Source organism: Leucobacter rhizosphaerae (genome assembly GCF_022919175.1).
Lineage (GTDB): Bacteria > Actinomycetota > Actinomycetes > Actinomycetales > Microbacteriaceae > Leucobacter > Leucobacter rhizosphaerae.
In genome coordinates this window covers 1,087,439-1,142,070 of sequence record NZ_CP095043.1, presented here as the reverse complement: position 1 = coordinate 1,142,070, position 54,632 = coordinate 1,087,439, and the positions used below count along the sequence as shown (strand labels likewise).

General features: G+C 69.7%; 62 protein-coding genes, 1 pseudogene and 1 riboswitch (2 of these 64 running past the window's edge). Of the genes and pseudogenes, 53 read left to right on the top strand and 10 right to left on the bottom strand.

The window, feature by feature from the left end:
- From rpsQ to rplQ, 20 genes are all read left to right on the top strand, one after another.
- A protein-coding gene (gene rpsQ / locus MUN76_RS05235) for a 30S ribosomal protein S17 (protein WP_244687791.1) crosses the window boundary here: on the top strand, positions 1–114 show its 3' portion. 159 nt of this gene lie to the left of the window's left edge; the window shows 114 of its 273 coding nt (coding positions 160–273); its start codon lies off the left edge, out of view; it ends in the stop codon at positions 112–114.
- Between the two features lie 31 nt (positions 115–145).
- Positions 146–514, top strand: a complete 369-nt coding sequence (gene rplN, locus MUN76_RS05230) for a 50S ribosomal protein L14 (protein ID WP_244687789.1) — start codon at positions 146–148, stop codon at positions 512–514.
- Between the two features lie 3 nt (positions 515–517).
- A complete protein-coding gene (rplX, locus tag MUN76_RS05225; protein ID WP_244687787.1) occupies positions 518–880 on the top strand; it encodes a 50S ribosomal protein L24 in 363 nt (120 codons plus the stop codon).
- On the top strand, positions 880–1,440 hold the full coding sequence (gene rplE / locus MUN76_RS05220; protein ID WP_244687785.1) for a 50S ribosomal protein L5: 561 nt from the start codon (positions 880–882) through the stop codon (positions 1,438–1,440). Before rplX ends, rplE begins: the two co-directional genes overlap by 1 nt.
- A gap of 117 nt (positions 1,441–1,557) precedes the next feature.
- Positions 1,558–1,956: a 30S ribosomal protein S8 gene (rpsH, locus tag MUN76_RS05215; protein WP_244687784.1), complete on the top strand. Its 399-nt coding sequence runs from the start codon at positions 1,558–1,560 to the stop codon at positions 1,954–1,956.
- A 6-nt stretch (positions 1,957–1,962) separates the two neighbouring features.
- Positions 1,963–2,499 (top strand): 50S ribosomal protein L6, encoded by a 537-nt coding sequence (rplF, locus tag MUN76_RS05210; RefSeq protein WP_244687782.1) that lies wholly within the window; start codon positions 1,963–1,965, stop codon positions 2,497–2,499.
- A gap of 2 nt (positions 2,500–2,501) precedes the next feature.
- Complete coding sequence (gene rplR, locus MUN76_RS05205) at positions 2,502–2,876, top strand: 50S ribosomal protein L18 (protein ID WP_244687780.1); 375 nt, start codon at positions 2,502–2,504, stop codon at positions 2,874–2,876.
- Complete coding sequence (gene rpsE, locus MUN76_RS05200) at positions 2,873–3,592, top strand: 30S ribosomal protein S5 (RefSeq protein ID WP_244687778.1); 720 nt, start codon at positions 2,873–2,875, stop codon at positions 3,590–3,592. The genes rplR and rpsE overlap by 4 nt, the downstream gene beginning before the upstream one ends.
- Positions 3,592–3,780 (top strand): 50S ribosomal protein L30, encoded by a 189-nt coding sequence (gene rpmD / locus MUN76_RS05195; protein ID WP_244687776.1) that lies wholly within the window; start codon positions 3,592–3,594, stop codon positions 3,778–3,780. The genes rpsE and rpmD overlap by 1 nt, the downstream gene beginning before the upstream one ends.
- Positions 3,777–4,238, top strand: a complete 462-nt coding sequence (gene rplO / locus MUN76_RS05190) for a 50S ribosomal protein L15 (protein ID WP_244687774.1) — start codon at positions 3,777–3,779, stop codon at positions 4,236–4,238. The genes rpmD and rplO overlap by 4 nt, the downstream gene beginning before the upstream one ends.
- Before the next feature lie 200 nt (positions 4,239–4,438).
- Entirely contained in the window at positions 4,439–5,758 is a 1,320-nt protein-coding gene (gene secY / locus MUN76_RS05185; protein ID WP_244687772.1) for a preprotein translocase subunit SecY, read from the top strand.
- 2 nt (positions 5,759–5,760) lie between these two features.
- Entirely contained in the window at positions 5,761–6,384 is a 624-nt protein-coding gene (locus MUN76_RS05180; RefSeq protein ID WP_244687771.1) for an adenylate kinase, read from the top strand.
- Positions 6,385–6,388: 4 nt separating this feature from the next.
- Positions 6,389–7,231 (top strand): type I methionyl aminopeptidase, encoded by an 843-nt coding sequence (map, locus tag MUN76_RS05175; protein ID WP_244687769.1) that lies wholly within the window; start codon positions 6,389–6,391, stop codon positions 7,229–7,231.
- Between the two features lie 37 nt (positions 7,232–7,268).
- Positions 7,269–8,141 carry a polysaccharide deacetylase family protein gene (locus tag MUN76_RS05170; protein WP_244687767.1) on the top strand — a complete coding sequence of 291 codons (873 nt, stop codon included), beginning with the start codon at positions 7,269–7,271 and terminating at the stop codon, positions 8,139–8,141.
- 151 nt (positions 8,142–8,292) lie between these two features.
- Positions 8,293–8,514 (top strand): translation initiation factor IF-1, encoded by a 222-nt coding sequence (infA, locus tag MUN76_RS05165; RefSeq protein WP_025133723.1) that lies wholly within the window; start codon positions 8,293–8,295, stop codon positions 8,512–8,514.
- Positions 8,515–8,583: 69 nt separating this feature from the next.
- Entirely contained in the window at positions 8,584–8,700 is a 117-nt protein-coding gene (rpmJ, locus tag MUN76_RS05160) for a 50S ribosomal protein L36 (RefSeq protein WP_005050492.1), read from the top strand.
- A gap of 153 nt (positions 8,701–8,853) precedes the next feature.
- Positions 8,854–9,222 (top strand): 30S ribosomal protein S13, encoded by a 369-nt coding sequence (gene rpsM, locus MUN76_RS05155; RefSeq protein WP_244687765.1) that lies wholly within the window; start codon positions 8,854–8,856, stop codon positions 9,220–9,222.
- Between the two features lie 49 nt (positions 9,223–9,271).
- A complete protein-coding gene (gene rpsK / locus MUN76_RS05150) occupies positions 9,272–9,670 on the top strand; it encodes a 30S ribosomal protein S11 (RefSeq protein WP_244687763.1) in 399 nt (132 codons plus the stop codon).
- Between the two features lie 136 nt (positions 9,671–9,806).
- The gene (locus MUN76_RS05145) at positions 9,807–10,796 is read left to right on the top strand and encodes a DNA-directed RNA polymerase subunit alpha (protein WP_244687761.1); all 990 of its coding nucleotides are present in this window, start codon (positions 9,807–9,809) and stop codon (positions 10,794–10,796) included.
- Positions 10,797–10,841: 45 nt separating this feature from the next.
- On the top strand, positions 10,842–11,363 hold the full coding sequence (rplQ, locus tag MUN76_RS05140; RefSeq protein WP_244687759.1) for a 50S ribosomal protein L17: 522 nt from the start codon (positions 10,842–10,844) through the stop codon (positions 11,361–11,363).
- Between the two features lie 97 nt (positions 11,364–11,460).
- Here rplQ and MUN76_RS05135 read toward each other — a convergent pair whose 3' ends face one another.
- A complete protein-coding gene (locus tag MUN76_RS05135; protein WP_244687757.1) occupies positions 11,461–13,410 on the bottom strand; it encodes an acyltransferase family protein in 1,950 nt (649 codons plus the stop codon).
- Positions 13,411–13,577: 167 nt separating this feature from the next.
- Between MUN76_RS05135 and truA the strand changes: the two genes are divergently transcribed.
- The 5 genes from truA to MUN76_RS05110 all read left to right on the top strand — a co-directional run bounded on the left by truA (position 13,578) and on the right by MUN76_RS05110 (position 17,445).
- Positions 13,578–14,477: a tRNA pseudouridine(38-40) synthase TruA gene (gene truA, locus MUN76_RS05130; RefSeq protein WP_244687755.1), complete on the top strand. Its 900-nt coding sequence runs from the start codon at positions 13,578–13,580 to the stop codon at positions 14,475–14,477.
- A 134-nt stretch (positions 14,478–14,611) separates the two neighbouring features.
- On the top strand, positions 14,612–15,058 hold the full coding sequence (gene rplM, locus MUN76_RS05125) for a 50S ribosomal protein L13 (protein ID WP_244687753.1): 447 nt from the start codon (positions 14,612–14,614) through the stop codon (positions 15,056–15,058).
- A gap of 35 nt (positions 15,059–15,093) precedes the next feature.
- The gene (gene rpsI, locus MUN76_RS05120; RefSeq protein ID WP_244687751.1) at positions 15,094–15,573 is read left to right on the top strand and encodes a 30S ribosomal protein S9; all 480 of its coding nucleotides are present in this window, start codon (positions 15,094–15,096) and stop codon (positions 15,571–15,573) included.
- Between the two features lie 20 nt (positions 15,574–15,593).
- Complete coding sequence (glmM, locus tag MUN76_RS05115) at positions 15,594–16,943, top strand: phosphoglucosamine mutase (protein ID WP_244687750.1); 1,350 nt, start codon at positions 15,594–15,596, stop codon at positions 16,941–16,943.
- A gap of 43 nt (positions 16,944–16,986) precedes the next feature.
- Complete coding sequence (locus tag MUN76_RS05110) at positions 16,987–17,445, top strand: DUF3995 domain-containing protein (RefSeq protein ID WP_244687748.1); 459 nt, start codon at positions 16,987–16,989, stop codon at positions 17,443–17,445.
- On the opposite strand, the gene coaA is transcribed toward MUN76_RS05110, so the two are convergent.
- Positions 17,442–18,425 carry a type I pantothenate kinase gene (gene coaA / locus MUN76_RS05105; RefSeq protein WP_244687746.1) on the bottom strand — a complete coding sequence of 328 codons (984 nt, stop codon included), beginning with the start codon at positions 18,423–18,425 and terminating at the stop codon, positions 17,442–17,444. The two genes, MUN76_RS05110 and coaA, sit on opposite strands and share 4 nt — an antisense overlap.
- 32 nt (positions 18,426–18,457) lie before the next feature.
- On the opposite strand from coaA, the gene glmS reads away from it, so the two are divergent.
- From glmS to MUN76_RS05065, 8 genes are all read left to right on the top strand, one after another.
- Positions 18,458–20,308, top strand: a complete 1,851-nt coding sequence (glmS, locus tag MUN76_RS05100; RefSeq protein ID WP_244687745.1) for a glutamine--fructose-6-phosphate transaminase (isomerizing) — start codon at positions 18,458–18,460, stop codon at positions 20,306–20,308.
- 40 nt (positions 20,309–20,348) lie between these two features.
- Positions 20,349–20,774: a holo-ACP synthase gene (locus MUN76_RS05095; protein WP_244687743.1), complete on the top strand. Its 426-nt coding sequence runs from the start codon at positions 20,349–20,351 to the stop codon at positions 20,772–20,774.
- An 11-nt stretch (positions 20,775–20,785) separates the two neighbouring features.
- The gene (alr, locus tag MUN76_RS05090; RefSeq protein WP_244688667.1) at positions 20,786–21,907 is read left to right on the top strand and encodes an alanine racemase; all 1,122 of its coding nucleotides are present in this window, start codon (positions 20,786–20,788) and stop codon (positions 21,905–21,907) included.
- 56 nt (positions 21,908–21,963) lie between these two features.
- Positions 21,964–22,464 (top strand): tRNA (adenosine(37)-N6)-threonylcarbamoyltransferase complex ATPase subunit type 1 TsaE, encoded by a 501-nt coding sequence (gene tsaE / locus MUN76_RS05085; protein WP_244687741.1) that lies wholly within the window; start codon positions 21,964–21,966, stop codon positions 22,462–22,464.
- Positions 22,461–23,144: a tRNA (adenosine(37)-N6)-threonylcarbamoyltransferase complex dimerization subunit type 1 TsaB gene (gene tsaB, locus MUN76_RS05080; protein WP_244687739.1), complete on the top strand. Its 684-nt coding sequence runs from the start codon at positions 22,461–22,463 to the stop codon at positions 23,142–23,144. Before tsaE ends, tsaB begins: the two co-directional genes overlap by 4 nt.
- Positions 23,141–23,617 carry a ribosomal protein S18-alanine N-acetyltransferase gene (gene rimI / locus MUN76_RS05075; protein ID WP_244687737.1) on the top strand — a complete coding sequence of 159 codons (477 nt, stop codon included), beginning with the start codon at positions 23,141–23,143 and terminating at the stop codon, positions 23,615–23,617. Before tsaB ends, rimI begins: the two co-directional genes overlap by 4 nt.
- On the top strand, positions 23,614–24,696 hold the full coding sequence (gene tsaD / locus MUN76_RS05070; RefSeq protein WP_244687735.1) for a tRNA (adenosine(37)-N6)-threonylcarbamoyltransferase complex transferase subunit TsaD: 1,083 nt from the start codon (positions 23,614–23,616) through the stop codon (positions 24,694–24,696). The genes rimI and tsaD overlap by 4 nt, the downstream gene beginning before the upstream one ends.
- A 149-nt stretch (positions 24,697–24,845) precedes the next feature.
- A complete protein-coding gene (locus MUN76_RS05065; RefSeq protein ID WP_244687733.1) occupies positions 24,846–25,220 on the top strand; it encodes a DUF4190 domain-containing protein in 375 nt (124 codons plus the stop codon).
- Between the two features lie 36 nt (positions 25,221–25,256).
- Here MUN76_RS05065 and MUN76_RS05060 read toward each other — a convergent pair whose 3' ends face one another.
- Complete coding sequence (locus tag MUN76_RS05060) at positions 25,257–26,564, bottom strand: class I SAM-dependent methyltransferase (protein ID WP_429953192.1); 1,308 nt, start codon at positions 26,562–26,564, stop codon at positions 25,257–25,259.
- A gap of 1 nt (position 26,565) precedes the next feature.
- Positions 26,566–27,015 carry a DUF4190 domain-containing protein gene (locus tag MUN76_RS05055; RefSeq protein WP_244687732.1) on the bottom strand — a complete coding sequence of 150 codons (450 nt, stop codon included), beginning with the start codon at positions 27,013–27,015 and terminating at the stop codon, positions 26,566–26,568.
- A 218-nt stretch (positions 27,016–27,233) separates the two neighbouring features.
- Here MUN76_RS05055 and groES point away from each other — a divergent pair, with 218 nt between their 5' ends.
- From groES to guaA, 7 genes are all read left to right on the top strand, one after another.
- Positions 27,234–27,530 (top strand): co-chaperone GroES, encoded by a 297-nt coding sequence (groES, locus tag MUN76_RS05050; protein ID WP_244687730.1) that lies wholly within the window; start codon positions 27,234–27,236, stop codon positions 27,528–27,530.
- Positions 27,531–27,638: 108 nt separating this feature from the next.
- Complete coding sequence (rarD, locus tag MUN76_RS05045; protein WP_244687728.1) at positions 27,639–28,562, top strand: EamA family transporter RarD; 924 nt, start codon at positions 27,639–27,641, stop codon at positions 28,560–28,562.
- Between the two features lie 66 nt (positions 28,563–28,628).
- Complete coding sequence (guaB, locus tag MUN76_RS05040) at positions 28,629–30,131, top strand: IMP dehydrogenase (protein WP_244687726.1); 1,503 nt, start codon at positions 28,629–28,631, stop codon at positions 30,129–30,131.
- Positions 30,132–30,233: 102 nt separating this feature from the next.
- The gene (locus tag MUN76_RS05035; RefSeq protein WP_244687724.1) at positions 30,234–31,355 is read left to right on the top strand and encodes a GuaB3 family IMP dehydrogenase-related protein; all 1,122 of its coding nucleotides are present in this window, start codon (positions 30,234–30,236) and stop codon (positions 31,353–31,355) included.
- A gap of 11 nt (positions 31,356–31,366) precedes the next feature.
- Positions 31,367–32,218, top strand: a complete 852-nt coding sequence (locus tag MUN76_RS05030; RefSeq protein WP_244687722.1) for an SURF1 family protein — start codon at positions 31,367–31,369, stop codon at positions 32,216–32,218.
- Positions 32,219–32,277: 59 nt separating this feature from the next.
- Positions 32,278–32,787 carry a DUF3817 domain-containing protein gene (locus MUN76_RS05025; protein WP_244687721.1) on the top strand — a complete coding sequence of 170 codons (510 nt, stop codon included), beginning with the start codon at positions 32,278–32,280 and terminating at the stop codon, positions 32,785–32,787.
- Positions 32,784–34,367: a glutamine-hydrolyzing GMP synthase gene (gene guaA / locus MUN76_RS05020; protein WP_244687719.1), complete on the top strand. Its 1,584-nt coding sequence runs from the start codon at positions 32,784–32,786 to the stop codon at positions 34,365–34,367. The genes MUN76_RS05025 and guaA overlap by 4 nt, the downstream gene beginning before the upstream one ends.
- A gap of 97 nt (positions 34,368–34,464) precedes the next feature.
- On the opposite strand, the gene MUN76_RS05015 is transcribed toward guaA, so the two are convergent.
- Both MUN76_RS05015 and MUN76_RS05010 read right to left on the bottom strand, forming a co-directional pair.
- Positions 34,465–34,839 carry an iron chaperone gene (locus MUN76_RS05015; RefSeq protein WP_244687717.1) on the bottom strand — a complete coding sequence of 125 codons (375 nt, stop codon included), beginning with the start codon at positions 34,837–34,839 and terminating at the stop codon, positions 34,465–34,467.
- A gap of 156 nt (positions 34,840–34,995) precedes the next feature.
- The gene (locus MUN76_RS05010) at positions 34,996–35,862 is read right to left on the bottom strand and encodes a Bax inhibitor-1/YccA family protein (protein WP_244687715.1); all 867 of its coding nucleotides are present in this window, start codon (positions 35,860–35,862) and stop codon (positions 34,996–34,998) included.
- 139 nt (positions 35,863–36,001) lie between these two features.
- Here MUN76_RS05010 and MUN76_RS05005 point away from each other — a divergent pair, with 139 nt between their 5' ends.
- Entirely contained in the window at positions 36,002–37,054 is a 1,053-nt protein-coding gene (locus MUN76_RS05005; protein ID WP_244687713.1) for a glycerophosphodiester phosphodiesterase family protein, read from the top strand.
- 9 nt (positions 37,055–37,063) lie between these two features.
- Here the strand turns inward: MUN76_RS05005 and MUN76_RS05000 are convergent, their stop codons facing one another.
- Positions 37,064–38,065, bottom strand: a complete 1,002-nt coding sequence (locus MUN76_RS05000) for an asparaginase (RefSeq protein ID WP_244687711.1) — start codon at positions 38,063–38,065, stop codon at positions 37,064–37,066.
- A 93-nt stretch (positions 38,066–38,158) separates the two neighbouring features.
- On the opposite strand from MUN76_RS05000, the gene MUN76_RS04995 reads away from it, so the two are divergent.
- Positions 38,159–40,720, top strand: a complete 2,562-nt coding sequence (locus MUN76_RS04995; RefSeq protein ID WP_244687710.1) for an ATP-dependent helicase — start codon at positions 38,159–38,161, stop codon at positions 40,718–40,720.
- A gap of 65 nt (positions 40,721–40,785) precedes the next feature.
- Here MUN76_RS04995 and MUN76_RS04990 read toward each other — a convergent pair whose 3' ends face one another.
- Complete coding sequence (locus MUN76_RS04990; protein ID WP_429953187.1) at positions 40,786–41,424, bottom strand: TetR/AcrR family transcriptional regulator; 639 nt, start codon at positions 41,422–41,424, stop codon at positions 40,786–40,788.
- 133 nt (positions 41,425–41,557) lie between these two features.
- Here MUN76_RS04990 and MUN76_RS04985 point away from each other — a divergent pair, with 133 nt between their 5' ends.
- The 4 genes from MUN76_RS04985 to sucD all read left to right on the top strand — a co-directional run bounded on the left by MUN76_RS04985 (position 41,558) and on the right by sucD (position 45,773).
- A complete protein-coding gene (locus tag MUN76_RS04985) occupies positions 41,558–42,547 on the top strand; it encodes a GGDEF domain-containing protein (protein WP_244687708.1) in 990 nt (329 codons plus the stop codon).
- The gene (locus MUN76_RS04980; RefSeq protein WP_244687707.1) at positions 42,540–43,592 is read left to right on the top strand and encodes a GGDEF domain-containing protein; all 1,053 of its coding nucleotides are present in this window, start codon (positions 42,540–42,542) and stop codon (positions 43,590–43,592) included. The genes MUN76_RS04985 and MUN76_RS04980 overlap by 8 nt, the downstream gene beginning before the upstream one ends.
- Before the next feature lie 82 nt (positions 43,593–43,674).
- Complete coding sequence (gene sucC, locus MUN76_RS04975; RefSeq protein ID WP_244687706.1) at positions 43,675–44,841, top strand: ADP-forming succinate--CoA ligase subunit beta; 1,167 nt, start codon at positions 43,675–43,677, stop codon at positions 44,839–44,841.
- A gap of 29 nt (positions 44,842–44,870) precedes the next feature.
- A complete protein-coding gene (gene sucD, locus MUN76_RS04970) occupies positions 44,871–45,773 on the top strand; it encodes a succinate--CoA ligase subunit alpha (RefSeq protein ID WP_244687705.1) in 903 nt (300 codons plus the stop codon).
- A gap of 72 nt (positions 45,774–45,845) precedes the next feature.
- Here the strand turns inward: sucD and MUN76_RS04965 are convergent.
- Positions 45,846–46,365 (bottom strand): annotated as a pseudogene (locus MUN76_RS04965) (DUF1731 domain-containing protein); the annotation flags it as partial.
- A gap of 117 nt (positions 46,366–46,482) precedes the next feature.
- On the opposite strand from MUN76_RS04965, the gene MUN76_RS04960 reads away from it, so the two are divergent.
- From MUN76_RS04960 to MUN76_RS04930, 7 genes are all read left to right on the top strand, one after another.
- Positions 46,483–48,066 carry a cell division protein PerM gene (locus tag MUN76_RS04960; RefSeq protein WP_429953347.1) on the top strand — a complete coding sequence of 528 codons (1,584 nt, stop codon included), beginning with the start codon at positions 46,483–46,485 and terminating at the stop codon, positions 48,064–48,066.
- Between the two features lie 6 nt (positions 48,067–48,072).
- Positions 48,073–48,181, top strand: a riboswitch (TPP riboswitch).
- Positions 48,176–49,291: a thiamine ABC transporter substrate-binding protein gene (locus MUN76_RS04955; RefSeq protein WP_346730406.1), complete on the top strand. Its 1,116-nt coding sequence runs from the start codon at positions 48,176–48,178 to the stop codon at positions 49,289–49,291. Its footprint overlaps the riboswitch before it by 6 nt.
- Positions 49,292–49,442: 151 nt before the next feature.
- Complete coding sequence (locus MUN76_RS04950; RefSeq protein ID WP_244688661.1) at positions 49,443–51,023, top strand: ABC transporter permease; 1,581 nt, start codon at positions 49,443–49,445, stop codon at positions 51,021–51,023.
- The gene (locus tag MUN76_RS04945) at positions 51,023–51,580 is read left to right on the top strand and encodes a nucleoside/nucleotide kinase family protein (protein WP_244687703.1); all 558 of its coding nucleotides are present in this window, start codon (positions 51,023–51,025) and stop codon (positions 51,578–51,580) included. Before MUN76_RS04950 ends, MUN76_RS04945 begins: the two co-directional genes overlap by 1 nt.
- Before the next feature lie 4 nt (positions 51,581–51,584).
- A complete protein-coding gene (gene purN / locus MUN76_RS04940; RefSeq protein WP_244687702.1) occupies positions 51,585–52,199 on the top strand; it encodes a phosphoribosylglycinamide formyltransferase in 615 nt (204 codons plus the stop codon).
- A 49-nt stretch (positions 52,200–52,248) separates the two neighbouring features.
- Positions 52,249–53,907: a bifunctional phosphoribosylaminoimidazolecarboxamide formyltransferase/IMP cyclohydrolase gene (purH, locus tag MUN76_RS04935; protein ID WP_244687700.1), complete on the top strand. Its 1,659-nt coding sequence runs from the start codon at positions 52,249–52,251 to the stop codon at positions 53,905–53,907.
- A 44-nt stretch (positions 53,908–53,951) separates the two neighbouring features.
- Entirely contained in the window at positions 53,952–54,305 is a 354-nt protein-coding gene (locus MUN76_RS04930) for a hypothetical protein (protein WP_244687698.1), read from the top strand.
- 1 nt (position 54,306) lies between these two features.
- On the opposite strand, the gene MUN76_RS04925 is transcribed toward MUN76_RS04930, so the two are convergent.
- Positions 54,307–54,632, bottom strand: partial view of an META domain-containing protein gene (locus tag MUN76_RS04925; RefSeq protein WP_244687696.1) — the 3' portion only. The gene runs 55 nt beyond the window's last position; the window shows 326 of its 381 coding nt (coding positions 56–381); its start codon lies off the right edge, out of view; its stop codon occupies positions 54,307–54,309.

Here is a 54,632-nt window from a genome sequence, read left to right as displayed (position 1 = left end):
CACGACGAGCAGAACAACGCCGGCATCGGCGATCTCGTGCTTATCCACGAGACCCGTCCGCTGAGCGCCTCCAAGCGCTGGCGGCTGGTCGAGATCCTCGAGAAGGCGAAGTAAGCCTCCGGCTTACTGAGTGAAGGAGTAGCAAGTGATTCAGCAGGAATCCCGACTGAAGGTGGCCGACAACAGCGGCGCCAAGCAGTTGCTCACGATTCGTGTTCTCGGAGGCTCGAAGCGTCGTTACGCCGGTCTCGGCGACACGATCGTCGCGACCGTCAAGGACGCAATCCCCGGCGGCAACGTGAAGAAGGGCGAGGTCGTCAAGGCCGTCGTCGTTCGGACCCGCAAGTCCACTCGTCGTGCAGATGGCTCGTACATCAGCTTCGACGAGAACGCCGCCGTCATTCTGAAGGCCGACGGGGAGCCCCGCGGCACCCGTATCTTCGGGCCGGTCGGTCGTGAGCTGCGCGACAAGCGCTTCATGAAGATCGTCTCGCTCGCACCGGAGGTGATCTAGTCCATGGCTAGCAAGATCAAGAAGGGTGACCTCGTCGAGGTCATCTCGGGTCCGACCCAGGAGCGCGGTGGCTACCGCGGCAAGCAGGGTCGGGTCATCGATGTGCTGACCGAGACCGACCGTGTGGTCGTGGAGGGCGTGAACTACGTCACCAAGCACGTGCGCGTCGGCCAGTCCGACCGCGGCACCCGCGAGGGTGGGATCGAGACCGTCGAGGCCCCGATCCACGTCTCCAACGTCGCCGTCGTCGATCCCGAGTCGAAGAAGCCGACTCGCGTCGGGTTCCGCGTCGAAGAGGTGGAGAAGGACGGCAAGAAGAAGACCGTCCGCGTCCGCTACGCCAAGAAGTCCGGGAAGGATCTCTGATGACCGAGACCAAGATTCAGCCCCGTCTGAAGCAGAAGTACCGTTCCGAGATCGTGCCGCAGCTCCGCGAGGAGTTCAGCTACGCGAACATCATGCAGGTGCCCGGCGTCGTCAAGGTCGTCGTGAACACCGGTGTGGGCGAAGCCGCACGCGACAGCAAGGTGATCGAGGGCGCCATCGCCGACCTCGTGAAGATCACCGGCCAGAAGCCCATGGTCACGAAGGCTCGCAAGTCCATCGCTCAGTTCAAGCTGCGCGAGGGCCAGGCCATCGGCGCGCACGTCACCCTCCGCGGTGACCGCGCCTGGGAGTTCCTGGACCGTCTCGTGAACCTCGCGCTGCCGCGTATCCGCGATTTCCGCGGTCTGTCGCCGAAGCAGTTCGACGGCAACGGCAACTACACGTTCGGACTCACGGAGCAGAGTGTGTTCCACGAGATCGATCAGGATAAGATTGATCGCGTGCGTGGCTTCGACATCACTGTCGTGACCACCGCGAAGAACGACGACGAGGGTCGCGCGCTGCTCAAGGCGCTCGGCTTCCCGTTCAAGACCGATTAACTGAATAGTCCAAGCGGAGAGGGTGTCCGGGATTTCCCGGGCACCCCATCCGCGTGTCACCCAGGTCGCACGTCGTGTAACGGCGTGTGATACCAGGCGAGAAAGAAAGAGTCACTCATGACGATGACTGATCCGGTCGCAGATATGCTGACCCGGTTGCGCAATGCAAATAGCGCACATCATGACGACGTTTCGCTTCCCGGCTCAAAGCTGAAGGAGCGGATCGCCGAGATCCTCAAGCGCGAAGGCTACATCGCGGACTGGAAGGTGGAGGACGCCCGCGTCGGCACCACCATCACCATGTCGCTGAAGTACGGCCCCAACCGCGAGCGCTCCATCGAGGGCCTCAAGCGCGTGTCCAAGCCCGGTCTCCGGGTCTACGCGCGCTCGACCGAGATCCCGAGCGTGCTCGGCGGCCTCGGCATCGCGATCCTGTCCACCTCCTCGGGTCTTCTGACGGACCGCGAGGCTGAGCAGAAGGGCGTAGGCGGGGAAGTCCTCGCTTACGTGTGGTAAGCCGTCATGTCCCGTATTGGAAAGCTTCCCATCACCGTTCCCGGTGGTGTCGACGTCAAGATCGCCGGCCAGCAGGTCACGGTCAAGGGCGCGAAGGGCGAGCTCGCGCTCGTCGTCGCTGAGCCCATTCGCGTCTCCCTCGAGGACGGACAGGTGGTTGTCACCCGTCCGAACGACGAGCGCGATTCCCGAGCGCTGCACGGTCTGACCCGTACGCTCATCAACAACAACATCATCGGCGTGACCGAGGGCTACACCAAGCAGCTCGAGGTCGTCGGCACCGGATACCGCGTGCAGCAGAAGGGCGCCGGCCTCGAGCTCGCGCTCGGCTTCTCCCACCCGGTGAGCGTGACGGCCCCCGAGGGCATCACACTCGCCGTCGAGGGCAGCACGAAGATCACCGTGAGCGGTATCTCGAAGCAGGCGGTCGGAGAGGCCGCGGCGAACATCCGCAAGCTGAAGAAGCCGGAGCCCTACAAGGGCAAGGGCATCCGCTACGCGGGCGAGGTCGTCCGTCGCAAGGCTGGAAAGGCTGGTAAGTAACCATGGCCGCTTCTATTTCTCGGGCAAAGGGCCGTACGGCTGCGCGCATCCGTCGCCACACCCGTCTGCGCAAGAAGATCGTCGGCACGGAGGTTCGCCCCCGTCTCGTCGTGAACCGCTCCGCGCGCCACGTCTTCGTTCAGGTCATCGACGATTCCAAGGGACTCACTGTCGCCTCGGCCTCGACGATGGAAGCCGATCTGCGCTCCTTCGAGGGTGACAAGACGGCCAAGGCGCGCAAGGTCGGCGAGATCATCGCCGAGCGCGCGAAGAGCGCTGGTATCGAAGCCGTCGTCTTCGACCGCGGCGGCAGCAAGTACGCCGGCCGTGTCGCGGCGATCGCCGATGGCGCTCGCGAAGGGGGGCTGACCCTGTGAGCAACGAAACGAAGGAGCAGGAAGTGAACGCAGAGGCCAAGGCCGAGGCTCCGGCCACTGAAACTGCGGAAGCTTCGGCCCCCGCACAGGATCACCGCAACGAGCCTCGCGAGCAGCGTCGCGGAAGCCGCGACCGCGGCACCCGCAACGAGCGTGGTGGACGCGACCGCAACGAGAGCCAGTTCCTCGAGCGCGTCGTGACCATCAACCGCGTCTCGAAGGTCGTCAAGGGCGGTCGCCGCTTCAGCTTCACCGCGCTCGTCGTGGTGGGCGATGGCAACGGCACCGTCGGCGTCGGCTACGGCAAGGCCAAGGAGGTGCCCCTCGCGATCGCGAAGGGTGTCGAGGAGGCAAAGAAGAACTTCTTCCGCGTCCCCCGCATCGGCAACACGATCCCGCACCCCGTCCAGGGTGAGGCGGCTGCAGGCGTCGTCCTGCTCCGTCCCGCTGCTGCCGGTACCGGAGTTATCGCCGGTGGTCCCGTCCGCGCCGTCCTCGAGTGCGCCGGTATCCACGATGTGCTGAGCAAGTCGCTCGGTTCGTCGAACACCCTCAACATCGTGCACGCGACCGTCGCGGCCCTGCAGCAGCTGGAGGAGCCCCGCTCCGTCGCCGCTCGTCGTGGCCTCGACTTCGACCGCGTCGCTCCGGCTCGCATCGTGCGCGCCGAGGCGAAGGCCGCGGCCGACGCTGCGAAAGCAAAGGCAGGTGCGTAATGGCTACAGCGCTGAAGATTACGCAGACGAAGTCCGTTATTAGTGAGAAGCAGAACCAGCGCGATACGCTGCGGAGCCTCGGTCTGAAGAAGATCGGCCAGACGGTCGTTCGCGAGGACACGAAGGCCAACCGTGGCTACGTGCGCGCTGTCGCTCACCTGGTACAGGTTGAGGAGATCGACGCATGAGCGAGAAGAATGAGGAGCGCGAGCAGGTGCTGAAGGCTCACCACCTTCGCCCCGCCGCAGGATCCAAGAAGGCCAAGACCCGCGTGGGTCGCGGCGAGGCGTCCAAGGGCAAGACCGCAGGTCGAGGCACCAAGGGCCAGAAGGCGCGCTACCAGGTCAAGGCCGGGTTCGAGGGTGGGCAGATGCCGCTGCACATGCGCACCCCGAAGCTGCGCGGGTTCAAGAACCCGTTCCGCACCGAGTACCAGGTGGTGAACGTCGCGAAGCTCGCAGAGCTCTACCCGCAGGGTGGCGACGTGACCGTCGAGGATCTCGTGGCCAAGGGTGCCGTCCGCAAGAACCAGCCCGTCAAGGTGCTGGGCAACGGCGACATCCAGGTGAAGCTCACCGTTCAGGTGGACAAGGTCTCCGGCTCGGCCGAGCAGAAGATCGTGGCCGCCGGCGGAGCGATCAAGTAGGACCCTCGAGCGTTGCTCGAGATGCGGGGGCGGGTCGGGGCCGGCATGCGTGCTGCCCCTCCCACCCCCGCTTTTTTCAATTGTGGGCCGTTCGACGTGAACGGCCATCATTCGCGCACCCCCGCCTGACGTGTAGGCTGGGGTATTGGCTCTCGTCGCGAGACAGATGAGTCTATTGCGACGCTCCCAGGAGGCAGATTTTGTTCAGTGCCATCGGACGGATCTTTCGGACGCCTGATCTGCGACGGAAGATCGTCTTCTCGCTCGCGATCGTGTCCCTGTTCCGACTCGGGTCCTTCATCCCGGCCCCGTTTGTTGACTTCAACAACGTGCAGGCGTGTCTCGCCGCGAACCAGGGCACCTCCGGCCTCTACGACATGATCAACCTCTTCAGCGGCGGAGCGCTCCTGCAGCTCTCGATCTTCGCGCTCGGGATCATGCCGTACATCACCGCGTCGATCATCACGCAGCTGCTGCGCGTCGTCATCCCGCACTTCGAGATGCTGCACAAGGAAGGCCAGGCCGGTCAGGCCAAGCTGACCCAGTACACGCGGTACCTCACGATCGCCCTCGCCGTGCTCCAGTCCACGACGCTGATCACGGTCGCGCGCTCCGGGCAGCTCTTCGGCGCCGCGGCGAACCAGGCCTGCCAGAACCTCGTGTCGCAGGAGTGGTGGGCCATCCTCATCATGATCCTCACGATGACCGCCGGTACCGGCCTCATCATGTGGTTCGGCGAGCTCATCACCGAGCGCGGCATCGGCAACGGCATGTCGCTCCTCATCTTCACCTCCATCGCCGCGACCTTCCCGAACGGCCTCTGGGTCATCAAGGAGGCGCAGGGCTGGGAGACCTTCTTCTTAGTGATCGCCGTCGGCCTGGTGGTCGTCGCCGCGGTCGTGTTCGTCGAGCAATCGCAGCGACGCATTCCCGTGCAGTACGCGAAGCGCGTCGTCGGTCGCCGCACCTACGGCGGCAGCAGCACGTACATCCCGATCAAGGTCAACATGGCCGGTGTGATCCCCGTCATCTTCGCGTCCGCGATCCTGTACCTGCCGATGCTCATCACGCAGTTCAACCAGCCGCAGATCGGCGAGGAGCCCAAGGCCTGGGTCGTCTGGGTGCAGACGAACCTCGTGTCGGGCGATCAGCCGCTGTACATGCTCGTGTTCTTCCTCCTCATCATCGGGTTCACGTTCTTCTACGTGCAGATCACGTTCAACCCGGAGGAGGTCGCGGACAACATGAAGCAGTACGGCGGCTTCATCCCCGGCATCCGTGCGGGACGCCCGACGGCCGAGTACCTGAACTACGTGCTGACGCGCGTGACCAGCGCCGGCTCCCTCTACCTGGGCCTCATCGCGATGATCCCGCTCGTCGCGCTCTCGTTCTTCGGGGCGAACCAGAACTTCCCGTTCGGCGGGGCCTCGATCCTGATCATCGTCGGTGTCGGGCTCGAGACCGTGAAGCAGATCGACGCGCAGCTGCAGCAGCGCCACTACGAAGGGCTGCTCAAGTGACCATGGCTACTCCGGAGACCGCACCCCCCGAGGCGACCGCGACGCGCGGCGCGCGCCTGCTCATCATCGGCCCTCCCGGGGCCGGCAAGGGCACCCAGGCCGCGAAGATCGCGGAGCGCTACGGCGTGCCGGCGATCTCGACGGGGGACATCTTCCGCGCCAACATCAAGGGCGGCACCGAGCTGGGCACCCAGGTGCAGCAGATCATCGAGCGGGGCGAGCTCGTGCCCGATTCGCTGACGAATGAGATCGTCGCCGATCGCCTGCAGCAGCCCGACGCGGCCGAGGGGTTCCTCCTCGACGGCTACCCGCGCACCGTGGATCAGGTGGCCGCCCTGGACGCGATGCTCGCGCCCGTCGGGGCCGAGCTCGACGCCGTGATCCTGATCGAGGCCGACGTCGACGAGGTGGTCGCCCGGCTGCTCAAGCGCGCCGAGCTCGAGGGCCGCGCCGATGACACGGAAGCCGTGATCCGCCACCGCCAAGAGGTGTACGCCGAGCAGACCGCACCGCTCGTGGCGCTCTTCTCGGAGCGGGGCAAGCTCGTGACCGTGGACGGTCTCGGCACGGTCGACGGGGTCGCGGAGCGCATCGCCAGCGGGCTCGACGCCCAGCTGGGTCGGTAGTTCTGTGGCGCGTCGGGGTCTCTTCCGCCGGTCGATCTACAAGTCGCCGGCGCAACTGCGGCTCATGGTCGCGCCGGGCCTCGCCACCGCGGCGGCGCTCGATGCGATGCGCGCGGCGGTCCGGCCCGGCATCACGACGCTGGAGCTCGACACGATCGCCGAGGCCGCGGTGCGCGCGCACGGCGGTTCCCCGAACTTCGCGCTCGAGCCGGGGTACCGGCACACGATCTGCGCGAACGTGAACGAGCACGTCGTGCACGCGATCCCGACCGACCGACCGCTCGAGCCCGGTGACATCGTCGCGCTCGACGCCGGCGCGGTGGTGGCCGGCTGGCACGGCGACGCCGCATTCACCGCGGTGCTGCCGGATCACTCCCGACCGGACCTCACCGCCGCGAACGAGAAGCTCAGCGCCGTGACCGAGCAGGCCATGTGGCGGGGCATCGCGCGTCTCGCGACCGCGCGTCACCTTAACGAGGTGGGGGAGGCCGTGTCAAAGTACGTGCGCGCGCAGAGCGACTTCGGGGTGCTCGAGGATTACATCGGTCACGGCATCGGTCGCAGCATGCACGAGGACCCGCCGGTGTTCAACGTGCCCGTGCAGCGTCGCGGGCCCGAGGTGAAGCCCGGACTCGTGGTCGCCATCGAGCCGATCATCTCTGCGGGCGGTATCGACACGGTCATCGAGGACGACGACTGGACCGTCACGATCGCTGACGGGTCGATGAGCGCGCAGTGGGAGCACTCGGTCGCGGTGCACGAGCACGGCATCTGGGTGCTGACCGCGGCGGACGGCGGGGCGTCGGGCCTCGAGCCGCTCGGCATCACCCCCGTCCCGATCCCGTAGCTCGCGCCGACCGCGACCGACTCCCTAGGATGTGTGCATGGGGAGTCAGCTGAGTCGCCGTGCGGCGCTCGCTGCGCTCGCCGGGTTCGGAGGCGGTGCGCTCGTCGGTTGCGCCCCGGAACGGGCGGTGCGCCCCCGGCTGCTCGACCCGATCTCGGTGCCGCCGTTCGAGGCCCCGGTTGCAGTGACGCCTCCGCCGCCGCCCGCGATCGATGTCGAGGCGGTGATCCTTGCGAACGAACACCGGTCGCTCGTGGCGTGGGGCACGGACTTCGCGGGGGTCGTGCGCACGGGTGCCGAGGCTGGGCACGCCACCCCGGGCGCGGTCTTCCTGACGCTCGACGCCTGCGGCGGCCCGGTGGGGTCCGGATTCGACGAGGCGTTGATCTCCGGCCTCCGCGCCGCGGGGATCCCGGCAACGCTGTTCCTCAATCTGCGCTGGATCCGCGCCAACCCCGACCTGGCAGCGGGGTTGGCCGCCGATCCGCTGTTCTCGATCCAGAACCACGGCAGTGCGCACCTGCCGCTCAGCGTGACCGGGGCGTCGGCGTACGGGATCCCGGGGACGACGAACGCGCGGTCGGCGGCGATGGAGGTCTGGGAGAACCACGTCGCGATCGAGCAGCTGACCGGGATCGCACCGCGCTGGTTCCGGCCCGGGACGGCGCACCTGGACGACGTGGGCCTCAGTATCGCCGAGGGTCTGGGCGAGCGGATCGCGGGATTCGCGATCAACGGCGACGGGGGAGCGACCCTGCCGGCGGAGGCGGTCGCCGGGGCGGTGTCGGGGGCGGTCGGGGGTGAGCTCATCATCGCGCACATGAATCAGCCGATGTCGGGTTCCGCGGCGGGGATCCTTGCGGGTGCCCGGACGCTGCGGGATCGCGGGATCGCGTTCGGCGTGCTGTGAGCCGAGGCGGCGCGCGACGCGCCCGGCTTTACAAACCGCCACGGCGGGGGTACGCTTGATCTTTGGTGCTTTGCGCCTGTTTTCGCGTTCGCGAAATCGGGTACGGAGCATTCGCATGACCAGTACCACCTACGCGAGCGATAGTGAGGCTATGGCGAAAAAAGACGGCGTCATCGAGATCGAGGGTCAAGTTGTCGAGGCTCTTCCGAACGCAATGTTCCGAGTCGAGCTGACCAACGGACACAAGGTCCTTGCCCACATCTCGGGCAAAATGCGTCAGCACTACATCCGCATTCTCCCCGGAGACCGTGTGATCGTGGAGCTGACGCCCTACGATCTGACCCGCGGCCGCATCGTCTACCGCTACAAGTAGGTCGCTGGAAAGTAACGACTCGCGGCACCCCGCGAGACCGAGGACAGCGAACCGTCAAAGGAAAGCAACATGAAGGTTAACCCCAGCGTCAAGCCGATCTGCGATCACTGCAAGGTGATCCGCCGCCACGGCCGCGTCATGGTGATCTGCAAGAGCAACCCGCGCCACAAGCAGCGCCAGGGCTAGTCTCTGCGGCCTCGGCCGTCAGATCGTCACCACTGCAGTACCCACCCAGCGCATCGAAGAACCCGCCCGCACGTCGGGGCGGGGGACACCTCGGGCCGGAGGCCCGAACCCCCGGTGCGCACCACACCTCCACAATCCGCAAGGAGAGCCAGAATGGCACGTCTCGCAGGAGTCGACATCCCACGCGACAAGCGCGTTGAGATCGCACTCACCTACATCTATGGCGTCGGCCGCACCAGCGCGCTGAAGACCCTCGCCGACACCGGCATCGACGGCAACATCCGCGTCAAGGACCTCAGCGATGAGCAGCTGGTCGCGCTCCGCGACTACATCGAAACCAACTTCAAGGTTGAGGGCGACCTCCGCCGCGAGGTTGCCGCCGACATCCGCCGCAAGGTCGAGATCGGCAGCTACCAGGGTATCCGCCACCGCAAGGGCCTGCCCGTGCATGGTCAGCGCACCAAGACGAACGCTCGTACCCGCAAGGGGCCGAAGCGCACCGTCGCCGGCAAGAAGAAGTAAACACCGGTTCACAGCGACCATCACACAGAGCTTTTCAGGAGAATACTAAATGGCTGCACCAAAGACGGCGGCACGCAAGCCGCGTCGCAAGGACAAGAAGAACGTGGCCGTGGGCCAGGCTCACATCAAGTCGACGTTCAACAACACCATCGTTTCGATCACGGACACCACTGGTGCTGTGATCGCTTGGGCCTCCTCGGGTGGCGTCGGCTTCAAGGGATCGCGCAAGTCGACCCCGTTCGCCGCGCAGCTCGCTGCAGAGTCCGCTGCCCGCAAGGCGCAGGAGCACGGCATGAAGAAGGTCGACGTCTTCGTGAAGGGACCGGGTTCGGGCCGCGAGACCGCGATCCGTTCGCTGCAGGCCGCGGGCCTCGAGGTCGGGTCGATCAACGACGTCACGCCGCAGACGCACAACGGCTGCCGTCCGCCGAAGCGTCGCCGCGTCTGAAGTGATGGTCGCGCCGACTCCGGTCGGCGCGACTGCCGCCTCGGCGGCCCGCAGGCGTACAGACCATCATTCAGACCACCTTCTTCCCGATACCGCATGAGTCATATAGCGGACTCCAGCGAAAGGACCACACACAGTGCTCATTGCACAGCGACCCACTCTGACTGAAGAATCCCTCTCCGAGTTCCGTTCGCGCTTCGCCATCGAGCCCCTCGAGCCCGGCTTCGGCTACACGCTCGGCAACTCGCTGCGTCGCACGCTGCTGTCCTCGATCCCGGGTGCCGCAGTCACGAGCGTCCGTTTCGAGGGTGTCGCCCACGAGTTCACGACCATTCCGGGCGTGACCGAGGACGTCACCGAGATCATCCTCAACATCAAGGCCCTCGTCGTCTCCAGCGAGCACGATGAGCCGATCACCGCGTACCTCCGCAAGACCGGTGCGGGTGAGGTCACCGCCGCAGACATCTCGGCTCCCGCCGGTGTCGAGGTGCACAACCCGGAGCTCGTGATCGCGACGCTGAGCGATTCCGCCCAGTTCGAGCTCGAGCTCACGATCGAGCGCGGCCGCGGCTACGTGTCGGCCGCTCAGAACCGCAACGAGGACGCAGAGGTCGGCCGGATCCCGGTCGATTCGATCTACTCGCCGGTGCTGAAGGTCACCTACCGCGTCGAGGCCACCCGTGCCGGTGAGCGTACCGACTTCGACCGCCTCGTGGTCGACGTCGAGACCAAGCCGGCCATCAGCCCGCGCGACGCCATCGCGTCGGCCGGTTCGACGCTGGTCGAGCTCTTCGGGCTGGCTCGCGAGCTGAACAGCGCGGCCGAGGGTGTCGAGATCGGCCCCGCGCCGGTCGAGGTGGTCGCCGAGGGTGAGCTCTCGATCCCGATCGAGGATCTCGACCTGTCGGTGCGCAGCTACAACTGCCTGAAGCGCGAAGGTATCAACACGGTGAGCGAGCTCGTTGCGCTCTCCGAGGCGCAGCTCATGAACATCCGCAACTTCGGTCAGAAGTCCGTCTTCGAGGTGCGCGACAAGCTCACCGAGATGGGGCTGTCGCTGAAGGATGCAGTGCCCGGCTTCGACGGTGCGCAGTTCTACAGCTACGAAGACGACAACAACAACTAACGATCCGCCGACCCCGGCCTGATCGATTATTCAACGGAGTACACAATGCCGAAGCCCACAAAGGGCGCCCGCCTCGGAGGCGGCCCCGCACACGAGCGCCTGATGCTCAACCAGATGGCTGCGCAGCTCTTCGAGCACAAGCGCATCCAGACCACCGAGACCAAGGCGAAGCGCCTGCAGCCCATCGCTGAGCGTCTGGTGACCTTCGCCAAGCGCGGTGACCTGCACGCACGTCGTCGCGTCATGCGCCAGGTCCTCGACAACTCGGTCGTGCACGAGCTCTTCACCGAGATCGCGCCGCTCGTCGAGAACCGCGAGGGTGGCTACACCCGCATCGTCAAGACCGGTTTCCGCAAGGGCGACCGTGCGCCGATGGCCGTCATCGAGCTCGTGCTCGAGCCGGTGAACCCGAAGCCGAAGTCGGCCAAGAAGGCTGCGGCCGCTGAGGCGCCCGCCGCCGAGGAGGCACCCGCTGCTGACGAGGTCGTCGAGGAGACCGTCGAGACCGAGGCGGCTCCTGCCGCCGAGGAGTCGACCGAGGCTCCGGCCGAGGAGAAGGCCGAGTAGGTCCCCTCACCCACGCAGAACGCCCCGCTGGTCTCCGACCGGCGGGGCGTTCTGCTGTGTGCGGGGTGCTTTGCCGGCCCGCAACGCGTGCTGCGCGTCAGCGACGGGGCAGCGCGAACCCGAGACGCTCGGCGGGGGACTGGAGCTCCTCCAGGGCGAGCTGCACGCAGCCCGCGTAGAGCTCGCCACCGCTCGGGTTCGGGTGGATCCCGTCGTCCGCGAGCGCATCGGGCACGCCGGTCACCGCGCTCTCCCAGTCCGCGACGACCACACCCCGGTACGAATCGGCGAAGTCGGTGAGGAGCTGGTTGACGCCGGGGATCCAGTCCCGCTCGCCGTGCGCGTTCACGAGCACCAACGGGCGCACCCCGGCCAGCTGCCGGATCGCCTCGAGGTCATCGACGTCGATCGGACCGTTTGTGCCGAGCCCGACCACCAGCACGTCGCGCAGTGCCCCCTGGTCGTTGAGCTCGGTCATGATCCCGACACCCGCGCCGAGTCCGCGTGACACGGCCGCGTCGACCGAGATCTCGGGCAGCGCGGCGCTGAGCTCGGGCAGGCTCGCGAGCATCACCGAGTCTCCGACGGCGCTGATGTCCCGGCCCTCCGGGGCGATCGGGGCGGGATCGGCGTCGGTTGACTTGTCGCCGGCGGACGTGTCATCACCGGCTTCGGCGTCGCCCGCTTCGGCGTCGCCCGCTTCGGCGTCGGCCGCCTCTGCGTCGGCTGCCTCTGCGTCGGCGACCTCGGCCGCTGCCTGGGCGTCGAGGGCCGCTTGGCCTCGCGCGATCGCCTCGGCCGCGGAGGACATCTGCGGCGCGGTCGCGATCGCGATGCCCGTCGCGGGCACGGTGACGCCCAGGATCGCCACGATCGCGATCCCGATCGTGCGCGTACGCGGGGACCGGGATGAGCCCGCGCGCACCAGCGTCCGCGCCGCACCGCGCAGCCCGAGGCGGCGGACCGGCTGTTCGACGAACCGATAGGACGCGGCGGCGATGAGCAGCGTGGCGACGAGCGTCAGCCCGCCGACGATCCAGGGCCCCGCGGGCGACATGCTCCACGGGCCGCCCGCGGCCGCGATGAGGAGGAGCAGCGGCCAGTGCCAGAGGTAGATGCCGTAGGAGCGCTCGCCGATCCAGCGCAGCGGCGCCGCGTCGAGTGCACGCCCGACCCACACGCCCTCACGCGTCACCGCGATCACCACGGCGATCGCCGCGACGGTCGCGAGCTGGAAGCCGCCCTGGAAGCTCGCGGGGCTGCCCTCGACGAGCGTCATCGCCAGCACACCGAGGGTGGCGAGTCCCACCGCGGCGACCGCCGCGCTCGCGACCTGCGTCCACGCACCGGAGCGCCGCGCCGGCGACGGATCGGGGCGGTGGAGCAGTGCGGCCGCGGCGGCGCCCAGCAGGAGCCCGAACGTGTGCGTGTCGGAGCCGAAGTAGATGCGGGTCGGATCCGCGCCCGTGACGGAGAGCTCGAGCATGAGGAGCGCCGAGCCGATCCCGAGCGCGATGAGCGGGATGGCGCGCGTCACCCGACGGCGGAGGCGCCAGAGCGCGAGGAGGAGCAGGGGGAGGAGGATGTAGAACTGCTCCTCGATGGAGAGCGACCACGTGTTGCGGAAGAGCTCGGGGGTGTCGCGGGCGAAGTAGTCGGCGCCGTTCGCGATGAACACCCAGTTGCTCACGAAGAGCGCGGCACCGGCGACCTGGCTGCCGATCTTGACGAGCAGATCGCCCGGGGTGAGCAGCGCGAGCGACGTGCACACGAGCAGCACGAGCGCCAGCGCCGGAAGCAGGCGCCGTGCGCGTCGACGCCAGAAGCCGAGCAGCCGGATCCTGCCGTGCGCCTCGAGCTCGCGGAGCAGGAGTGTGGTGATCAGGAACCCGCTGATCGCGAAGAAGACGTCGACGCCGAGGAAGCCGCCGGGGAGGATCCCGGGGAAGAGATGGTAGAGCAGCACCAGTGCGACGGCGATCGCACGAAGGCCGTCGAGTCCACCGAGTCGGGGCGTGCGGGCGGAGGCGGGAGCGGTGACTGTCATGGGAATCTCTGAGCGGCGGCGCGCGGTCTCGGGTGCGACGCCAGCCTCCCATGATACTCCAGTCGCCCTGACCGGGCTCGGAGCGGACGTCGTGCAGACTCGGCGCGGGCTCGGCGCGGGGCCGCTCGTGGCGGGAGCCGGCCTGTGCGATCTGGCAAGATCGAAGGGTGACTCCGACCACCCCGCCCGTACGACTCCGACTCGACCTCGCCTACGACGGCACGGACTTCTCGGGGTGGGCGAGCCAGCCCGGGCTGCGTACGGTGCAGGGGGAGCTGGAAGCCTCGCTGGGCACCCTGCTGCGCACCGATGAGGCCCGACTCACGGTGGGGGGCCGCACCGATGCCGGCGTGCACGCGCGGGGGCAGGTGGCGCACCTCGAGGTGACCCCGGCCGAACTCGCGAAGTGGAGCGGTGCGCGGGGGGCGGGCGCTGATGCCGCTGCAGAGCCCGATGAGAATGCGGCGCGGACCCGGGCCCGTCGGCTCAATGGGATCCTGCAGCGCCGGGCGAGCGACATCGCGATCCACAGCGTCCGCGAGGTACCGGCGGCGTTCGACGCCCGGTTCTCCGCGGTGCGGCGGCGCTACGAATACCGGCTGCGCGACGCGGCGGCCCGACGGGACCCGCTCACCGCACGATTCACGGCCGACGTGCCGCGGGCGCTCGATCTGGATCGCATGCAGCGTGCCGCGGACGAACTGCTCGGGCTCAACGACTTCACCACGTTCTGCAAGGCGCGGGACGGGGCCACCGCGATCCGGGATCTGCTGCGGTTCGAGTGGCGGCGGACGGAGGACGGCGCGTTCGCGGCGCGGATCGAGGCCGACGCGTTCTGCCACTCGATGGTGCGGGCAATCGTCGGGGCGGTCGTAAGCGTGGGGTCCGGGCGGATCGACATGCAGGAACTGCGCGATCTCCGCGACGCACGTGCGCGCACGAGTCGCTTCCCGGTGATGCCGGCGCGCGGGCTGAGCCTCGAGGAGATCAGCTATCCGGCGGACGATGCGCTGGCCGCACGCGCGGAGCTCACCCGTGCCCGGAGGCGATCCGAGGATCTCGGCTGATCCTGTGCTAGAGTTGACCCTTGGTGCGTAAGCATCCGATTTGTTGAGCCCTCCACCGTCCGAGCACCCGATCGGGACCGGACACCGGAGCGGGATCCACGAACACCTCCATTTCGACAGAAAGCAGCACGACAGTGACTCGCACATATTCGCCGAAGGCCTCTGAGCAGAAGCACGATTGGATCGTCATCGACGCCACCGACGTGGTGCTCGGACGCCTCGCCTCGCACGCCGCAGCCCTGCTGCGCGGCAAGCACAAGACCACGTTCGCTCCCCACATGGACATGGGCGACTACGTCATCATCATCAACGCCGACAAGGTCGTCCTCACGGCGAACAAGGCGTCGCAGAAGCGCGCCTACCGCCACTCGGGCTACCCGGGCGGTCTGCGGTCGGTCAGCTACACCGAGCTGCTCGAGAAGAACTCCGACCGTGCCGTCGAGAAGGCGATCCGGGGCATGCTCCCCAAGAACTCGCTCGGAGCAGACCTGTTCCGCAAGCTGAAGGTGTACAAGGGTGCCGAGCACCCGCACGCTGCTCAGCAGCCCACCCCCTACACCTTCGGCCAGGTCGCGCAGTAGTCGCGCCTCCAAGAGATTCAGAGAGAGACTTCACAGTGACTGAAGAGCAGACCGTGGCCACCGAGAGCTACACCACCGAGACTCCCGCGTCGCAGGCGACTGCCGCGGCTCCCCGCCCCGCGCTCACCGTTCCCGGTGCGGCCGTGGGCCGTCGCAAGCAGGCCATCGCCCGCGTGCGCCTCGTTCCCGGCAGCGGCACGATGACCGTCAACGGTCGTGAGTTCGCCGAGTACTTCCCGAACAAGCTGCACCAGCAGCTCATCACCGATCCCTTCACGGTGCTCGAGCTCGGCGGCTCGTACGACGTGATCGCCCGCATCGTCGGCGGCGGCCCCTCGGGCCAGGCCGGCGCGCTGCGCCTCGCGATCGCCCGTGCGCTCAACGAGATCGACGCCGAGCACAACCGCCCGACGCTGAAGAAGGCCGGCTTCCTGAGCCGCGACGCACGCATCAAGGAGCGCAAGAAGGCTGGTCTCAAGAAGGCCCGCAAGGCTCCGCAGTACTCGAAGCGCTAGTCCGCAGGAGTACCCCCACCATGGGACGCCTGTTTGGCACCGATGGGGTTCGGGGCCTGGCCGGGGTCGATGTGACCGCCGAGCTGGCCCTGAACCTCGCCCACGCTGCGGCTCTCGTTCTCGGGCGTTCTGCCCGGAGCGAGAGCCGTCGCGCTGTCGCCGTCGTGGCGCGTGATCCGCGCGTCTCGGGAGAGTTCATCTCCGCCGCGGTCGCCGCCGGTCTCGCCTCGGCGGGAGTCGACGTGCTCGACGCCGGAGTGATCCCGACGCCCGCCGCGGCCTATCTGGTCGCCGACACGGGCGCGGACTTCGGTGTCATGGTCTCGGCGTCCCACAATCCGGCGCCCGACAACGGCATCAAGTTCTTCGCCGAGGGCGGCCGGAAGCTCGCCGACGACATCGAGGACGAGATCCAGGCCGCCATGAGCGGGCCCGTGATCGCGGTCACCGGTCGCGAGGTGGGGCGTATCCGTCGGTTCGCCGACGCCGAGGACCGGTACCTCGTGCACCTGCTCGGCACGCTGAGCGGGATCAAGCTCGACGGGCTGCATGTGGTGCTCGACTGCGCCCACGGTGCGGCGGCGGGGATCTCGCCCGACGTCTTCTCCGACGCCGGCGCGACGCTCACGGTGATCGGCAACGATCCCGACGGCTTCAACATCAATGACGGGGTGGGCTCGACCCATCTCGAACCGCTCATCGCCGCGGTGCGCGAGCACGGCGCCGACCTCGGCATCGCCCACGACGGCGACGCGGATCGCTGCCTCGCCGTCGACGGCGAGGGCAACGTGATCGACGGCGACAAGATCATGGCGATCCTGGCGCTCTCGCTCGCTCGGCGCGGCAAGCTCGAGAAGAACACACTGGTCGCGACCGTGATGTCGAACCTCGGCCTGAAGCTCGCGATGGCCGACAACGGGATCGACGTCGTCGAGACCGGTGTGGGCGACCGCTACGTGCTCGAGGCGATCAACGAGCACGGCTACTCCCTGGGCGGTGAGCAGTCGGGCCACGTCATCATGAGCGAGCACGCGACGACCGGCGACGGGATCCTCACGGGTCTGCACCTCGCCGCGGAGATCGTGCGCACCGGGAAGTCGCTGGCGGAACTCGCCACGTGCATGACCGTGTATCCGCAGGTGCTCGTGAACGTGCGGGGCGTCGACCGGACCGGCGTCGCTGGTGACGACGTGCTGCAGCAGGCCGTGCACCAGGCCGAGCTCGTGCTCGGCGGCAAGGGGCGGGTGTTGCTGCGCCCCTCCGGCACGGAGCCGGTGGTGCGGGTCATGGTGGAGGCCGAGCACGAGGATCAGGCTCAGCAGCTCGCTGACGATCTGGCGGCGATCGTGCAGGAGCGCCTCGCGGTCTAGGTCGCCCTCCCGCACCGCGCCCCGTCGGGGTTAGGCTGGAGGCATGCGCTGCCTCACGCCTCTCGCCCGCACCGTCGCCGCAACCGGACTGCTCGCCGTCGCCGGCGTGCACGCCGTCTGGGCCTCCGGGAGCACCTGGCCGGAGCGGAACCGGCGGCGGCTCTCCGAAGCCGTCATCGGGCACGCCTCCGTCGAACCCGGGCGCGGCGCCACGGCCGCCGTTGCTGCGGGTGCGGCGGCCGGCGGGATCATCGCGGGTGGCGCGCTCGGCGACGGTCGTGGGATCGTCGCCACGCGGCGGGCGATCGGGCTCGCGCTGCTCGCCCGCGGGATCCTCGGCGGCAACACGGCACTGATCTCGATGGGACTGCCCGAGGGCGGGAAGCGCTTCCAGGAGCTGGATGAGCGCCTGTACCGGCCGCTGTGCCTCGTCCTCGGCGTCGCGACGCTGATCGGTGCCCGCGGCCCACGCGCATCCCGCCGACCGCTCCGCACCCACTAGAGCTTGCGCAGCAGCACCTTCTGCACCCGGTGGTCCGCCTCCTTGCGGAGCACGAGCGTCGCCCGGGCGCGCGTCGGCCGGATGTTCTCGATGAGGTTCGGGTGGTTGATGTTCGTCCAGTACTCGTCGGCGAGTGCCACGGCGGCATCGTCGTCGAGCGTCGCGAAGCGTCGGAAGTAGGAGTCGGGGTTCGCGAACGCGCTCTCGCGGAGGTGCAGGAAACGATCGCGGTACCAGCGGCGGATGTCGCCCGTGCGCGCGTCCACGTACACCGAGAAGTCGAAGAGGTCGCTCACGGCGAGCGGGTGCTGCATCGATGCGGGCTGCAGCACGTTCAGCCCCTCGACGATGAGAATGTCCGGCCGCCGCACGACCGTGAATTCGTCGGGCACGATGTCGTAGATCAAGTGGCTGTAGTGGGGAGCCTTCACCTCGGCGACGCCAGCCTTCACCTGCGACACGAAGCGGAGCAGCGCGCGGCGATCGTAGGACTCGGGGAACCCCTTGCGCGCCGCTATCCCGCGCCGCTGCAGCTCCGCGTTCGGGTACAGGAACCCGTCGGTCGTCACGAGCTCCACGCGCGGGGTCTCCGGCCAGCGGGCGAGCAGATCGCGCAGGATACGGGCGACCGTCGACTTGCCCACGGCCACGGAGCCGGCGATGCCGATGACAAACGGGCTCTGCCGCTCGTCGTTGCGGCCGAGAAACCCCCGGGTGCGCTGGTGCATCTCGCGCGCAGCGATCGCGTACTGGTTGATGAGACGGCTGAGCGGTCGGTAGACCTCCGACACCTCCGCCATGTCGAGCGGCTCGCCCAGTCCGCGGAACTCCGAGACCTCGCGCTCGGAGAGCGGCATCGGCGTCTCGCCGGCGAGGCGGGCCCACTCCGCCCGGCCGATCTCGGTGAAGGGGGAGGTGAACTCCGGTCGCACGAGTGCGTGGGTGTCCGTGGTGACGGGTGCGGTGCTTGTCTCGGCCATTGTTCATCCATGGTGCCACTAAACTGGAACGCATGTGTGGAATCGTTGGATATGTCGGACCGAATGACACGGTCGAGGCACTGCTGAGCGGACTGCGGCGACTGGAGTACCGGGGGTACGACTCGGCCGGCGTGGCGGTCATCGACGAGGCCGGGAACATCGGCGTGCGCAAGCGCGCCGGCAAGCTCGTGCGACTCGAGGAACTGCTCGAGGTGAGCCCGCTCACGGCTCAGGGCACCGGCATCGGGCACACCCGCTGGGCGACCCACGGCGGCCCGACGGACGAGAACGCGCACCCGCACCTCGGGGACGACGGCAAGCTCGCGCTGATCCACAATGGGATCGTCGAGAACTTCGCGGAGCTGCGCGCCGAGGTCGAAGCGGCCGGGATCACGCTCATCGGCGAGACCGACACCGAGGTCGTCGCGGCGCTCCTCGGTCTCGAGGTCGCGCGCGTCGGGGATCTCGAGACCGCGTTCCGCACGGTCGTCGCCCGCCTGCACGGCACCTTCACCCTGCTCGCGATGCACCGCGACGAGCCCGGCAAGGTCGTGGCGGCGCGCCATCACTCGCCCCTCGTGGTCGGGCTCGGCGAGGGGGAGAACTTCCTCGGCTCCGACGTCGCGGCCTTCGTCTCCTCCACCCGTCGCGCCGTGGCGGTCGACGAGGACAACATCGCGATCATCACGCCGGACGAGGTGCGCATCACCGACTTCGCCGGCACCCCCGTCGAGTTCGCCGAGTACGAGGTCGAGTGGGACGCCGACGCCGCGGACAAGGGCGGCTGGTCCTCGTTCATGGCGAAGGAGATCAACGAGCAGCCCGATTCCGTGGCGAACACGGTGCGCGGCCGGATCTCGGGCGACGCGGTCGAGATCCCCGAGCTCACCGCCCTCGGCGCCGAGCGGCTCACGAACGTCGACCGGATCATCATCATCGCCTGCGGCACCGCCTCCTACGCCGGCATGATCGGCGCCTATGCGATCGAGCAGTGGGCCCGGATCCCGGTCGAGGTGCAGCTCAGCCACGAGTTCCGCTACCGCGATCCCGTGCTCACCGACCGCACCATGGTGATCTCGGTGAGCCAGTCGGGTGAGACCATGGACACCCTCATGGCCGTGAAGTACGCCGTCGAGCAGGGCGTCACTACCGTGTCCGTGTGCAACACGCAGAGCGCCACGATCCCGCGCGAGTCCGACGCCGCCGTGTACACGCACGCCGGGCCGGAGGTCGCCGTCGCCTCGACGAAGGCCTTCACCGCGCAGATCACGGCGCTCTACCTCATCGGGCTCCACCTCGGGCGCGTCCGCGGCACGCTGTCCGCCGAGACGCAGGCCGACGCCGTGCGGCAGTTCGAGACGCTCCCCGAGAAGCTCCGCGAGGCCGTCGACACGCACACCCAGATCGCGCAGCTCGCGCACTGGATGGCCGACACCCGCTCGGTGCTCTTCCTCGGTCGCCACGTCGGTTACCCGGCGGCACTCGAGGGCGCGCTCAAGCTCAAGGAGATCGCCTACATCCACGCCGAGGGCTTCGCCGCCGGCGAGCTCAAGCACGGTCCGATCGCGCTCATCGATCACGGCCAGCCGGTCTTCGTGCTGGTACCGAGTCCGCGCACGTCGCCGCTCATGCACTCGAAGGTCGTCTCGAACATCCAGGAGATCCGCGCGCGCGGGGCACGCGTCATCGCGATCGTGGAGAAGGGCGACACCGCGGTGCTGCCCTACGCCGACGACGTGATCCGGCTCCCGCTCGCCGATGCGCTCTTCGAGCCGCTGCTGCAGGTCATCCCGCTGCAGTGGTTCGCGCTGGAGCTGTCGACGGTGAAGGGCCTCGACGTCGATCAGCCGCGCAACCTCGCGAAGTCCGTCACCGTGGAGTAAGGCGCCGCGGCCGAGGGGTCGCGGTGCGAGGAGGCACGACATGATTCGTGGGATCGGCGTCGACACGGTCGACATCCCGCGCTTCGAGCGCCAGCTCGCGCGCACACCCGCCCTTCGCACCCGGCTGTTCGCCCCGGACGAGCAGCCGCTCGGCGCGGCGTCGCTCGCCGCCCGGTTCGCCGCGCGCGAAGCGCTCATCAAGGCGCTCGGCGGATCCGGCGAGCTCACCTGGCACGACATGGCGGTGGGACGGGACGACGACCGTGCGCCGGTGTTCGTCGGCGGTCCCGGGCTCCGCGCGGCGCTCGTCGCCCGCGGCGCGGATCGGGTGCACCTCTCGCTCACCCACGACGCGGGGGTGGCGACGGCGTTTGTGATCGTCGAGTCGAGCAGCGGCGGGAGTACGCTCGAGCCAGGGTGGGCAGAGCACCGAGGAACGACCGAGAACGGAGGCGAGAGCGCATGAGGACAGGATCCATACGCGTGGCGGAGATCTCCGTCGGCGCGATCCGGCACAACGTCGCCCGCGTCCGCGAGCTCACGGGCGGCGCGGTCATCGTCGTGGTGAAGGCCGACGGCTACGGCCACGGCGCCGCCATTGCGGCCGAGGCAGCGCTCGCCGGCGGCGCGGCGATGGTCGCCACCGCCGACCTGGAGGAGGCCCTCACCCTTCGGGAGCACGGGATCGACGCACCGATCCTCTGCTGGCTGCACGGGGCCCGTGTCGACTTCGCCGACGCCGTGGCCGCGCGGATCGAGATCGGCGTCAGCCACCTGCAGCAGCTCGAGGCCGTCGCCGAGGCCGCGCGGGCGCTCGGCAGTGTCGCCACCGTCCAGTTCAAGGTCGACACCGGGCTCAGCCGCAACGGCGCCGCCCCCGAGGAGTGGGAGGCGCTCTTCGCACGCGCCGCCGAACTCGTCGCGGCGGGCCTCGTGCGCGTCACCGGCATCTTCAGCCACCTGGCCAACGCGGGAGACGCGAACGACCGCCTGCAAGCCGAGCGATTCGACGCGGCCGTCGCCGGGCTCCGCGCCGTCGGTATCGAGCCCGACATGATCCACCTCGCGGCCAGTGCGGCGACCCTGCGCTCGCCGCACCTGCACTACAACACCGTGCGCGTGGGGGTCGCGGCCTTCGGCCTCAGCCCGTTCGCCGATCAGACCTCCGCGCAGCTCGGGCTCATCCCGGCGATGACGCTCCGCGCGGAGATCGTGGCGCTCCGGGGGGTGCCAGCCGGGACCGGCGTCTCCTACGGCTTCAACCACGTCTGCGAGACAGCGACCACCCTCGCGCTCGTGCCGATCGGGTACGCCGACGGCATGCCGCGCGCCCTGAACGGCGCCGGCGCGTGGGTGACGGTGGCGGGGGAGCACCGGCCGATCGTCGGGCGCATCGGCATGGATCAGTTCATCGTCGACGTCGGACCGCTCGCCGGCCGCCTCGAACTCGGCGACGAGGTGGTGCTGTTCGGGGATCCCGAGCAGGGCCACCCGCCCGTGGAGATCTGGGCGGGACTCATGCGGACCATCAACTACGAGATCGTCGTGGGCATCGGTCCACGCGTGCGCCGGATCCCCGTCGACGGGCCGGCCTCGTGACGGACTCGGGGCCAGCCGCATCGACGCGAACGGTCGAGATATCAGACCCCGACGCCATGCACGGGCTCGGGGTCGCACTCGGGCGTCGCCTGGGCGCCGGAGACCTCGTGATCCTGACCGGCCCGCTGGGTGCGGGCAAAACGACGCTGACGCGCGGAATCGGCGAGGGGCTCGGGATCCGGGGCCCGGTGCAGAGCCCGACGTTTGTGATCGCTCGCACCCACCCCTCGCTCGTCGGCGGAGCGCCGCTCGTGCACGTCGATGCGTACCGGCTCGCCGACGCCACGGAGCTGGACGATCTGGATCTGGACTTCGCGGGCTCGGTCGTCGTGGCCGAGTGGGGCGCCGGACTGCTCGAGGGGCGCGAGTCCTGGGCGGAGCTCGTGATCGAGCGGCCCACGGGTGACGGTGTGGCATCCGACGGCGCAGCCGGTACGGCATCGACTCATGCGCTCGAAGACCCCGCTGACGATGCTTGGGGCGAAGAACTGGTCGAGCCGAGGATCGTGACCCTGCGCGGGTTCGGCCCGCGCTGGAGTGAAGGAGTGCTGCCGTGAGCGACGCCGTCGACCGGGTCGCGTTCGAAGTGATCGATCTGCAGTCCGCCGCGAGCGCACCGGACCAGGTGCTCCTCGCGATCGACACCGCGCTCGGCACCAGTGTCGCGCTCGGCGCCGCGGGGCGGGTCGTCCAGGCGACGAGCGCGGATCCGCTGCGCCACGCCGAGGCCATCGGCGGCATGCTCGCCGGGCTGTTCGAGGCCGCCGGGGTATCACCCAGCGAGGTCACGGGGGTGGTCGTCGGGATCGGCCCCGGCCCGTTCACGGGGCTCCGCGTCGGGATCGCCGCCGCCCACGCCTTCGCCCTCGGGCGGGGCGTGCCGCTCCTGCCCCTGCAGGGCCACGAGGCGGTCGCGCTCGAGGTGCTGGAGCGCGGCGCGTCCGCCGGAGTGCGGGTGATCCAGGACGCCAAGCGGCGCGAGCTCTTCGTGACGGAGTACCGCGGCCTCGACTGGGCGGGCGTGCCCGAGCGCGCGGTCGACCCCCACCTCGTGCCGCGGGATCGGCTCGAGCCGACCGCGGCCGACGTCTGGCCCGAGCGGATCCCCGCGGGCCGGCTCGTCGAGCTCGCCTCCCGCCGACTCGCGGCCGGGCACGGCTTCGAATCCGACCGCGCCGTGTACCTGCGCGCGCCCGACGTGGCGCAGCCCGGCGCGCCGAAGCGGGTCAGCACGTGACCCCGGCAGCGCTCCCGGGCCTCCACCTCCGACCCGCCACGCTCGACGATCTCGACGCGGTCTGGGAGATCGAACACGCCGTGTTCACCGGGGAGGCCTGGAGCCGCGACCTCGTGCGCGAGGAGCTCTCGGCTGATCACCGCTGCTATCTCGTGCTGGTGGACGACGCCGGAGCCGTGCGCGGCTACGGCGGGCTGCTGGCCGTGGGCACGGAGGGCGACATCCAGACCATCGCCCTCACCCCGGAGACGCGGGGGGTGGGCGCCGGACGCCGGCTCATGGTCGCGCTCATCGCGGAGGCGCGATCCCGCGGCGTGCGCGAGATCTTCCTCGAGGTCCGCGCCGACAACCCCGTGGCGCAGGGGCTCTACACCTCTCTCGGGTTCGTCGAGATCGGGATCCGCCCCCGCTACTACCAGCCCGACGGCGTCGATGCCGTGGTGATGAAACTCGACGTGAAGGATCCCGCATGAGCGCCCACGAACCGCTGGTCCTCGGCATCGAGACCAGCTGCGATGAGACCGGGGTCGGGATCGTGCGCGGACGCACGCTGCTCGCGAACGCGATCGCCTCCTCCATGGACGAGCACGCGCGCTTCGGCGGGGTGATTCCGGAGGTCGCGGCGCGGGCGCACCTCGAGGCCATGACCCCCACGATCGAGCGAGCGCTCGCCGACGCCGAGGTCTCGCTCGCGGATCTCGACGCGATCGCCGTGACCTGCGGGCCCGGACTGGCGGGGGCGCTCATGGTCGGGGTCGCGGCGGCGAAGGCCCTCGCGGTGTCGCTCGACGTGCCGCTCTACGCCGTGAACCACCTGGTGGGGCACGTGGGGGCGGATCTGCTGCAGGGCGACGGCCTGCGCGGCGCCGTGGGCGAGGTAGGCGAACTCGAACTTCCGACGATCGCCCTGCTGGTGTCGGGTGGACACACCTCCCTGCTGCTCGTGCGGGATCTCGTGTCGGATGTGGAGCTGCTCGGCGAGACGATCGACGACGCCGCGGGCGAGGCGTTCGACAAGGTCGCCCGATTGCTCGGGCTGCCCTACCCCGGCGGCCCGCACATCGATCGTGTCGCCGCCGACGGGAACCCCGCGGCGATCCGCTTCCCGCGCGGGCTCTCGCTGCCGAAGGACCTCGCGAAGCACCGTTACGACTTCTCCTTCTCGGGGCTGAAGACCTCGGTCGCCCGCTGGGTGGAGAAGCGGGTCGCCGCGGGCGAGGAGGTGCCCGTCGCCGACGTCGCCGCGAGTTTCCGGGAGGCGGTGGCCGACGTGCTGCTCACGAAGGCGATCGCGGCCTGTCGGGATCACGGCGTGCCGCGCCTGCTGCTCGGCGGCGGTGTCGTGGCGAACGCACGGGTGCGCGAGCTCGCGCAGCAGCGCGCCGACGCGGCCGGGGTCGCACTCCGGGTCCCGCCGCTCTCGCTCTGCACCGACAACGGCGCGATGATCGCCTCGCTCGGCGCGCAGCTGGTCGCGGCGGGGCACGCGCCGTCCACGCTCGACTTCGGCGCCGACTCGAGCCTGCCCGTGCAGGAGATCCAGGTCCGCTGACCCGCCGAAGCGGCGGTGTTCGTGAGGTTCCTACAGATCTGATTTGCAAATCTCGTGCAAATCACGCGACATCAGATGAACCTGAACGTTATCTTAGAAGAGCGAAACGGGGAGACACCCACTTCGACGATGAATACCTAGGAGAATGTATGTCTGAGAACCTGCCCGAGAACACCCCGCCCGCGTACACCGCGCCGCCCGCTGCTCCCGGATACGGCGCAGCACCCGCTCCCGAGTCCAAGGGCCTCGCGCTCTCCTCGATGATCGTCGGCATCGTCAGCCTCGTGCTGGCGTGGCCGATCAGCATCGTTGGCATCATCGGCGGCATCGTCGCCCTGATCCTCGGCATCATCGGCCGCAAGAAGGGCCAGTCGAAGGGCATGACCCTCACCGGTATCATCACGGGTGCGCTGGCGATCGTGCTCGCGGTCATCGCGATGATCGTCGTCGCCATGATCATCGGCGCCGCGCTCAGCGATCCCGAGCTGCAGCAGCAGCTGCAGGAGCTCGAGAACGCTCAGTAGCACTCGCCGCACGGCACACGGACCGGACCTCAGCGCTCAGCTGGGGTCCGGTTCGGCGTTTCCGGGCGGCGCAGGCGGCGCAGACGGAGCAGGTGATCCCGCGTCGACGCAGCGCTCGGCGAGCAGCGCGACGTGCCGGCCGGCCACGCGCGTCAGGAACAGGGTCGCGTGCTGCGACCCCTGGAGGCGGAGCCGTTTCCGCAGCGCCGCGGGATCCACGTCGGCGCCCCGCTTCTTGATCTCCAGGGTGCCGATGTCGCGCGCCGCGAGGGCGCGGCGCAGATCCTTCTCCCGCGACGGGAGCGTCTCGATGATCCGGAAGGCCTGCGCGAACGGCGTGGCGGTCAGCCGGTCCGAGGTGAGGTAGGCGATGGCCGGGCTCACCATGCCGGCGTCGAGGCGCGCTGCCAGGTCGCCGATCAGCCGGGCCCGGATCACCGCGCCGTCGGGCTCGTAGAGGTACTCCCCGAGGTCGCGGACCTCGGCGTCCGGGGCGTCTGCGGGCGCGGACAGCTCCGCGATCCCGGACTCCGAGCGGAGGACCAGGGCGGAACGGGTGACCCCGCGGCGCGCGGCCGCCCCGCACCAGAGCGCCATCTCGACGACCTGGCCGTCGACCGAGACCCACTGGGCCTCGGCGTGGGGCGGGATCAACTCCCGGTCGAAGCCGGGGCCGAGCTTGATGCCGGTGGCGTGGGCGGTGGCGAGATCGAACGCGAAGGTGAGCGAGGGGGAGTAGTCGTCGGGGGACGCGAGCCTGCGGGTGTCGCGGTGCCCGGCGGTCCGCCGCGCGGGATCGAGGAAGACCCCGTCGGCGTCTCCGGGGCCGAGGCGTTCGGCGTCGCCGACGCGCACCTCGGGTGCCGGCAGCCCGTGCCGGGCGGCGACGGCCGCGAGGTTGTGTTCGGCGAAGGCCGCGGTGAGCGGATCGAGTTCGACGGGGTGCGGCGTGAGTCCGGCCGCGAGGAACGCCATGGATTCGGCACCGATCCCGCAGCCGAGGTCGGCGACACGGGTGCAGCCCGCTGCGCGGAATCGCTCGGCGTGATGCGCGGCGACCCGGTGTCGGGTCGCCTGCTCGAGGCCCGCGGGGGTGACGAGCAGCTCACTCGCGATCGGGCCGAACTTCGACGCGGCGCGCACGCGGAGCTCGGCCTGGGTGAGGAGCGCCGCGACCCGATCGGCGGGGTGACCGCGACGGCGGAGTTCGGTGTTCAGCCCGTTCGCTCCGCGGTGGGATTCGGCGGCAATCCATCGGAGCTCGTCGAGGCCGGCATCGGTGCCGAGGAACTCCCACCCCGGCGCGGGGCCCGCGGCCCCGGCCGGTGTGCGTGCGGGGGTCACATCAGTAGTAGGGATCGTAACCCGAGGAGAGCGCGCCCAGCGATCCGATCATGACCGCGATCATGCCGATGTAGAGCACGATGAAGATGATCAGGAACACGAAGTAGGCGTAGCTGATGATGAGCCCGGTGAGCGCGATCCCGCGGCCGGCGTCGCCGTTGCGCTTGATCTGGCTGAGGCCCATGTGCCCGAAGATGATGCCGGCGATGGGGGAGAGGAATGCGAAGATGATCGCGAGCAGCGCGAAGGTGTTCGTCTTGTCGAGTGTGGTCGCGGTCGAGGCGGCCGGGTAGCTCGGCTGCGGGTACTGCGCCGCGTTCGGCTGGTAACTCGGCTGGACCGGTGCCGCGGGCTGGCCCGTGTACGGCGACTGGTCCGCAGTGAACGGCTGGTCGGCACCGGGGATGCCGGGAGTGCCGGGGAACTGCTGCGGGGCGTTCGGTGTGGACATGGCTTCCTCCAGGGTCGGGCGTGTTCGTCCATCCTATCCAGGCCGCTCCGCGGGGCGGCGAAGGGAATGCACCGCAGGGGTGTTCGCTCTCGGCGATTCCACGCCCGCCGGTTGGCACTCCCCTTGCGAGAGTGCCAACCGGAGCCATAGACTCGGAGCAAGCGTGCTCGCATTGGGCGGGCGCGAGATCCACTTCGCAATTTGGAAAGAGGTCAACTGTGTCGGTCGCCATCAAGCCGCTCGAAGATCGTATTGTTATCAAGCAGGTCGAGGCAGAGCAGACCACCGCTTCCGGTCTGGTGATCCCCGATAGCGCCAAGGAGAAGCCCCAGGAGGGCGAGGTCGTCGCGGTCGGACCCGGTCGGGTCTCGGATAGCGGTACCCGCATCCCCCTCGACGTCGAGGTCGGCAACGTCGTGATCTACTCGAAGTTCGGTGGCACCGAGGTCAAGGTCGGCGGCGAGGACTACCTCGTGCTGTCGGCTCGCGACATCCTCGCGATCGTCGAGCGCTAAGCTCCGCACCACGGGTGCTGCACGGGGCCGCTGATCTTCGGATCGGCGGCCCCGTTGCTGTGACCGCGGGGGTGAGGACGGGGCCGTCCACGCGAGTAGACTGTCTCGGTGAAGCGAATTCGGGCGGGGCTGGGATACGGCGTCACCGCGTACATGATCTGGGGTGCGTTCCCCTTCTACTTCGGACTGATCGCGATGGTGAGCCCGCTGGAGGTCGTTCCGTGGCGCGTGGGCGCGACCCTCGTGTTCTGCGCGATCCTCGCGACGGTCACGAGCCGCTGGTCGCAGGTGATGGCGATCGTGCGCCGGCCCAAGCTGCTCGGGTGGTTCGCGCTGTCGTCGATCCTGCTGTACGCGAACTGGCAGATCTTCGTGATCGGGGTCATGACGGGGCACGTGATCGAAACCGCGCTCGGCTACTTCATCAACCCGCTGTTCACGATCCTCATCGGCGTGGTCGTCCGCCGGGAGCGCCTCTCCCGCCTGCAGTGGACCGCGGTGGTGATCGCGACGATCGGTGTGGTCATCGCGGCCATCGCCTACGGCGCCTTCCCGTGGATCGCGGTGGCGCTCGCCGTCACCTTCGGCCTCTACGGCGCCGTGCACAAGCACGTGGGCGAGCACGTCGACGGGATCACCGGCCTCACGGTCGAGACGCTCGTTTCTCTGCCCGTCGGGATCGTGCAGATGATCATCGTCGCGGCCACCGCGGGCCTCACCGCGCACACCTTCGGCCCCGGGGTGCTGCTGCTCGTGCTGGGCAGCGGCGTCGTGACGGCCGTGCCGCTGATCCTGTTCGGCGAGGCCGCGCGCCGCCTGCCGCTGTCATATCTCGGGTTCATCCAGTTCCTGACCCCGATCCTCGGGTTCCTGTACGGCTATCTGGTGATGCACGAGGAGGTGTCCCTCGGTCGCTGGATCGGGTTCATCGCCGTCTGGATCGCGCTCGTGCTGCTGATCATCGACATGGTGCGCCAGCTGCGTCGTTCGCCGCAAGCACAGTTGGCGACCGGTCCGATTCCCTTAGACTGATCCGCAGAGGGGCGCCAGACCCCGGCGCCCAGACTCACCCGCTCATCATCTACCTAGCGAGGTCTTATGGAACAGCGTGACCCGTTCGCGTTCACCGGTCTGACATACGACGACGTGCTGCTGCTCCCGGCGCACACGGACGTCATCCCGAGCGAGGCCGATACCTCGACCCAGCTCACCCGGCGCATTCGATTGAGCATCCCGCTCATCTCCGCCGCGATGGATACCGTGACCGAGACGCGCATGGCGGTCGCGATGGCCCGCAACGGCGGGCTCGGGATCCTGCACCGCAACCTCTCGATCCAGGATCAGGCCGAGATGGTCGACCGGGTGAAGCGCAGCGAGGCCGGGATGATCACGAACCCCGTCACGACCTCCGTCGACGCGACCGTGGCCGAGGTGGACGCGCTGTGCGGCGAGTACCGCGTCTCCGGGCTGCCCGTCGTCGATCAGAGCGGGGTGCTGCTCGGCATCATCACGAACCGCGACATGCGGTTCATCGATCCCAAGGATCGCAGCCAGGTGCGCGTCGCCGACGCCATGACGAAGATGCCGCTCATCACGGCGCCGACCGGGATCTCGCGCGAGGCCGCGGCAGACATCTTCGCGACGCACAAGATCGAGAAGCTGCCGCTCGTCGATGGCGAGGGGCGCCTCACCGGGCTCATCACCGTCAAGGACTTCGACAAGGAGGAGCAGTACCCGAACGCGACGAAGGACGACTCCGGTCGCCTCCGCGTGGGCGCGGCGGTCGGATTCTTCGGCGACGCGTGGAAGCGCGCGAGCTCGCTGCTCGAGGCGGGTGTCGACGTGCTCGTGGTCGACACCGCGAACGGCGACAGCAAGGGTGTGCTCGACATCATCGCGAAGATCAAGGGCGACAAGGCCTTCGCCGGCGTCGACGTGATCGGCGGCAACGTGGCGACCTACGCGGGCGCCCGGGCGATCGTGGAGGCGGGCGCCGACGCGATCAAGGTCGGGGTCGGCCCCGGATCGATCTGCACGACGCGGGTCATCGCGGGCGTCGGGGTGCCGCAGGTCACGGCGGTCTACGAGGCGGCCCGCGCCGCCACCCCGGCGGGCGTGCCGGTCATCGCCGACGGCGGACTGCAGTACTCGGGCGACATCGCGAAGGCGCTCGTCGCCGGCGCCTCATCGGTCATGATGGGCTCGCTCCTCGCCGGCACCGACGAGAGCCCGGGAGATCTGGTCTTCGTCGGCGGCAAGCAGTACAAGAACTACCGTGGGATGGGCTCGCTCGGCGCGCTCCAGACCCGCGGGGAGCGCACCTCGTACTCGAAGGACCGCTACTTCCAGGCCGACGTGCCGAGCGACGAGAAGCTGATCCCCGAGGGCATCGAGGGGCAGGTGCCGTACCGCGGGCCCCTCGCGTCGGTCGCGCACCAGATGATCGGCGGGCTGCGGCAGTCGATGTTCTACGTCGGCGCGCGCACCGTCGCCGAGCTGAAGGATCGCGGTCAGTTCGTGCGCATCACCTCGGCCGGGCTCAAGGAGTCGCACCCGCACGACGTGCAGATGGTCGTCGAGGCGCCGAACTACCGGCGATAGCCGAACGCCTCGTGCCGGGGCCCGGACTCTGCGGAGTCCGGGCCCCGCTGCATTCTCCGCGGAGTCGCAGGATCCGTCTGGGGTGACGGATAGACTAGTCGGGTGAGCAACGAGATCGAGATCGGCCGCGGCAAGCGCGCGCGACGCGTATACACCTTCGACGAGATCGGGATCGTGCCCACCCGGCGCACCCGCGACCCGGAACTGGTGTCGACCGCCTGGACCATCGACGCGTTCCAGTTCGAGATTCCCGTGATCGGCGCCCCGATGGACTCGGTGATGTCGCCGGCGACCGCCATCGAGCTCGGCCGACTCGGCGGGCTCGGGGTGCTGAACCTCGAGGGGCTGTGGACCCGCCACCAGGAGCCCGAGGCCCTGCTCGCCGAGCTGGCCACGATCACCGACGAGGTCGCCGCCGTCAAGCGCATGCGCGAGCTGTACGCCGCGCCGATCCAGTCGGAGCTGATCCGCGCGCGCCTCGGCGAGATCCGCGACGCCGGGGTGACCGTCGCCGGTGCGCTGTCGCCGCACCGTACCGCGGAGTTCACCGAGACCGTCGTGGGCGCGGGCGTCGACCTGTTCGTGATCCGCGGCAACACGGTGTCCGCCGAGCACGTCGCGCAGGACGGCCGCGAGCCGCTCAACCTCAAGCAGTTCATCTACGAGCTCGATGTGCCCGTGATCGTGGGCGGCGCGGCCACCTACCAGTCGGCGCTGCACCTCATGCGCACCGGCGCAGCGGGCGTGCTCGTCGGCTTCGGCGGGGGCGCCTCGTCGACCACGCGGGCGACGCTCGGGATCCGCGCGCCGATGGCGAGTGCGATCGCGGATGTGGCCGGAGCGCGCTCCGACTACCTCGACGAGTCGGGCGGGCGCTACGTGCACGTCATCGCCGACGGGGGCCTCGGCACGTCGGGCGACCTGATCAAGGCGATGGCCTGCGGCGCCGACGCCGTGATGCTCGGCACCGCCCTCGCACGGGCCGCCGACGCACCCGGCAAGGGCTGGCACTGGGGCCAGGAGGCCCACCACGAGGATCTGCCGCGCGGCCGCCGGGTTCCGGTCGCTCCCGTTGCGCCGCTCGCGGAGATCGTGAACGGCCCCGCGCACGTCGCCGACGGCAGCGCCAACCTGATGGGCGCGCTGCGGCGCGCCATGGCGACGACCGGGTACTCGGAGCTCAAGAGCTTCCAGCGCATCGACATCGTCCACGCCGAGCGCTAGTCGCAGTCGTCTTGTCGGCACAGCGCAGACCGGAGTACCTGGGCGATCCCACGCTCGCGCGGGTGATGCGGCGACCGCAGTGGATCCTGGCGCTCGTCTTCGCGCTGGTCGTGGCGGGAGTGTTCGCCTGGCTCGGCCAGTGGCAGATGAGCAACGCGATCCGCACCGACGCCGACCCGGTGGTCGACACCGAGGTGGTCCGGCCGCTGGCCGAGGCCGCGTCGACCGGCAGCGGGGTGACGGAGCTCGGGGCGGGGGCGATCGTCGAGGTGCGCGGTGCGTTCGTTCCGGGCGACTCCCGCACCCTGTCGCCGCGGCAGAACGACGGTGTCTCAGGGACCTGGGTCGTCGGGCACTTCGTGACGGAGGCGCCCGAGGCGGAAGCTGGGGCGCACCTCGCCGTGGCGATCGGCTGGGCACCCGACGAGGCCGCGGCCGAGCGTGCCCTGGACGAGCTCGACGCCGATCCGGCGTTCGCGGAATCGAGGCTCCTGGAGGGGCGCTTCATGCCGCCGGACGGCCCGAAGATTCCGGATCACGCGGCCGACCCGCAGACGCTGCAGAGCATGATGCCCGCCCACCTCGCCAACCTGTGGACGGGCGTCGACGCCCCGGTCTACGCCGGGTACCTCGTGCTGCACGACGGTGCCGGTGCCGCGCCGCTCCTGGGCGCTCTCGACGCCATCGATTCCGTGCCGCCGCTGCCGCCGGAGACGGTGAACTGGCTGAACGTCTTCTACGCGATCGAGTGGGTCGTGTTCGCCGGCTTCGCCGTGTTCTTCTGGTTCCGTCTCACCCGCGACGCCTGGGAGAAAGAGCACGAACTGCAACAGCTCCAGGCCGCCGAGGCCGACCCCCGCTGAGCGGCCGCGCGATCCGGCACGGCGAGACCCCCTGCCCCGAGTCCAATAGAATGGAAGCCATGCAACTGCAGCCCAAGCCCGCCGACTATCCGCGCATCCGCAAGGCGCTGAACGTCTACAAGGTGACCTCCGTGATCACCGGCGTGATGCTGCTGCTGCTCACGGCCGTGATGATCATGAAGTACGGCTTCAACGTGCAGCTGTACCTCTTCAGCCCCGAGGCGTTCGCGAAGTTCGAGCCGCTGCCCGCCGAGGGGCTCGAGGGCGACTTCCAGCCGGCCGGGTTCGATCTCTTCAAGGCGATCCTCATCGCGCACGGCTGGTTCTACGTCGTGTACCTGATCTCCGACTTCATGCTCTGGAGCCCGATGCGCTGGGGCTTCCTCCGGTTCCTCGTCATCGCGCTCGGAGGGGTCATCCCCTTCATGTCGTTCTTCCTCGAGGCACGGATCGTGCGCGAGGTCAACCGATTCCTGGCGGAGCGCGAGGCGGCTCTGGCCGCGGACCCGACTCCCACGTCTTCACCCGCCGCGGCCTCGGCCGCGAAGTCCTCGGAAGGTCAGTCATGACAGAACAATCCGGTACCGGGCACCGCCCGGTGCTCGTCGTCGATTTCGGAGCGCAGTACGCGCAGCTGATCGCTCGGCGCGTGCGCGAGGCGGGGGTCTACTCCGAACTCGTGCCGCACACCATCACCGCTGCCGAGGTGCAGGCGAAGCAGCCCCTGGGCATCGTGCTCTCCGGCGGACCCTCCTCGGTCTACGCCGAGGGCGCCCCGCAGTTCGACGACAGCATCTTCGAGCTCGGGATCCCCACGCTCGGCATCTGCTACGGCTTCCAGGTGATGGCCCGGGCGCTCGGCGGCACCGTCGGGAACACCGGCGACCGCGAGTACGGCGCCACCGACGCGCAGATCCTCGGCGGCGGCGGGGCGATCCTGGGCGGCCAGCCCGAGGCGCAGAACGTCTGGATGAGCCACGGCGACGCCGTGCAGGAGGCCCCCGCGGGCTTCGAGGTGCTCGCGAAGACCGCGGTCACGCCGGTCGCCGCGTTCGGCAGCGCCGAGCGGCGTCTGTACGGCGTGCAGTGGCACCCCGAGGTGCGCCACTCCGACCACGGGCAGGAGATCCTCGAGAACTTCCTGCACCACGTCGCCGGGATCGCGAACGACTGGAACGCCGGCAACGTGATCGCGGAGCAGATCGCCCGCATCCGTGAGCAGGTCGGGTCGGCCCGCGTCATCTCCGCGCTCTCCGGCGGTGTCGACTCCGCGGTCTCCACGGCGCTCGTGCACCGTGCGATCGGTGACCAGCTCACCGCGGTGTTCGTCGACCACGGGCTGCTCCGCAAGGGCGAGCGCGAGCAGGTCGAGCAGGACTACGTGCAGTCGACCGGCGTCCACCTCATCACAGTCGAGGCCGCCGACACGTTCCTCGGTCACCTCGCTGGGGTCACCGATCCCGAGGAGAAGCGCAAGATCATCGGGCGCGAGTTCATCCGCTCGTTCGAGCAGGTGCAGCGCGATCTCGTCGACGAGGCGAAGGCCGACGGCGAGCAGGTCAAGTTCCTCGTGCAGGGCACGCTGTACCCCGACGTGGTCGAGTCGGGCGGCGGATCCGGCACCGCGAACATCAAGTCGCACCACAACGTCGGCGGGCTGCCCGACGACCTCGACTTCGAACTCATCGAGCCCCTCCGCACGCTGTTCAAGGACGAGGTGCGCGCGATCGGCCGCGAGCTCGGGATTCCCGAGGCGATCGTCGGCCGCCAGCCGTTCCCCGGACCCGGACTCGGGATCCGGATCGTCGGCGAGGTCACGCGCGACCGTCTCGAGACGCTGCGCGAGGCCGACGCGATCGCGCGCGCGGAGCTGACCGCGGCAGGGCTCGACGCGGAGATCTGGCAGTGCCCGGTCGTGCTGCTCGCGGACGTGCGCTCGGTGGGCGTGCAGGGCGACGGCCGCACGTACGGTCACCCGATCGTGCTGCGTCCCGTGTCGTCCGAGGACGCGATGACCGCGGACTGGACCCGCGTGCCCTACGACGTGCTCGCGCGGATCTCGAACCGCATCACGAACCAGGTGCCCGAGGTGAACCGGGTGGTGCTCGACGTGACGTCGAAGCCGCCGGGGACGATCGAGTGGGAGTGACGCCGGCGGCGTCACGGTAAGGAGTGAGGGGCCTGGCATTCACCGGGCCCCTTTCTCGTGTGTCAGGCCGGCTCGGCCCCGACCGAGGGGACGCAGCCTAGTGCGCGGCGCGCTCCTCGATCTGGGCCACGCGGCGGTGCAGGAAGCGGTCGAGCAGCTCGGTCGGAATCGACTGGTCCCTCCCCAAGTGGATCGAGCCCTTGGTGCTGCCCAGCCCGGCCGCGGTCACGGCGTCGGCGAGATCGCCGAGATTGCCGTAGGGATACACGCCGATGTGCTTCTTCGTGTGCATGACCGAGATCAGGCCCTTGCCGCGATAGAGGAGTGCGGGCATGCCGTAGCTCAGTCCCTCCTCGGCATCGGGCACGACCTCTCGCGCTCGGGCGTAGATGCTCGCAACCCTGACTCGGACCGTCTCCGGGAGGGCAGCGATGTAGTCGGTCACCTGGGTGTTCGGGTGCGCCGTGCTCATACACGCAGTATGCCACGCGGCACGTCGCCCGGCACGTCATGCGGGGGAGACGACTCAGGCGGTCGGAACCGAGAGATTCTAACCGCCTGAGGGGTGAGCACCGCGTGAGCTGCTTCGGCGCGAAGCGCGCGAGCGGAGCGGCGCGGACGTGCGGCGCTAGTTGCTGCCGCGCAGGATCGCGAGGATGCGCAGGATCTCGACGTAGAGCCAGATCAGCGTGACCATCAGGCCGAAGGCCGCGGACCACGCCCACTTCTCGGGCACGCGGTTCTTGACGCCGTTCTGGATGAGCTCGAAGTCCATCACCAGCGAGTACGCGGCGAGCAGCACGGCGAGGCCGCCGATGAGCACACCCAGGGGGATCCCGAACAGCGTCGCGCCGCGCAGGCCCCAAGGGTCCGTGTTGGCTCCGGTCACCATGAGGATCACGTTCACGAGCGAGAACGCCGCGTAGCCCACGATCGCGATGAGGAAGATCTTGTTCGCGCGGGGGCTCGTGCGCACCTTGCCGCTGCGGAAGAGGAGCAGGGTCACGCCGAACACGGCGAGGGTGCCGATCACCGCCTGCGCGACGATCCCGGACCACTGCGACTCGAAGATGCCGGAGATACCGCCGAGGAACACGCCCTGGAAGACGGCGTAGAGCACGATGAGCGGAACGCTCGGCTCCTTCTTGAACGCGTTGACGAGGCCGAGCACCAGGCCGACGATCGCCGAGACGATGACGACGCCCATGCCGAGCGCTCCGAAGTTGAGCGCCGTGAACCAGCCGACGGCGCCGAACGCGAGCACGACGAGGAACAGCATCACGGTCTTCGAGATCGTGTTCTCGTAGGTCATGGGCGTGTCGGAGGGCTGGATCGTCGGCGGCTGCTGGCCCCCGAAGCCGGCCTCGGTCACCGGGGCGTCGATGCCCGGGCGCTGGGTCTGTGCGGCGGGCTGATCGTAGATGCGGCGCAGCTCGTCAGCGGACAGTGACTTGCCGTTGAGTGCTGGGTTGTTGCTGAGAGCCGGGTTGCTCATGCGTCGGATTCCTTTCCAGGCGTATGGGTCTTGTCCAGACTACCGGGGGGCGCCTTGGTCGGGGCTGTGGATTTCCGCGCCGTTCGCCGGGAGCGCAGCAGCCCCCGATCCCAGGCCCCGCGTGACCTAGGCTGGTGCCATGCCCCTTCGAGGAACGCCGCGTCCGTCCCCGGACGCCTCGGCATCGAGCCCGCTGCTGATCATCGGTCACCGCGGGGCCCCGGGGTACCGCCCGGAGCACAGCGCGTCGTCGTACCGCCTCGCCTGCGAGCTCGGAGCCGACGCGGTGGAGCCCGACATCGTCGCGACGCGCGACGGCGTGCTCGTCGTGCGGCACGAGAACGAGATCTCCGGCACCACCGATGTGGCGGATCACCCCGAGTTCGCCGCGCGCCGCACGAGCAAGGTCGTGGATGGAAAGCGACTCACCGGGTGGTTCACGGAGGACTTCACCTGGGCCGAGCTGGCGACCCTGCGCTGCCGCGAGCGCCTGCCGCGCGTGCGCCCCGACAACCGGGAGTACAACGACACCGAGCCGATCCTCCGACTCAGCGACGTGTTCGCGATCATCGACGAGGAGAGCGCCCGGCGCGGGCGGCCTCTCCGGGTCGTCGTGGAGGTGAAGCACGCGCAGTTCTTCCGGGAGATCGGGCACGACCTGGCCGCGATGCTGCGCGTCGAGCTGGCGCGCGCGGGCTGGGACGACCGGCCCGAGCGGCTCGTGATCGAGTCCTTCGAGCTCGGGGTGCTCGAGCGGCTGCGGGATGACGGCGTGCGAGCCGAGCTGGTGTTCCTCGCGGAGCGCTTCGGAGCCCCGGCCGACGAGATCGCCGGGCCGACGCGCGCCCGCAGTTACGCCTGGTACCGCAGCGATGCCGGGCTCGACTTCCTCGCCCGACGCGTCGACGGCGTGAGCGTCGCGAAGGGCAACCTGATCCGGGTGAACGCGCTCGGCCGCGCGGTGGGGCCGACGAATCTCGTGGCGCGCGCCCACGCCCGGGGGCTCCGGGTCTACACCTGGACGCTGCGACCCGAGAACCGCTATCTGAGCGTCCGCTTCCAGACCTCCGTGCGCGGGGGCGAGTGGGGGGACTGGCAGAGCGAGTTCGCGCTCGTGGTGAGCTCCGGTGTCGACGGGATCTTCGTGGACCATCCGGATCTCGGTGTCGCGATCCGCGACGCGGGATCCTGACCCCGACGACTACCGGCCGATACGCTCCCCGACGAGGTTGCGCCGCAGCTGTTCCGCGAGCTCAGCGCCGGAGAAGCCGTGATCGATGAGGTAGCCGAGTTTGGCGGTGGCCGCCTCCATCGTGAGGTCGCCGCCGTCGATCACGCCCGCAGCCGCGAGCTCGTGGCCCACGGCGTAGCGGTGGAGGTCGACCCCTCCGGTCGTGCACTGCGAGATCGCCACGACCGGCATCTCGGCGCAGATCTCGCGCAGCACGCCGAGCATGCCGGGCCGCCCCATGGGGGCGTTCCCGCTGCCGTAGCACTCCAGGATCAGACCGTCGGGGTGCCCGCCCGTCGCGGCGCGCAGGTCGGCCGCGATGGTTGCGGGTACGAAGGAGTACGCCAGCACACGCGCGGGATCGCGGGCGTCCTGCCCGCCCGGCACCTGCGGCACCCCCGCCGGGGACGGGGCGAGCGGAAGCTCCGCGCGGAAGGCCTCGAGGGCGACGCTGCTGTGCTTCGTCGCGCGCACGGCGGGCAGGATCGACCCGCCGAACGCGACCGAGACCGGCGACCCGGGAGCGGCGCGGAGCGCGGTGCGCATGGCGAGGGTCAGGTTCGCGGTGGCGTCGGTGTCGGGATCGCCGTGGGGCAGCTGGCTGCCGGTGACCACCACGGGCACGGCGAGGTCGCTCAGCTCGAACGCCAGCCGGGCCGCCGCGAAGGCGAGGGTGTCGGTGCCGTGCAGGATCACGACGCCGCGGGGCCGCTGGGTCCGCACCCGCGCCCGGACCGCGCGGGCGATGCGCGGGGCGGTGCCGGCGTCGGCGTTCGCGCTGTCGATGGACGGCAGGAGGTGATTGACCCGCCAGTCGACCCCGAGCGGTGCCGCGATCTCCGCGACGAGCGCATCGAGCACCTCCGGGAAATCGGGATCCGGGGCGAGCCCCTTGTCGGTCGCGCGCATGCCGATCGTGCCGCCCGTCGCGAACACGAGCACCGATGGTCGGGGGGTCGATGATCCTGCCATCCCCCCATTCTCTCTGAAAGCCGGTGCCGCCGCGGCCCGGCCGGGTGCCCCGGCGCGGCGAATGTCGGAGGGGGCTCCTAGACTGGGAGCACGATGAGCGACTTCGAACTCCTGGATCCCTCAGGGATCCCATACGGCTCCGACCCGAGCACCTCCGAGGGCGGCCCCGATCCGCTGCTCGACGGGCTGAACCCGTCGCAGTCCCGCGCGGTGTCCGCTCGGGGGCCCGCGCTCCTCATCGTGGCGGGTGCGGGTTCGGGCAAGACCCGGGTCCTCACCCACCGCATCGCCCATCTCATCCGCAACCGCGAGGCCTGGCCGAGCCAGATCCTCGCGATCACATTCACGAACAAGGCGGCCGCCGAGATGCGCGAGCGCATCGACGGGCTCCTGGGGGCGGCGTCCGAGGGCATGTGGGTGTCGACCTTCCACTCGGCCTGCGTGCGGATCCTGCGCCGCGAGGCCGAGCGGTTCGGGTACGTCGCAGGCTTCACCATCTACGACTCGGCGGACTCGCGAGCGCTCCTGAAGCGCATCATCAAGGAGCTGGACGCCGACACGTACGGTTTCACCCCCGCGAACGCGGGGTCCAAGATCTCGCGTCTCAAGAACGAGCTCACCGACGCGGACGGGTACGCCGCGACGATGAACGCGAGCGACCCTCGCGATCGCCTCTTCGTCGAGATCTTCAAGACCTACGAACAGGAGCTGCGGCGCGCGAACGCGTTCGACTTTGACGACCTCATCGGACAGACCGTGCAGCTCTTCCGGTCGCACCCCGACGTCGCGGCCGTCTACCAGCGCCGGTTCCGGCACATCCTCGTCGACGAGTACCAGGACACCAACCACGCGCAGTACTCGCTCATTCGTGAGCTCACGCGGCCGGTCCAGGCGGAGCAGGTCGAGCGCCTCGTGCCGCCCGCTCGCGCCGGCGAGCTCGACGCCGCCGGCAGGATCCCGGCGGCCAGCCTCACCGTCGTCGGCGACTCCGATCAGTCGATCTACGCCTTCCGCGGCGCAGATATCCGCAACATCGTCGAGTTCGAGCGCGACTTCTCCGGTGCAGAGGTGGTCAAGCTGGAGCAGAACTACCGCTCCACCCAGAACATCCTGAGCGCCGCGAACGCCGTCATCGGCAACAACTTCGACCGCCAGGAGAAGAACCTCTGGACCGCCGAGGGCGACGGCGAGCGGATCGTCGGCTTCACGGGCTACTCGCAGCACGACGAGGCCCGGTTCGTCGCAGAGGAGGTCGAGGATCTGCATCGCGCGGGTCTCGCCTACAGCGACGTCGCGGTCTTCTACCGCACGAACTCCCAGACCCGTGCACTGGAGGAGCTGCTCATCCGGTCGGCGATCCCGTACCGGGTGCTCGGCGGCACCAAGTTCTACGAGCGCGCCGAGATCAAGGACGCGATGGCGTACTTGACGAGCATCGCGAATCCGTACGATCCGATCGCGTGGTCGCGGCTCCTCGGGGCCCCGAAGCGCGGGATCGGGCCGATGGCGGAGGCGCATCTCGCGAACTTCCAGGAGGAGCACGGGCTCTCGTTCCACGAGGCCATGCTCCGCTCCGGAGAGCTCGCCTTCGGGCCGAAGGTCCTTGGGTCGATCCAGAGCCTTGCCGAGCTGCTGACCCGCGCGGCGAAGATGGCCGCGGGGGATCCCGAGCACGATCAGGCGCCGGCGCCGGTGGGGGACCTGCTGAAGCTGATCCTCGATGAGACCGAGATGGTCGAGAAGCTGCGCGCGAAGCGGGACCCGCAGGACGACGCGCGGGCCGAGAACCTCGAGGAGCTCGTCGCGGTCGCGCGCGAGTTCGACGTCAAACAGCCCGGCGCGGGGCTCCTCGCCTTCCTCACCGAGGTGAGCCTCGTCGCCGCCGCGGACGATCTCGACGACTCGAGCGGCACAGTGTCGCTCATGACCATGCACACGGCGAAGGGCCTGGAGTTCAAGGCCGTGTTCATCACCGGTGTGGAGGAGGGGCTGCTGCCGCACCAGATGTCGGTCGACGAGGTCGGCGGCGTGAACGAGGAGCGCAGGCTCATGTACGTCGGCATCACGCGCGCCCGTGAGCGTCTCTATCTCACCCTCGCGAGCACCCGCGCGGTCTTCGGCGACGTCTCCGTGGCGATGCCGTCGCGCTTCCTGCAGGAGATCCCCGAGGGGCTCATCGACTGGCGTCAATCCCCGGGCGAGGTGACGGGCCGCGGCGGCACCGAGTCCCGCGCGCTGAACGCGCCCCGGGGTGGCGGCTCGGGATCGGCGGGCCGTTCGCGCCGCGCCGTCGACTCGAACGTGTCCTTCGGGAGCGGCGGCTCGGGCGGGTTCTCGAGCGGATCCGCCGCGGTCAGCGAGCCCGCGAGCGGCAACATGCAGTCGGCGCTCGACAAGTGGCGGGAGCGCAAACGGGCGGCGAAGGCGACGCAGGCCGCCGGCGGCGGATTCCCCAACACGATCATGGGCAGCGTGCGCGACAACGGTGACCTCGAGCTCGCTCCCGGCGACCGGATTCGCCACGACGAGTACGGTGAGGGACGCGTGAGCGCCGTCACCGGAGTCGGCACGAAGCGGATCGCGCACGTCGTCTTCGACTCCGTCGGCGAACGGAAGCTGCTCGTGAAGCTCGCTCCGATCGAGAAGCTCGCCTGAGCCGTCGGCCGCGCTGACCGCGCGGGAGCCGTCGGCCGCGCTGACCGCGGGGTCTGATCAGCCGATCAGCCGATGAGCCGGCGGACCTGCTCCATCACCCGCACGAAGTCCGACTCGTCGGCCGTGACGTCGTCCGTGCTCGTCATCCACTCCGTCATCCGCGCGGTGATCACTCCGTGCACGAGATTGACCGCGAGGGTCGCCTCGAGCTCGGGGGAGTCCAGCTTGGCGTGCTCCGGGTGCTGGTGCAGCCAGAGCACCGCGGTCGAGACGAGCTGGAAGCTCGACTCGAGCAGCGAGGTGATGGTGAGTCGGCCCGCGCTGGGCTGCTGCGCGATCAGCTCAGCGCGCAGACGCGCGACCTCGCCGTTCACGTGGCTGTGCCCGATCGCCGCGAAGAGCAACCGGAACAGGCCGAGCGGGAGGTTGTCGGGGCTGCTGTCGAGCACCGACAGCGCCTCGCTGCCCTCGGGGATGCTGATGGCGCGGCCGACGATCGCGTAGTCGCGCGAGGAAAAATAGTTGAAGAACGTGCTGCGCGAAATGTCCGCGCGCTCGCAGATCGCTTCGACGGTCACGTTCTCGACGCCGAGGTCCAGCGCCAGTCGAACGGCCGAGGTTTCGATCGCGTTTTCGGTTGCGCGCCGCTTGCGCGCGCGAAGCCCTTCAGGCTTCGGTTCATTGGGTGTCTGCACTCGTCTCATTCTCTTACTCGGAGGGGTCCCCATTCCGGTCGAGTGTACTCGCGGACCCTGGGAGCACCCGGCCCGGGGGGCCTCGAGGTGGACTTTCGACTTCGGCCTAAAAACCTCTGGAAATGATGTGTACGCTGAAGCTGTGGCTGGGGCGCATCGGGTGGGCGTGTCGAGGGTCGCGCTGCTCTTTCGTCGGCAGGACGCGCACTCGCTCTATTTGACGTGCGCGGCGCTGCTGCTGAGTCTCACCCTCGTGATCGATCTCATCTTCCACCGCCACATGACGAATCGGTGGCTGCTCTGGACGCTCCTCGTGATCTGCCTGTCGGGCAGCGCTGCGGCGTTCATGCTGGGATCCCGGGTGCCGCGGTGGATCGGCCTCACCGCGGTCGGGGTCTTCGTCTCGTCGCAGACGTACTTCTTGAGCCTGCAGGACGATCCTCAATCCGTGGTGTCCTCGGTGCAGCAACTGCCCGTCGTCGCGTTCTACCTCGGCTGGTTCGTGCGCCCGGGCGTCGCCACCTGGCTGATCGCGGTGTGTTCCCTGGCGTTCGGTGCGGCGATGCTCTCGAACCCGCTGTTCTGGCCCGACGGCGACATCGGGGTGCCCGTTGCCGTACACGGCTTGCTGAGCCTGCTCTTCTGCTTCTTTGCGGGAACCTACCTCTGGCTCCGCACCACTCGGAAAGCCCGACTCGATCCCCTGACGACCGCGGTGAACCGTGCAGGGCTCATCGAGCATCTGGACTCGGAGCTGCGCCGTCGGTCCTCGAGGGGAGCGTGCGCGCTCGTGGCGATCGACTTCGACAATTTCAAGCGGCTCAACGATGATCTCGGGCACGCGGCCGGTGATGCCGCGCTCACGGGAGCGGTCCGTGAGTGGCGGGAGGGGATCCGGGTCCAGGATATTGTCGCCCGCATCGGCGGCGACGAGTTCGTGATCCTGTTCCCGGGTACGACCGCTGCGGCGGCGGAGGCGGTCATGGATCGCTTGCAGCTCGCGGCTGCGCACGCGTGGTCCTACGGGATCGCGGAATCGACCGAGGCCGACACCGTGACGACCCTGCTGGCCCGTGCCGACACCGCGCTGTTCGAGCAGAAGCGCTGCAAGCGCGGGCACCTGCATGGATAGGCGGTCAGCAGCGCGGACGCCGACGCTCCACGACGTCCCGGTGCGGCTCTGGAACGCGTTCGTGCGCTGGCAGAGCCCATTCTCGATCCTCAGCAGTCTCCTCTCCCTCGTGCTCGCCATCGTCTTCGTCTCCGACCTCGTGTTCGGACACCCCCACATCGAACGTGCCGCGGTCACCTCGTGGCTGGTGCTCTACGTCTGCGCGGCCGTCATCCCACTCGCCTGCGGGCGCCGGTTCCCGCGCTGGGCGGGAATCGTGATCGTCGCCGGCATCGAGTGGTGGTCGACCTACTTCCTGCTGTTCGCGGGACACGCTCACGCTGAGATCAATGCACTGCTCGAGCTCCCGATGATCGCGCTCTATCTCGGCTGGTTCTATCGGAGCCTTGTGGGGCGCATCATGATGGCGCTGAGTCTTGCACGGTACGTGGTGCTGCTCGTCATCCACCCGGGACTCGGGCACGGGGTGGTGTCCGCCGGGGTCACCGTCGGAACTGCGCTGCTCGTGGCCGTGTTCTGCTTCGAGGGTGCTCGGGCGGTCCGCAGGCAGGCGCACCTGCAATCCATCACCGACCCGCTGACGGGGGCTGTGAATCGACGCGGACTGCTCGTCCAGTCGCGTCGACTCCGAGCGAGCGCGCGTCGCCGCGGAGAGCCGGTGGCGCTCGCTGTGGTCGACTTCGACGACTTCCGAACCTTGAATGAGCGGGGCGGTCACCTCGCGGGAGATGCGGCGCTGCGCGACACCGTGGTCGCGTGGCAGGGCCTCGTCGGCAAACGCGGCCCGCACGCTCGACGCGGCGGTGTCGTCGCACGACTCGGAGGCGATGAGTTCGTACTCGTCTTCCGCCGGGATGTCGCGGCGACGAGCGCCCTGTTGCGCGACCTCCGAGCGGCATCGGAGTACGCCTGGTCCTGGGGGGTCGCGCCGCTCGATCCGGGCGCTGCCCTCACGGAGGCGATCGCGGACGCGGACACCCGTTTGTACCGCGCGAAGCGTGCCGTGGACCAGACCGCGGCCGACGCTGATTCCGCACCGCAGTGATAGACTTCCTGCGGTCGACTTCTCTCGACATCGAGACATTTTCTGCCTCGGGCACCGAAGAATCCCAAGCAAAGGACAGTACGTGGATCTGTACGAGTACCAGGCACGAGATCTTTTTGAGCGCTACGGCGTACCGGTCCTCGCCGGCATCACCGCCGATACGCCGGAAGAGGCTCGTGCCGCTGCAGAACGCATCGGCGGCGTGGTCGTCGTCAAGGCGCAGGTGAAGACCGGCGGCCGCGGCAAGGCCGGCGGCGTCAAGGTCGCGAAGAACGCCGACGAGGCGTTCGCGGCGGCGGAGGCCATTCTCGGCCTCGACATCAAGGGCCACGTCGTGCAGCGCGTCATGGTCGCCGCCGGCGCGGACATCGCGGAGGAGTTCTACTTCTCCGTGCTGCTCGACCGCGCGAACCGGTCGTACCTGTCGCTCTGCAGCGTCGAGGGCGGCATGGAGATCGAGCAGCTCGCGGTCGAGAAGCCGGAGGCGCTCGCGCGCATCGAGGTGGATCCGATCGTCGGGATCGATGCGGCGAAGGCCGAGGAGATCGCCCGCGCGGCGAACTTCCCCGAGGAACTCGTCGCGAAGGTCGCTGCGGTCTTCGAGAAGCTCTACGCCGTCTACACCGGTGAGGACGCGACGCTCGTCGAGGTGAACCCCCTCGTGCTGACCGGCGCCGGGGACATCATCGCGCTCGACGGCAAGGTCTCGCTCGACGAGAACGCCGAGTTCCGTCAGCCCGAGCACGACGCACTCGCCGACAAGGCCGCGGAGGACCCGCTCGAGGCGAAGGCCAAGGAGCAGGATCTCAACTACGTGAAGCTCGACGGCGAGGTGGGCGTCATCGGCAACGGTGCGGGCCTCGTCATGTCCACCCTCGACGTCGTCGCATACGCCGGTGAGAACCACGGCGGCGTGAAGCCCGCGAACTTCCTCGATATCGGAGGTGGAGCCTCGGCCGAGGTGATGGCCGCCGGTCTCGACGTGATCCTCGGCGATCCGCAGGTGAAATCGGTCTTCGTCAACGTCTTCGGCGGCATCACCGCCTGCGACGCCGTGGCGAACGGCATCGTGGGAGCGCTCGCGAAGCTCGGCGACGCGGCCAACAAGCCCCTCGTCGTGCGTCTCGACGGCAACAACGTCGTCGAGGGCCGCCAGATCCTGAACGATGCCGCGCACCCGCTCGTCACGCTCGCGGAGACCATGGACGAGGGCGCCGACAAGGCCGCCGAACTCGCCAACGCACGATAGCCCGAGCTGGAACGAAGAGAAGGAACACCATGTCGATCTTCCTGAATAAGGATTCCAAGGTCATCGTCCAGGGCATCACCGGCGGCGAGGGCACGAAGCACACGGCGCGCATGCTCGCCGCGGGCACCCAGATCGTCGGCGGCGTGAACGCGCGCAAGGCCGGCACCACCGTCTCGCACGTCGACGCCTCCGGCGCGTCGGTCGAGCTGCCCGTCTTCGCCTCGGTCGCCGAGGCGATGGCCGCGACGGGCGCGGACGTGTCCGTCGCCTTCGTGCCCCCGGCGTTCACCAAAGACGCAGCGGTCGAGGCCATCGACGCGGGCATCGGCCTGCTCGTGATCATCACCGAGGGTGTGCCGGTCAAGGACTCCGCAGAGCTGTGGGCGCACGCCCAGGCGACGGGGAACCGCACCCGGATCATCGGTCCGAACTGCCCCGGCATCATCACGCCGGGTGAGGCGCTCGCCGGAATCACCCCCGCTACGATCACGGGCAAGGGCCCGATCGGGCTCGTCTCGAAGTCGGGCACCCTGACCTACCAGATGATGTACGAGCTGCGGGACCTCGGGTTCTCGACCGCCATCGGCATCGGCGGCGACCCGATCATCGGCACCACGCACATCGATGCGCTCGCCGCGTTCGAGGCCGACCCGGAGACCGAGGCGATCGTGATGATCGGCGAGATCGGCGGCGACGCCGAGGAGCGTGCGGCCGAGTACATCAAGGCCAACGTGACCAAGCCGGTCGTCGGCTACGTGGCCGGCTTCACGGCGCCCGAGGGCAAGACGATGGGGCACGCGGGCGCGATCGTCTCGGGCTCCGCCGGCACCGCCCAGGCGAAGAAGGAGGCCCTCGAGGCCGCGGGCGTCAAGGTCGGCAAGACGCCGTCCGAAACCGCCCTGCTGCTTCGCGAGGTGTTCGCCGCGCGCTAGGCGTCACGCTCAACAACGGGGTCCGCGCCACGGCGCGGGCCCCGTTGTGTCTGTCATGACGACGGACGCCTTTCAGCCGGCCCAGGTCGTGCGTAGGGCGCCGTCGAGCTCGGGATACGTGAACGCGAACCCGGCCTCCTGGAGCCTGCCGGGCAGCACCCAGCGACTCTTGAGCACCAGCTCGGTTTCGGTGCGGATGGCGAGCGCGCCGAGCTCCAGCATCCACCGCGGCGTCGGCGATGTGGATCCAGCTGAATCGCTGGCGACCGCCCATCGCGCCGGGCAGATGCGCGGTCCCCGCTGCTCGACGCGCGCGTGAGACGGGCCACCAGCCGTCGTGCTGCGAGCCGCCCAGGCCGAGACGCGCGAGCGTCCGCACCGGCCCGAGCACTCCGCCCCGGCCGAGCACGATCGCACTGCGCAGTGCGACCCGACGCGTCCCGGCGCGATTGCGCGCGGTGTACCGGCAGTTCACGCTCTTGCCCGCGAGGCCCAGCACCAGTGCGGCACCGTCGACCGCCGAGGCGATGCCTCCGGGGTCCTCCCACGAGAGATCCGCACCCGCGCGTCCGATCGTGACGACGTCGCGGCCGGTGCGGGGCCCCGATGGGCGCGCCCGAACGCGCTAGACTGCAGGGCGATGAGACCCACGTTGACGGCAGTGATCGCTGCGATCGAGGCGGTCGCCGTCGCCCTGGCCGGGCTCGCGGTGATCGCGATCCCCGCGCTGCTCCTCTGGTTCATCGGCTTCGACATGGCGGCCGAACCCCTCGACGTCGCGGGTGGCGCCGCCGGGGTGTGGCTGCTCGCCCACTTCGTCCCGCTCGGGTTCGCCCTGCCCGCCGAGGCGGCGCTCGCCCTCGGGCTCGCCCCTGAGCCCCTGGCCTTCACGCTCTCGCTCGCCCCGCTCGGGCTCACCCTCATCACGGTCGCGCTCGCGGCGCGTTCGGGCTGGCGCTTCGCGCAGCGCGGCGGCGTCGGGATCGCCGGCGTGATCGGCGGAGCCGCCGGGTTCGCGGCGGTCTCCGCGCTCGTCGTGCCCCTCGCGAGTGCGTGGGCGGCCTGGCCGACCTGGCTCGCGATCGTCGTGCCCGCGCTGTGCTTCGCCGTCCCCTCACTGGGCGGCTTCCTCGTGCGCGCCGCGCGAGACGAACACCCGTGGTGGACCGCGACGATCCGGTGGAAGCAGCGCGCGCTCGCACGCCTCGGCGTCGCGGGTTCCGCCGCGCTTCCGGCACGGCTCGGCGAGACGATCCGACTCGCGGCAGCACTGCTGGCCGTGTTCATCGGCCTCGCCGCACTGGCCGTCGCGGTGGCGATCGTCGCGGGGTACGTGAGCATCACGACGCTCACGCAGAGCCTCCAGCTCGACGCCCTCGGTGCGCTCCTCGTCTTCCTGCTGCAGGCCGCGCTGCTGCCGACCGCGGTGGTGTGGGGCGGGTCCTGGCTCACCGGCGCGGGATTCGCGGTCGGCGCCGGCAGTTCGGCGTCTCCGTTCGGCGCGCTGCTCGGTCCGCTGCCGGCGCTCCCGCTCTTCGGGGCGATCCCCCAGGGGTGGGGCAGCGCCGGTGTGCTCGCTCCGGCGCTCCTTGTGCTCGGTGGGCTGTGCATCGGGGTGCTCTTCGCCAGGCGGCCCGAGCTTCGGCGGGCAAGCTGGCCGGTTGCGCTCGCGGTCGGGATCGGCGCGGCGGTGCTCGCCGGGGTGACGATCGCGGCGGTCGCGGGCCTTGCCACGGGCTCCATCGGCCCGGATCGCCTCGCCCTCGTCGGACCGGACCCCTGGGTGACCGGGGGCCTCGCCGCCGGGGAGCTCGGACTCGGCGCGCTCGCGGGGATCCTCGCGAGCCGCGTGGATACCTCGCGGATGCGCGCCTCCGTCGCCGATCTGGTACCGGAGCGACACCGATCGTCGGCACGTCGCGACGAAGAGGGCGACGAGGCATTCGCCCCGTTGACGTTCGGACTCCCCGGGGTCGCCGCGGCGCACGACCCCGCCGATGCGCACGAGACCGTCGAGATCCACGAGACGGTGGAGATCCACGAGACGGTGGAGACCTACGAGACGGTGGAGATCCACGAGACCGTCGACACCCACGAGCCGGTGGAAGTGCACGAGGTCGTGGAGGTGTCGGACGCGCCGGAGCCGGCGAATTCGGAGCCGCGCCCCGCCGCGGGCGAACCGGATGACGAGCTGCTGCGAGCATTCGCCTGGGACGGCACCGAGGCCGTCGATCCCGAACCGCCGACGCAGACCCGGCGGCCCGGTTGGCGCCTCCCGCGGCGGGAGCGCTAGGGTAGGAGGGCAATCCACGGGAGTCCCTGCGCGGGGGCTGAGAGGGAGCACGCGTGCTCCGACCGTTCAACCTGATCTGGGTCATACCAGCGGAGGAAGGAAGCCCTCAATGATGCACCCGCACACCCCCGGAGCGTCTCGCTCCACCCGTCGACGGATCGTCGGCGCGCTGACCAGCGCAACGGTACTCGGACTCGCGCTCGCCGGCTGCGCGACGGGCGAAGGCCCGAGCGACGAGGCCGCATCGAAGCGGGTCACGCTTGTGGTCCACGACTCCTTTCCGAACGACGCGTTCGCCGAAGCCGCGAGCGCTGCGACCGGGTACGAGGTCGAGGTGGTGTCGGCGGGCGACGGTGGAGAGCTCACGAACAAGCTCGTGCTGACGAAGGGGGCGCCGATCGCGGACGCCTTCTTCGGGGTGGACACGATCTTCGCCTCGCGTCTCGTCGACAACGACGTGGTGGAGCCGTACCGGCCGGAGGCGTTCCCGGAGAGCGCCGTGGACCTCGCGATCGCCGACACTGACTCCGACACCACCGACGCCTTCAGCCTCACCCCGGTCGATCGGGGAGCGACCTGCTTCAACATCGACACGGCGTGGTTCGCCGAGCAGGGCCTCGCGGAGCCCACGGGGTTCGAGGACCTCGCAGATCCCGCGTACCGCGACCTCACGGTGATCCTGGATCCGACGGCGTCGTCGACGGGCGCGTCCCTGCTCGTCGGCACCGTCGCGGCCTTCGGCGAGGACGGCTTCGCCGACTACTGGCAGCGCCTCGTCGACAACGGTGCGCGCATCGAGCAGGGGTGGACGGAGGCCTACAACGGGCAGTTCACCCAGGGCGGCGGCGACGGCACGAAGCCGATCGTGCTCTCCTACAGCTCGTCACCGGCCTTCACGGTCTCGGACGACGGGGCGGCGACCTCGACCCGCGCCCTGCTCGACACCTGCTCGAGCCAGGTCGAGTACGCCGGGGTGCTGGCCGGAGCGGCGAACCCCGAGGGGGCCCGCGCCGTCGTCGACTATCTCGTCTCCCGCGAGTTCCAGGAGACGATCCCCGACACGATGTACATGTATCCGGTCGACGCCGAGGCGCAGATCCCCGAGGCGTGGTCGACCTTCGCCCCGCTCCCGGATCCCGGCGCGGCGCACGACCTCCCCGCGGCGGAGATCGAGGCGGGGCGCGAGGGATGGCTGCGGACGCTGAGTGAGCAGATCGGGCTCTAGCGCGCCGCTCCGGCGCAGTATCGATCGGCCGGGGCGCGACAGCGCGCCGTCCCGGCGCAGCATCGATCCGTCCCGGATCCTCGGCGGCACGGGGTGGACCGTCGCCGTCCTCGTGCCGCTCGCCTTCCTGGCGATCTTCTTCCTGTGGCCCGTGCTCTCGCTCGTCGCGACCGGGTTCGTCGCCGACGGCCGCTTCGATCCGAGCGGGATCCCCGAGGTGTTCGGGCAGGATCGCACCTGGCGCGTCATCGGCCAGACGGTGCTCCAGGCCGGTTGCGCGACGGTGCTCTCGGTGCTGCTCGGGCTGCCTGCTGCGTACGTGCTCTATCGCCTGGAGTTCCCGGGCCGAGCGCTGCTGCGCGGCTTCCTCACGATCCCGTTCGTGCTGCCCACCGTCGTCGTCGGCGTGGCGTTCTCGGCGCTGCTCGGGGTGGGCGGACCGCTCGAGGGGCTCGGCCTCGATCGGAGCTTCGTCGGCGTCGTCGCGGCGCTCGCGTTCTTCAACGTCACGGTGGTGGCACGCACCGTCGGGGGGTTCTGGGCCCGACTCGACGACCGCTCGGTGATGGCCGCGCGGGTACTCGGCGCCGGCGCCATCCGCGCCTGGTGCAGTGTGACGCTGCCCGCGCTCCGACCCGCGATCGCCTCGGCGGGGGCGCTGGTGTTCCTGTTCAGCTCGACCTCGTTCGGCGTGGTGCTGATCCTGGGCGGGCGAGAGTTCGCCAACGTCGAGACGGAGATCTACCGGCTCACGGTCCAGTTCCTCGATCTCCGCGGGGCTGCGGTGCTCTCCCTCGCGCAGTTCGCCATCGTGGGGGCCGCCCTCGCGGTCTCCGCGAGGCTGCGCGCGTCGGGGGAGCGCGCGGTCGAGCTCGGGGCCGAGCCCCGTCGTGAGCAGCGGCCCGGGCTCCGGGATCTCCCCGTCTGCCTTGTGTTCGGGGCGACCGTGCTGCTCCTCCACGCCCTCCCGATCGCCGCACTGCTCGCGCGGTCGCTCCGCACCTCCGACGGCGCCTGGACACTCGAGCACTACGCGGCCCTCGTCGATGACGCCTCGACGCTGCCGATCGAGGGGTCGGTGCCCGCGGCGATCTGGCTCTCGCTCCGGATCGCCGCCGTCGCCGCGGCGCTCGCCATGATCCTCGGCATGATCATCGCGCTCGTGCTGTCGCGCCGGCCGCGCTCCCGGGTGCTCCAGCGCGGGATGCACCTCTTCGACGGCCTCGTGATGCTGCCGCTCGGGGTGTCGGCGGTGACGCTCGGTTTCGGTCTGCTGCTCACCATGCATCGCCCGCTCGGCATCGGCATCGATCTGCGCACCTCCATCGTGCTGATCCCGATCGCGCAGGCGCTCGTCGCACTCCCGCTCGTGGTGCGCACGCTGCTGCCCGTGCTGCGCGGCATCGACCAACGCCTTCGGATCGCGGCGAGCTCGCTCGGGGCGGACCCGCTGACGGTGCTGCGCACGATCGATCTGCCGATGCTCGGGCGGTCCGCGGGCCTCGCCCTCGGGTTCGCGTTCGCGGTGTCGCTCGGCGAGTTCGGGGCGACCTCGTTCCTGGTGCGACCGGGGGAGCAGACGCTGCCCGTCGTGGTGGCCGAGCTGATCGGACACCAGGCGCCGGGGAGCTACGGTGCCGGCCTCGCGGGCGCCGTGCTGCTCGGCGCGCTCGCCGCCGGCGTGATGCTCCTGGCGGATCGGCTCCGCACGGACCAGAGAGGAGAGTTCTGATGCAGCTCGGAGAGCTGGACGTGATCCTCATCGACGGGCGATCCGGATCGGGCAAGACCTCGCTGACCGAGCGTCTCGTGACCCGCCAGCGGCTCGACGGCGGCCGGATCCAGGTGCTGCACGTCGAGGATCTCTATCCCGGCTGGGACGGGCTCGCAGCGGGATCCCGATCGGTCGCGACCGCGCTCGATGCCGGCGGATACCGGCGCTACGACTGGCACGCGGAGACGTTCGGCGACTGGATCGCCCTCACCACCGACCGCCCGCTCGTGGTCGAGGGCTGCGGCGCCGTGACCGCGGAGAACCTCGCGGCGGCGCAGCGCTGGGCCGAGAGGATCGCGGGCGCGGCGAGCCCGGCTCGGGTGCACGCGGTCTGGCTCGACGGCAGCGCCGAGCTCCGTCGCGGCCGGGCACTCGCCCGCGACGGGGAGACGTTCCGGCCGCACTGGGAGCGCTGGGCCGCGCAGGAGGATCGCCTCTTCGCGCGCACGCAGCCGGAGACGCTCGCCGACGAGATCATCCGCATCGAGGAGCCGGCCAGAGGACCGGTAGACTGATCGGGTGCTGAAACTCGCGGTATTGATCTCTGGCGGCGGCAGCAACCTCGAAGCGCTGCTCGCCGCGGCCGCGGATCCGGCCTACCCGGCTCGAGTCGTCTGCGTCGGCTCCGACACCGATGCGCCGGGCCTCGCCCACGCGCACGCGGCCGGGGTGCCGACCTTCATCGTGCGGCCCGCCGACGCGGAGACCCGGGCGGACTGGGGGCGCGCGCTCGCCGAGGAGATCCGCCGGCACAGCGAGGCCGTGGATGCGGAGCCGATCCTCGTCGTGAGCGCCGGACTCATGCGGATCCTGCCCCCGGGGTTCGTCGACGCGTTCTCGCCGCGACTCATCAACACCCACCCGGCGCTGCTGCCGAGCTTCCCCGGCGCCCACGCCGTGCGCGACGCGCTCGCCGCCGGGGCGACCGAGACCGGGGTGACTGTCCACGTCATCGATGAGGGCGTCGACACCGGCCCCGTGCTGCGCCAGGCGCGCGTGCAGGTCCGACCCGGCGAGTCCGAGACCGACCTCCACGAGCGCATCAAGCAGCTCGAGCGCCCGCTGCTCGTCGACACCGTTCGCGCGATCGCCGACGGCACCATCGATCTCACCGACCCCTCCACGTACCGCTAGAGCCCCAGCGCGTCACCCTCCGCCGCGCGAGACCACCGAAGGAATCCCCATGGCAGTCCAGAGCCACGATCCCAGCCTCTACGAGCACCGCGATCAGATCGAGGTGCGCCGCGCGCTCATCTCGGTGAGCGACAAGACCCGTCTGCTCGATCTCGCGAGCGCGCTCGCCGAGTCCGGCGTCGAGATCGTCTCCACCGGATCGACCGCGGCCACGATCCGCGAGGCTGGTCACGCGGTCACCGACGTCGCGGAGGTGACGGGGTTCGCCGAGGCCCTCGACGGTCGGGTGAAGACGCTCCACCCGGCCGTGCACTCGGGGTTGCTCGCCGACCTGCGCCTCGCCGACCACCGGGCGCAGATGGCGGAGCTCGGCTACAGCGCGTTCGAGCTCGTCGTCGTGAACCTCTACCCGTTCGAGCAGACCGTGCTCTCGGGCAAGCCCGCCGCGGACGTCATCGAGAACGTCGACATCGGCGGACCGGCGATGGTGCGCGCGACGGCCAAGAACCACGCGAACGCTGCCATCGTCGTCTCCCCGGCGCGCTACGACGAGATCATCGAGGCCGTGCGCGCGGGCGGGACGACCCTCGCGCAGCGCCGCTCGCTCGCGACCGAGGCCTTCGTGCACACCGCGCAGTACGACGCGGCGGTGGCGAACTGGTTCCTCGACCAGGAGGATCGGGCCTGGGGCGATGCGCCGGTGTCGGAGGACGTCGCCGCCGATGCGTCGGTCGACAGCATCTTCGAGACGACCGAGGGGTACGTCGGGTACGAGATGTTCGGCCTGCGCGAGTCCGTGCTGCGCTACGGCGAGAACAGCCACCAGCGCGCCGCGCTGTTCAGCGAGACCGAGGGGGCGGGGATCGCGCAGGCGACCCAGCTCCACGGCAAGGCGATGTCGTACAACAACTACGTCGACGCCGACGCCGCCGTGCGCGCGGCGTTCGATCACGAGGCCCCCGCCGTCGCGATCATCAAACACGCGAACCCCTGCGGCATCGCGATCGCTCCGGAGGGCGCCGCCGATCCGATCGCGGCCGCCCACGAGCTGGCTCACGCGTGCGATCCGGTCTCCGCCTACGGCGGGGTGGTCGCGGCGAACCGCGAGGTGTCGGGCGGCATGGCCGAGACGCTCGCGGGAATCTTCACCGAGGTCATCATCGCACCGAGTTTCGCGCCCGAGGCCCTTGCCGTGCTCACGCAGAAGAAGAACGTGCGCCTGCTCGTGCTGCCCACGGAGTTCACCGCGAACCCCGTGGAGCTGCGGCAGGTCTCCGGCGGCTTCCTGCTGCAGGACACGGACCGCTCCTTCGCGCCGGCGTCCGAGTGGGAGCTCGTCACGGGTGAGCCGGTCGACCAGGAGACGCTCGCCGAGCTCGAGTTCGCGTGGCGCGCGTGCCGCGCGGTGAAGTCGAACGCGATCCTGCTGACGAACGGCGGCGCCTCGGTCGGCGTCGGCATGGGACAGGTGAACCGCGTCGACTCCTGCCGCCTGGCAGTGGAGCGGGCGGGGGACCGGGCCGCCGGTTCGGTCGCGGCCTCCGACGCGTTCTTCCCGTTCGCCGACGGACTGCAGGTGCTGCTCGACGCCGGCGTGCGCGCCGTCGTGCAGCCGGGCGGCTCGGTGCGCGACCCCGAAGTCATCGAGGCCGCGAAAGCCGCCGGCGTGGCCATGTACGTCACGGGCGAGCGCCACTTCTTCCACTAGGCCTCCGGTCGAACCGGACCTCCCGGACCTGGAAGAATAGGGCCATGGAGATCATAAAAGGCATTCTGGTGGTATTGCACCTCATCGCGTTCGGTGCGGTGTTCGGCAGCACGTTGGCGCAGCTCCCGGCGGTGAAGGCGGGCCGTGCCCGCATCACCCCCGGGATTCTGCACGGAGCGTCGCTCCTGTTCGCGACGGGCCTGCTGCTGGTCGCGTCGATCTACATGCTGGGCGGTGCACCCAACAACATGAAGATCGGTGTGAAGACGCTGGTGCTGGTCGCGATCATCGTGATCATCCTGATGAACCGCAAGAAGCCGAGCGTGTCGGGCGGGGTGCTGGGCGCGATCGCCGGGCTCTCCGTGGTGAACGTCGCGCTGGCGGTGCTCTGGAACTAGCTCACTGATCGTGGCGAGCGAGGGTGCCGATCTCGGCACCCTGCTCGTCGCGGAAGACCAGTTCGTCCGAGATGAGCGTGGCCTCGTGGGCCTGCACGAGCCAGGTGTCGACCCCCTCGCAGTACATCATCGTCGAGCGCATGATGCCGAGGTCGATCGTGCCGTCGTCGGCCTGCGTGTAGTCGCCGCCGAGGCGGTTGCAGCCGTCGGTGCCGGCGTAGGTGCCGTCGGCGAGGAACTCGAGCGACGGCGCACCCTCCGCGTCGGGATCGCCCCAGACGCCCTCGATGCCGGCCGACGCGCCGCCCGCGCACGCGGAGAGCAGCA

What these genes read in the sequence shown, in the direction of transcription:
- rplX (WP_244687787.1), top strand. Translation starts at nt 518, where the DNA reads ATGGCTAGCAAGATCAAGAAGGGTGACCTCGTCGAGGTCATCTCGGGT.
- rplE (WP_244687785.1), top strand. Translation starts at nt 880, where the DNA reads ATGACCGAGACCAAGATTCAGCCCCGTCTGAAGCAGAAGTACCGTTCC.
- rpsH (WP_244687784.1), top strand. Translation starts at nt 1,558, where the DNA reads ATGACGATGACTGATCCGGTCGCAGATATGCTGACCCGGTTGCGCAAT.
- rplF (WP_244687782.1), top strand. Translation starts at nt 1,963, where the DNA reads ATGTCCCGTATTGGAAAGCTTCCCATCACCGTTCCCGGTGGTGTCGAC.
- rplR (WP_244687780.1), top strand. Translation starts at nt 2,502, where the DNA reads ATGGCCGCTTCTATTTCTCGGGCAAAGGGCCGTACGGCTGCGCGCATC.
- rpmD (WP_244687776.1), top strand. Translation starts at nt 3,592, where the DNA reads ATGGCTACAGCGCTGAAGATTACGCAGACGAAGTCCGTTATTAGTGAG.
- rplO (WP_244687774.1), top strand. Translation starts at nt 3,777, where the DNA reads ATGAGCGAGAAGAATGAGGAGCGCGAGCAGGTGCTGAAGGCTCACCAC.
- MUN76_RS05180 (WP_244687771.1), top strand. Translation starts at nt 5,761, where the DNA reads ATGGCTACTCCGGAGACCGCACCCCCCGAGGCGACCGCGACGCGCGGC.
- MUN76_RS05170 (WP_244687767.1), top strand. Translation starts at nt 7,269, where the DNA reads ATGGGGAGTCAGCTGAGTCGCCGTGCGGCGCTCGCTGCGCTCGCCGGG.
- infA (WP_025133723.1), top strand. Translation starts at nt 8,293, where the DNA reads ATGGCGAAAAAAGACGGCGTCATCGAGATCGAGGGTCAAGTTGTCGAG.
- rpmJ (WP_005050492.1), top strand. Translation starts at nt 8,584, where the DNA reads ATGAAGGTTAACCCCAGCGTCAAGCCGATCTGCGATCACTGCAAGGTG.
- rpsM (WP_244687765.1), top strand. Translation starts at nt 8,854, where the DNA reads ATGGCACGTCTCGCAGGAGTCGACATCCCACGCGACAAGCGCGTTGAG.
- rpsK (WP_244687763.1), top strand. Translation starts at nt 9,272, where the DNA reads ATGGCTGCACCAAAGACGGCGGCACGCAAGCCGCGTCGCAAGGACAAG.
- rplQ (WP_244687759.1), top strand. Translation starts at nt 10,842, where the DNA reads ATGCCGAAGCCCACAAAGGGCGCCCGCCTCGGAGGCGGCCCCGCACAC.
- MUN76_RS05135 (WP_244687757.1), bottom strand. Translation starts at nt 13,410, where the DNA reads ATGACAGTCACCGCTCCCGCCTCCGCCCGCACGCCCCGACTCGGTGGA.
- glmM (WP_244687750.1), top strand. Translation starts at nt 15,594, where the DNA reads ATGGGACGCCTGTTTGGCACCGATGGGGTTCGGGGCCTGGCCGGGGTC.
- MUN76_RS05110 (WP_244687748.1), top strand. Translation starts at nt 16,987, where the DNA reads ATGCGCTGCCTCACGCCTCTCGCCCGCACCGTCGCCGCAACCGGACTG.
- coaA (WP_244687746.1), bottom strand. Translation starts at nt 18,425, where the DNA reads ATGGCCGAGACAAGCACCGCACCCGTCACCACGGACACCCACGCACTC.
- glmS (WP_244687745.1), top strand. Translation starts at nt 18,458, where the DNA reads ATGTGTGGAATCGTTGGATATGTCGGACCGAATGACACGGTCGAGGCA.
- MUN76_RS05095 (WP_244687743.1), top strand. Translation starts at nt 20,349, where the DNA reads ATGATTCGTGGGATCGGCGTCGACACGGTCGACATCCCGCGCTTCGAG.
- tsaE (WP_244687741.1), top strand. Translation starts at nt 21,964, where the DNA reads ATGCACGGGCTCGGGGTCGCACTCGGGCGTCGCCTGGGCGCCGGAGAC.
- tsaD (WP_244687735.1), top strand. Translation starts at nt 23,614, where the DNA reads ATGAGCGCCCACGAACCGCTGGTCCTCGGCATCGAGACCAGCTGCGAT.
- MUN76_RS05065 (WP_244687733.1), top strand. Translation starts at nt 24,846, where the DNA reads ATGTCTGAGAACCTGCCCGAGAACACCCCGCCCGCGTACACCGCGCCG.
- MUN76_RS05055 (WP_244687732.1), bottom strand. Translation starts at nt 27,015, where the DNA reads ATGTCCACACCGAACGCCCCGCAGCAGTTCCCCGGCACTCCCGGCATC.
- guaB (WP_244687726.1), top strand. Translation starts at nt 28,629, where the DNA reads ATGGAACAGCGTGACCCGTTCGCGTTCACCGGTCTGACATACGACGAC.
- MUN76_RS05025 (WP_244687721.1), top strand. Translation starts at nt 32,278, where the DNA reads ATGCAACTGCAGCCCAAGCCCGCCGACTATCCGCGCATCCGCAAGGCG.
- guaA (WP_244687719.1), top strand. Translation starts at nt 32,784, where the DNA reads ATGACAGAACAATCCGGTACCGGGCACCGCCCGGTGCTCGTCGTCGAT.
- MUN76_RS05015 (WP_244687717.1), bottom strand. Translation starts at nt 34,839, where the DNA reads ATGAGCACGGCGCACCCGAACACCCAGGTGACCGACTACATCGCTGCC.
- MUN76_RS05010 (WP_244687715.1), bottom strand. Translation starts at nt 35,862, where the DNA reads ATGAGCAACCCGGCTCTCAGCAACAACCCAGCACTCAACGGCAAGTCA.
- MUN76_RS05005 (WP_244687713.1), top strand. Translation starts at nt 36,002, where the DNA reads ATGCCCCTTCGAGGAACGCCGCGTCCGTCCCCGGACGCCTCGGCATCG.
- MUN76_RS05000 (WP_244687711.1), bottom strand. Translation starts at nt 38,065, where the DNA reads ATGGCAGGATCATCGACCCCCCGACCATCGGTGCTCGTGTTCGCGACG.
- MUN76_RS04995 (WP_244687710.1), top strand. Translation starts at nt 38,159, where the DNA reads ATGAGCGACTTCGAACTCCTGGATCCCTCAGGGATCCCATACGGCTCC.
- MUN76_RS04990 (WP_429953187.1), bottom strand. Translation starts at nt 41,424, where the DNA reads ATGAGACGAGTGCAGACACCCAATGAACCGAAGCCTGAAGGGCTTCGC.
- MUN76_RS04980 (WP_244687707.1), top strand. Translation starts at nt 42,540, where the DNA reads ATGGATAGGCGGTCAGCAGCGCGGACGCCGACGCTCCACGACGTCCCG.
- sucD (WP_244687705.1), top strand. Translation starts at nt 44,871, where the DNA reads ATGTCGATCTTCCTGAATAAGGATTCCAAGGTCATCGTCCAGGGCATC.
- MUN76_RS04955 (WP_346730406.1), top strand. Translation starts at nt 48,176, where the DNA reads ATGATGCACCCGCACACCCCCGGAGCGTCTCGCTCCACCCGTCGACGG.
- MUN76_RS04945 (WP_244687703.1), top strand. Translation starts at nt 51,023, where the DNA reads ATGCAGCTCGGAGAGCTGGACGTGATCCTCATCGACGGGCGATCCGGA.
- purH (WP_244687700.1), top strand. Translation starts at nt 52,249, where the DNA reads ATGGCAGTCCAGAGCCACGATCCCAGCCTCTACGAGCACCGCGATCAG.
- MUN76_RS04930 (WP_244687698.1), top strand. Translation starts at nt 53,952, where the DNA reads ATGGAGATCATAAAAGGCATTCTGGTGGTATTGCACCTCATCGCGTTC.